A 57,053-nucleotide genomic window follows, 5' to 3' on the forward strand; every position below is an offset into this window, starting at 1 on the left:
AACACCCGATGGGCCGGGGTCGTTGCGCTGGCACGTTGGGCGCGAGACTTGCGACATGCAGTTCTTGGATCCACGTGGTGTGCCGAGTCGGCCAGTCGAGCCGTACGCGAATACGGCCCTGTTGGCAGCCGGCGAATCCGTTGCGCTTTTCGCCAACGGCTTTCCTGACTCGGTGGCCTTCCTCCAGCACCTAGAGAAGTCACTGGCGCAGGAACTGCCGGGCGTGAACTTCATCCACCTCGACAAGGGCAACGCCAGCGCCCTGGCCAGCGAGGAACACCTCGCGACGATCGCCAGCACATGCTCTGCAGTCGTGACTGCCTACGGGCATTGAGGTAGCTGCACATCCGGCACCGTGCGTGACGGAATTGAAGTTGCTCGACGTGGCGGAGCGGCGGTTGCCCTGGTGACCGAGGTGTTCTGGCCTCAAGGCGACTCGGTCGCCGCTTCTGCTGGGATGCCCGACTTGCCGCGGTTGCGCTTGCCGCATCCGGTCGCCGGTAGTGGCCACGCAGCAATGGGCGAGTGCGCAGCGTCAATCGCTGCCCGTGTGGTCGCAGTCCTGCGTGGCGAAGCAACGCCCGACAATGTCTTACAAGGAAATGGATGACCGGGCTACTGAGTGCGGCCAACGAGGCGGAAGCACTCGAACTGCTCCACAATTCCGGTTGCACCGACGGGCTGCCAGTTGTCATTCCGACAGCGGACCGCGTCGCTCGCCTCGTGCTCGCATCAGGGTTGGACCCCGACATCGAATTGGGGGCCATGGGCCCCGGCGGCGGATCGACGACCATCGAGAAGGTCTCAACGAACGCAGTGATGGCCGGTTGCACCCCTGACTACATGCCGGTCGTCGTGGCAGCGATCCGAGCGATACTCCAAGTTGAATTTGATCTCGGTGAGATGCAGTCAACGACGCACTGCACGGCGCCGCTGATGATCGTCAACGGCCCGGTCATTGAGCACTGTGGCATCGCTGGCGGGTTCGGCGCACTCGGCCCCGGTCATCGCGCGAATGCTTCGATTGGACGAGCAGTTCGGCTCTGCATGATGAACATCGGCGATGCGCGTCCAGGTGTGTCCGACATGGCGCTGCTCGGCCATCCGGGTAAGTTCAGCTTCTGCCTCGCAGAGGCCGAGCGTTCGTCGCCGTGGGTGCCGCTGTCCGAATCTCTCGGGTATGCGCCCAACGAGTCGGTCGTGACGATCCTCGGTGCTGAGCCGCCCCACTCGGTGCTGTTCCAGAACGACGGTGACGACCCTGATTCGCCGGACAGGTTGCTCAGGGTGCTTGCCGCTGCCATCGCCAATACCGGGTCGAATAACGCCAACTTCTCGGGCGGAGCCGTGGCCGTCGCGCTCAATCCCGAACACGCCCAGGTGCTGGCCGGTGCGGGCTTGACTCGTTCCGACGTTCAGGCCGAACTGCAACGGCTCGCTGTCAACAGACGTGGACACATCCGATCGCTGAACACGGGTTTCCTCTCTGACGGGGCTGACGGCGACTTGATTCCAGCCGTTCGGCGTCCCGACGACATCGTCGTGTTCATTGCAGGAGGCAGCGGCCTGTACTCAGCGGTCTTCCCGTCGTGGGCCGCCGGGGCCCACCGCAATGCCATCGTTCACGAACCGGTTGCGACCGGCGCTGCATGTGACTTGCCGTGGGCGACCGGCTGAGCACACTTTTGTGGTGTTCATGCCGACCCACGGTCAGCGCTTTCCAAGAACGCCGTCGTCCCAGGACCTACTGGCAGTTGGACTGAGCGATCGCCAGGTACTCCTTGCGCCGTTGACGTCGTCGAATCCGACCCAGATGACTTGCTGTGCTGCTGATGCACGCTGGCTAGGTTCTTGGCGTGACCATTATCCACGCCAGCCCACTGCCGGACGTCGAAATCCCCGACGTCACGATCACCGCACACGTGCTCCGCAAGGTTGTCGACGTGCCCGAACGCGTCGCCATCCGTGACGCCGCCGGTACGAGTTCGTACACGTTCGCCGAGCTGAGCACTGCGATTCACTCGCTGGCCGGCGGGCTCGCGGCCCGTGGCGTCGCACCGGGAAAGGTTGTCGGACTGATGGCACCGAACGTTCCTGAGTACGCCGTAATTTTCCACGGGGTCGCGGTCGCCGGTGCGGCGGTCACCACGATCAACCCAACCTACGGAGCCGAAGAGGTCCGCCACCAGCTGCAAGATGCTGGTGCGAGCATGTTGTTTGTGGTCCCGATGTTCCTCGAGGTCGCCAGGGCAGCGATCGAAGGCACCGACGTCACCGAAATCGTCGTGATGGCTCCTTCCAGCGATGCCGCCCAAGGCACGACGTCGATGGATGACGTGTTCGGCGATCCAATCGAGCAGGTCGCCGTCGATGCCGCCGATCACACCGTTGTCCTGCCGTACTCGTCTGGCACCACCGGCATGCCGAAGGGCGTGATGCTCACCCATCGGAATCTCGTGGCCAACATCGAGCAGGTCAAGCACGCCATCCTCTACAAAGACGACGAAGTCGCCCTGGCGGCTCTGCCGTTCTTCCACATCTACGGTATGCAGGTCCTGATGAACGGCCTGATCGCCAACGGGGTCACGACCATCTCGATGCCTCGCTTCGACATGGTGGAAGCACTGCAGGCAGTCCAAGACCTCAAGATCACGCGCTTTTTCGCCGTGCCGCCGATCATCCTTGGACTCGCCAAACACCCCATCGTCGACCAGTACGACATGTCGTCGGTGCGTCAAATTTTCTCCGGGGCGGCTCCGCTGGGCGCCGAACTGGCCGCTGAAGCCGGTGCCCGCCTTGGTTGCGAAGTCGTTCAGGGCTTCGGTATGACCGAACTCAGTCCGGTCAGTCACTGCACCGTCGAAGGCGATTACCGGCCCGGAACGAGCGGTGTCACCGCATCCAACACCGAAAGCCGGATTGTCGATCCAGTCAGTGGCGAGGATCAAGGCGTCGGCGACCGAGGCGAGCTCTGGGTCCGTGGCCCGCAGGTGATGAAGGGCTACCTCAACAACGCCGAAGCTACTGCTGCGACCGTTGACGCTGACGGTTGGTTGCGTACAGGCGACGTGGCCATTATCGACGAATTCGGCCACATGACGATCGTCGATCGACTGAAGGAACTCATCAAGTTCAAGGGCTTTCAGGTTGCGCCCGCCGAGCTCGAAGCATTGATCATCACCCATCCAAAGGTGGCGGACGTGGCGGTCATTGGCATCCCCGATGACGAAGCAGGCGAGATTCCCAAGGCGTTCGTGACGCCGGTTGAAGGCGAAACCGTGACACTCGAAGAGATCCAGGAACTTGTGGCAGCGCACCTTGTCAGCTACAAGCAAATCAAGGTCCTCGAAGTGATTGAGGCAATCCCCAAAAGTGCGGCCGGCAAGATTCTCCGCAAGGAGTTACGCGCCCGGTGATCCCACTCGACGAAGTTGGCCCAACGATGGAGATCATTTCCAGCAGATCTTGGCGAACCTGAAATCAGCGCATCTTCCCGCGAGAAAGGAAACGATGCGACGCGAGCTGTCGACTGGTTGACCGCGCGGGGTACAGCTGGGCTTGTCACAATGGTCGGTATGGAAAAGTCTCGCTTCACCGTTGCCGACCTGACCGGGGCCGACCCGTACAAGTTGGCGACCGGCCTTGTCGTCCCCCGGCCGATCGGTTGGATCGGTTCGATCTCGGCTGACGGCGTCCCAAACCTCGCGCCCTATTCGTTCTTCAACTGTGTCTCTGGCATGCCGCCGACATTCGTCTTCGCGCCAGGCCGAGGCGGTCGAAAAGACACGCTCGCCAACGTACGCGAAGTCGGTGAGTTCAGCATCAACATCGTCACTGCCGAGGTCGTCGAGGCAATGAACGCCACAGCGGCAAGCCATGCCGCCGACGTTGACGAGTTCGCTGAGGCTGGCCTGACGGCGGCGCCGTCGGTATCGATTCGGCCGCCGATGGTGGGGGAGTGCCGAGCCAACATCGAGTGCGTTGTCACCCAGATCATCGACATTGGTCACCCGGACCACGGCAGTGCCCTGGTGATCGGTGAAGCCGTCGAGTTCCACATCGACGCAAAACTGCTCGACGGCACGCGCATTGATCAGTTCGATCTGAAAGCCGTCGGACGCCACGTTGGCAACGCATACAGCCACTCCACGGACCTGTTCGAGATCGTTCGGCCCGATTGATGGTCGACCCGTCGGGATGACGCTCGGTTGACGGCTTCGGCCGATTCCTGTAGTTTCCTTTTTGGTTAATCAACCAACAAGGAAAGTACAGATGCCGCCGAGCGCAGCAACAGCAGTAATCCAGAACAGGTTGGATGAGGCAGACCGGTTGAGTGAGACGTTTGCTGCGCTGGCGAACTCGACGCGCCGCGCGATCCTGGGCCAACTGATGCACGGCGCAGCGACCGTCAACGATTTGGCTGCGCCGTTCGACATGACCTTGCCAGCGATCTCGAAACACATCAAGGTGCTCGAACGGGCTGGCTTGATCACCCGTGGCCGCCAAGCGCAGTTTCGACCATGCGCCATTGACGGCGCTCCCCTCCTCGAAGTCGCTACCTGGGCAGAGCAGTACCGCGCGATCTGGGAAGGTCGCTTCGATCGCATGGCCGACTATCTCGAAGTTCTGCAGCTCGATCGACCGCAGTCTCCCCACACCAGCGAAGCGCAACAAAAGAACTGAGTATCACCATGACAAAGTCCACCAGCAGGTCCGTCGTCATCGAGCGCACGTTCGACGCTCCGCGTAGTCTCGTGTGGCAGAAGTGGAACGAATCCGCGCACTTCGCGGCCTGGTATGGCCCGATGGGTGCGTCGATCCCGGTCGCTGAGATGGACGTGAGCATCGGCGGTCGACGCCACATCTGCATGGCGATGGACACACCGAACGGGCCAATGCAAATGTGGTTCGTCGGTGAATACGTCGAGATCGTCGATGGTGAACGTCTCGTGTACACGGAGTCGATGTCGGACGCTGACGGCAACGTCGTCGACCCGGCGAGCATGGGCATGCCTCCCGGCGCGCCGACGACCACACAGATCATCGTCGAACTCAGCGACCTCGGCGGCAAGACGAAGATGGTCATGACGCACGAGGGTGTTCCTGCCGACAGCCCTGGCGCAATGGGATGGGGCATGGCTCTCGACAAGCTCGAGGCACGTGTTGGCGAACTCGCGAGCTGAAACTTGCCGCAAAGGGGCTGTCGTGCGGCAGAATAGGGAGCGATGGAGTTCTGGAAGCCGCACAAGCTCGCCTCGCCGCATGACGGCCAGATTTTTCTCAAGATGAACGACAAGGTCCGAACGACCGCCGAGGTTCATGGCGTTCCTGTCGGTACCGAGGGCAAGGTCATCCTCGCCAATGGGTTCAACTGGCAGCGCTATCGCGTGCTGTTCGAGAACGGCGCCGAAGTCGGCGATCTCGATCACCGCAACATCGAACCGATTGGCCGCACGGCAAAACGCCTCGCCAAGCTCGCTGCCAAAGACAGCTGATCCCGGGCCAACGCTCTGTTGGCTCTACCGATGACCGAGGGTGTGGTAGCGGGTCGAACCATTGATCCCCACCGGTACACTCGGGCCTCTGTGAAGAGTTCTGTAGAAGCCCTCGAGGGCAACCAAGTCAAGCTGTACGTCGAAGTCGAAGAAGCTGAGTTCGACGCCCAGATCGACAAGGCATTCAAGCTGATCGCCAAAGAGGTCCGACTCCCTGGCTTCCGCCCCGGCAAGGCGCCGCGCAAGGTGCTCGAAGCTCAAGTCGGCAAAGGCCCGGCTCGCGAGCAGGCGCTTCGTGACGGAGTGCCCGAGTACCTCGCCCGGGCTGTGCGTGAGAATGACGTCGACCTGATTGCGACCCCTCAAGTCGAGATCACCGACGGGCAAGAGTCTGGCCCGGTCGAGTTCGAAGCCACGTGCACGATCCGTCCGATCGTCGAAGTGCCCGGCTACGACTCCCTCACGATCGAACTCCCGGTTCTTGACGTCACCGAGGCAGATCTCGACGAGGCTCGTCAGGCTGAGCTCCGCAAGAGTGGCTCGCTCGTCGACGCCGATCGTCCGGCCGAAATTGGCGACTTCGTCACGCTTGATCTCGCGGCGTCTCGCGACGGCGAAGAAGTCATCGGTCTCAACACCGAAGACTGGAACTACGAACTCGGCCAAGGTTGGGTCACTGACGACTTTGATGAGCAGCTCACCGGCGCCTCAACTGGCGACGAACTGGCCTTCACTTCATCGCCAAAGGGCACCGAAGAGGAAGCCGACTTTACCGTCAAGGTCACCTTGGTCCAGAAGATGGAAATGCCAGAACTCACCGACGAGTGGGTCTCTGACAACACAGGCGAGTTCGACACGATCGACGCGTGGAGCGCTTCGCTCAAGGAGTCGATGCAGGAAGTCAAACTCAACCGGATGCGTCAGGGCCTGGTCACCAAGATCACGACCGCCCTCACCGGACTGACCGAGATCGAAGCACCCTTGTCGATGGTCGATTCCGATCTCAACCAGCGTGTGCAGAACACGATGCAACAGTTCCAGGCGCAGGGCATCGACTTTGCTCAGTGGATGCAGGCGACAGGCCAAGCGCCCGAGCAGTTCATCGAGTCGATGCGCGGCCAGTCCGAAGATGCCGTCAAATCTGACCTCGCGCTGCGTGCGGTAGCGGTTGCTCAAGCGTTCGTTGTCGAAGACCACGAACTTGAGGGTGAATACGCCCGGATGGCAATGCAGTACGGCCAGAAGGCCAAGGAAATCCGTCGGGCCTACGAGCAGAACGACGCCGTCCCTGAGCTGCTCGCGCAGATCAAGAAGAACAAGGCGCTCGACTGGCTCGTCCACAATGTCAACTTCGTCGACGAAGATGGCACTGCAATGGACCAAGACCTCGTTCTCGGCCATACTCACGACGAAGACGGCAATCACGTCCACGATCACTCCAGTGATGCAGCTGAGACGGCTGACCAGAACGACGACACGGACGCAACGTCCGAGGAAGCAGACGAGTCATGAACTTCGATCCCCGCGCCGCGTACGGTGCGCAGAGCTACCTGGTCCCGAACGTCATTGAGCAAACCAGTCGTGGTGAGCGCGCGTCCGACCTCTACAGTCGGATGCTCAAAGACAACATCATCTTCCTGCAGACGCCGGTCGACGACCAGATCGCCAGCCTCATCTCGGCACAGCTGATCCACCTCGAGTCGGAGAATCCCGACAAGGACATCAGCATCTATATCAACAGCCCCGGCGGCGACATCACCGCACTGTTCGCGATCTACGACACGATGCAGTTCATCAAGAACGACATTGCCACGATCTGTCTCGGCCAGGCCGCATCCGCAGCCGCCGTGCTGCTCGCTGCTGGTACCAAGGGGAAGCGTCTCGCACTGCCGCACTCACGAGTGCTGCTGCACCAGCCCTCCGGCCAGGTTGGCTACGGCCAGGTCACCGATCTTGAGCTCGCTGCGAAGGAAATTCTGCGCATGCGCGAGATCCTCGATGGCATCCTCGCCAAGCACACAGGTCAGCCGATCGAACGCATCCATGCTGACACTGACCGCGATTTCGTGATGGAAGCGAATGAGGCTCTGGAGTATGGCATCATCGATACGGTGATCACGTCCCGTGAGAGCGTGAACCGGGAAGGCCCGATTCGCTGACACTGCGAAAGGTGGGGTCCGCGATCGGGGGGCGCGGGTGGGGCACAATATCCCGCCCCGGGTTCGGTCGGGGTCAATGCAAACGACAAGTCCTTGAGGGGTAGCAACAGTGGCGAAATTCGGTGAGACCGGCGAACTGTTGAAATGCTCGTTCTGCGGTAAGTCGCAAAAGCAGGTCAAGAAGCTCATTGCCGGTCCAGGTGTCTATATCTGCGACGAATGCATCGACCTCTGCAACGAGATCATCGAAGAAGAACTCACCGAAACCGCTGAGCTCAGCTTCGACAATCTGCCGAACCCACGTGAAGTGCGTGCGTTCCTCGACGATTACGTCGTCGGTCAGATCGAAGCGAAGAAGATCCTGGCCGTGTCGGTGTACAACCACTACCGACGAATCCAGTATCAGAGCCAGGCCACCACGGTTGGCCGGCGTGACGACGTTGAACTGGCCAAGTCCAACATTCTCCTACTCGGTCCAACCGGTTGCGGCAAGACCCATCTGGCTCAGACGCTGGCTCGTCAGCTGAACGTTCCGTTCGCAGTTGCTGACGCCACGGCACTGACCGAAGCGGGCTACGTCGGCGAAGACGTCGAGAATATTCTGCTGAAGCTGATCCAGGCTGCTGACTTCGACGTCAAGCGCGCCGAGACCGGGATCGTCTACATCGATGAAATCGACAAGGTCGCGCGCAAGAGCGAGAACCCATCGATCACCCGTGACGTGTCCGGCGAGGGTGTGCAACAGGCGCTCCTCAAGATTCTCGAAGGCACGCAGGCATCAGTACCGCCTCAGGGCGGCCGTAAGCATCCGCACCAGGAATTCATCCAGATCGACACCACCAACGTGCTGTTCATTCTCGGTGGTGCATTCGCTGGGCTGGAAAAGATCATCGAGCAGCGCATTGGTCACAAGGGCATCGGCTTTAACGCCACCGTCCAGTCGTCCGAAGACAGAGATCCAGGCGAGCTGTTTGCTCAGGTCCTGCCCGAAGATCTCGTGAAATTCGGCATGATTCCGGAGTTCATCGGTCGCCTCCCGATGGTCGGCGCTGTCCGCAGCCTCGATAAAGCGGCACTGGTGTCGATTCTCACTGAGCCGAAGAACAGCCTGGTCAAGCAATACTGCAAGGTGTTCAGTTTCGAAGACGTCGAGCTCGAGTTCACCGAAGACGGCCTCGACGCGATCGCTGACCAAGCCTTGCTTCGGGCGACCGGCGCCCGTGGCCTTCGTGCGATTATGGAAGAAGTCCTGCTCGACACGATGTACGAGCTGCCGGGCCGCGACGACGTCAGCAAGGTCGTCATCGATCGCGCCGTCGTTATCGACAAGGTCAACCCGACGCTGGTACCCAAGAAGGCCCAGCGCCAGCGAAAAGCTGCGAGCTAGAGGGCTTCGCCCGAGCGTTCCAAGCACGACTTCGTCGTGCGTCACTGTCTCAGTACGCCCCTAGATTCTTACCTGTGAGATCTGACTCTGATGAATACTGACTTCACCTACGAGACAGCGCTTGCGTATCTCGACGACCACGCCTCGTACCAGAAGACGGGTCGGATCGATTCGCCGTCCACCGATGTGATCGAGGCGTTCTGCTCGGTCATGGGCGACCCGCAGCACTGTGCGCCGGTGATTCACGTCACCGGCACGAACGGCAAGGGCTCAACCGTTCAAATGATTTCGCGGATGCTCGCCGCTGCCGGCCTGAGCGTCGGCACTTACACGAGTCCCCATCTTGAGCGAGTCAACGAACGGATGCGTCGCAACGGCGAGTCGATCAGCGACGAGGAGTTCGCCGAGCAGATCGCCGCGATCGCCGACCTCGAAGCGGTCGTCGGAATGCGTCCCAGCTACTTCGAAATCATGACCGCTGCTGCTTTCCGTTGGTTCGCCGACCTTGCTGTCGACGTCATGGTGATCGAGGTCGGAATCCTCGGCAGGTGGGACGCGACCAACGTCGTCAACCCAGTCGTCGCGGTCGTCACGAACATTGGTATGGACCACATGGAGTTCGCCGGGCCGACACTGGCTCACATCGCTACCGAGAAGGCCGGCATCATTAAGCCTGGCTGCGCCGCAGTCATCGGTGAGACCCGGCCGGATCTCGTCGAGATCTTCCAAAACGCCGGCGCCGCCACGACCATCGTGCGCGGTGAAGACTTCGACGTCGACAGTAACGCTCTGGCGGTCGGGGGTCGCGTCCTCGACCTCCGCACCCCGACGACGCTCTATCCCGATGTCTTCGTCCCGCTGCATGGCGCCTATCAGGGTGTCAATGCTGCTGTCGCACTCACGGCCGTCGAGGTGTTCTTCGCCAATCCGCCTTCCGGTGACATCGTCACTGAAGGAATGTCCGAAGTGTCGATGCCTGGCCGGTTCGAAGTGCTCGGCCGTCAGCCGCTCACGATCATCGACGGTGCACACAACCCGGTCGGTGCTGACACTTGCGCACAGGTCTTCTTCGATGATTTCCATCCGGAAGGGCGACGCCTCCTCGTGTTCGGCACGCTGCGCGAGCCGGGCGAAATGCTCGCGGCGCTGCGCGCTGACGAATTCGATGCCGTGTTTGCCTGCACCGCTCCGTCGCCGCGTGGCGTGCCGGCAGCGCAGGTCGTTGCTGCCGCAAAAGAACTCGGCTGCGAAAATGTTTCCGCATACGACACGGTCGCGGAAGCGTGCCGCCGTGCGCTTGAGTACGCCGACGGCGACGATGCAGTCCTCGTCTGCGGCAGTCTCTACACGGCCGGCGAAGCTCGCCCCGTGGTCCAGCGCCACTCCAACTGACCCCCTCAACCCAAAAAACCTGGAGTCAAGTTTTGCGTGAGCGAGTGAGGCGTCGTTTCCTGCAATCGCTCACACAAAACTGGGAGTCGAGTTGTGCGTGAGCGCGCGATGCAGGCGGTAACGATAGCGTCGTCGCCCATGTCTGATCGCACACTCGTCCTCCTGAAGCCCGACACCGTGGAGCGCAAGCTCATGGGTCAAGTGATCTCCCGCTTCGAAGCCAAGAACCTCGACATCGTTGCTCTGGAGCTCCGTCAGCTCGACGCGGACACGCTTGCGCGTCACTACGAAGAGCACGTTGGTAAGGGCTTTTACGGCGAGCTCGTCGAGTTCATGAGCCGGGGCCCGGTCGTCGCCATCGTGGTCGAAGGTCCCGAAGACACGTGGGAAGTCGTCCGCACCATGGTGGGTGCCACCAACCCGCGCGGCGCCGCACCCGGGACCATCCGCGGCGACCTGGGCATCCTCTTTACCGAGAACCTTGTGCACGGCAGCGACTCGCTCGAGTCGGCTCAGCGTGAAATCGGTATCTTCTTCCCGAATCTGTAACATTCGACAGCCCTGGTACTGTTCGGGGTGAGAATTTCGGCGGCCTCGTCTTGCTGGCGGGATCGTCGGTGCCTGACAAAACTCGAACCTATTCGGACTACAGCTCGTGAAGGGAAGGCCAGATCATGGCCCGTAACAATCCACTCAGCCTGGGGCGTGATCTCGCGATCGACCTCGGTACGGCGAACACACTTATTTATGTGCGTGGCCAAGGGATTGTGCTTGACGAGCCGTCTGTCGTTGCTATCAACGCCAACGACGGTCGACCCGTTGCTGTTGGTCTCGAAGCGAAGCGCATGATTGGCCGTACACCCAACCACATCAAGGCCATCCGGCCGCTCAAAGACGGCGTCATTGCCGACTTCGAGGTGTGCGAGAAGATGCTGCGCTACTTCATCCAGAAGGTGCACGCATCGAAGTGGAGCAAGCCGCGCATGGTCATTTGTGTGCCATCCGGCATCACCGGTGTCGAGCAGCGCGCCGTGCAAGATGCAGCCGAATACGCCGGTGCCCGCAAGCCGGTGCACATCATCGAAGAGCCAATGGCGGCTGCGATCGGCGCCGACCTGCCGGTGCACGAGCCGTCCGGTAACATGATCGTCGACATCGGCGGTGGCACGACTGAGGTCGCCGTCATCTCGCTTGGTGGCATCGTCACAGCGCAGTCGGTGCGTGTTGCCGGCGACGAACTCGACGAGGCCGTCATGCAATACATCAAGAAAGAGTTCTCGTTGGCGATCGGCGAACGCACCGCCGAGGAGATCAAAATCCAAATGGGTTCTGCGTGGCCCATGGAACAAGAGATCACCGCCGACATCCGCGGCCGCGACCTCATTTCGGGCTTACCACGCACCCTGCAAGTGACCACCGAACACATCCGCGAGGCCCTTGCCGAGCCAATCAATGCGATCATCGACGCAGTGAAGATGACCCTCGACAAGACACCGCCTGAACTCGCTGCCGACATTATGCAAGACGGCATCATGCTCACCGGCGGGGGCGCCCTGCTCGGCGGAATCGACCAGCGGCTTGCCCACGAAACCGGCATGCCTATCCGTATCGCCGACGAGCCGCTGTACAGCGTCGTCGTCGGTTCCGGCCGTGCACTCGAGAACATTGATGCAATGCGCGGGCTGATGTCGCTCGGAGGGGAACGCTGACCGTCTTCGGACTGGGTCGGTCCCTGATTCCGGGAACCTTCTGACATGGCGATATACACCGTCGGCCGCCGACGAGTCATTTTTGCGCTTCTCCTCACGTGTGCACTGCTGCTTACCCTTGATTTGCGCGGCAACCCTGTCCTCGACCGCGTTCGCGACGGGTTCTCGAGGGCAATGAGCCCTGTTGAGTCGGCCACGGACGTGATCACGACTCCACTCGGGCGTGCATGGAACGGCATCACAAAATTCGACGATCTTGAACGTGAGAACCAGGCGCTTCACGACCAGGTCGATCGACTGATTGGGACACAGGCCACGGCACGCCTCAGTGTCGAGGAGTACCAGGAGCTGTTGGCGCTCCTCAGCCTGGACTCGCTGGCTGGCATTCCGACCGAAGTCGCCAAAGTCGTGGGTGCATCGTCAAACAACCTCGATCAAATCATTGAGATCAACAAGGGCCGCAGCTCTGGGTTCAAGGTTGGTATGCCGGTCGTCAACCAGGCGGGTCTCATCGGCAAGATCACCAGCGTCACCGACAACACTGCCAAGGTGTTGCTGATCACCGATGCGCGTTACGCCGTCCCTGTTCGTGTGCTTGGTGCACCGGAGGCCGACAGCATCCCGACCAACACCAATCCTTCAGGTCAGACGAACGAGGAGTTGAAGGACCTGGTCGCCACGACAGCGGGGCCGTCCACGACGCTCGTGACCGATGTGCTCAACACGGGGACCACCCTGCCGCAGAATGACTCGGGCTCCGTCACCGTCGCAGAAGATGGCACGATCGTGACCGACCCGGCCGCGCCCGGTGACGAGGCCCTCAAACCAACCGTCGGCGATACACCAATCGGTCTCGATGATTCGACGGATCTGGTTGTCGCGACCACGACCACGACTACCGTTCTGGCACTCGCGGCCAAGGAGTTCGGAGCACTGGAAGGCCGTGGCCGAGGTCTCATCCCGCAGATCCGTTTCCTCCAGGACAACCCGAGCATCGCGGTCCTCCAAGCGGGAGATCTGGTCGTGACCGCCGGCGGCTTCGACAGCCTTGCCCCGCCGGACATCCCCGTTGGTGTCGTGATCAATCGTGCCGACCGTTCAGGTCCCGGTGGTCCCCTGCTCGACGTACTTCCGTATGCCGACGTCACAAAGCTGAACTTCATTCGCGTCGTTAAGTACACCCCGCTGTCCGAAGTCGAGCAGTGAAGGGCGCAAGCCCAGCACGGAACGCCGGCTGATGCTTGCTGCGATCTGGCAAGGCCCGTTCATCCGACTCGTTCCAGTCGGCATGGTGCTGCTCGCACTGCAACGATCGCTGTTCGTTGAAATCACCATCGCTGGGGTGATCATTCAGGTCGTCCTCGCACTCGCTGCGGCTGCCGGAGCGGCGGCTGGTTCGGAGCGGGGTGCAATCGCCGGGTTCACGCTCGGCGTGATGTACGACATGGTCGAAGGGCTCCCGATCGGCTCAACGGCAATCGCCATGACACTGGCCGGTGCCGTCGCCGGGCTACTTGCGTTGATCGTTGCCGACCCGCAGTGGTGGCTGGCGATGATGTTCACCACCCTCGGAGCAGCGGTTGGCGAAGTGATGCTCCCTGTTGTCCGCCTGTTCACTGGCGTCGCCGATCCATTCGAGCCACGTCTGACGATCATTGTCCCCGTGGTTGCTATTGCCGCGGGCCTCTTGAGCCCGGTCTTCGTACCGTTGGCGCGCTGGTGTCTTCGGATCAAGCGCGCCGAGTGGGTGGCGCCGCTGCGCGAGCCGGCGCTCTGAAACGTTCGGTGAACACGCCCAGGCGCGGTCCACGTGGCCGAAGTGGGCAACTACATTACGGTTGTGTGAAGAACGACCGCATTGAGCTGACGCCGATCCACGTGGATGAAGGGGCACACTGACAACATGGCTGCTGACAAGCGTGCAACCAGGCTTGGCGTTCTCGCTGTCGTGGGCACTCTGCTCTTCTCGCTCGTCGGCGCTCGCCTCTGGTTCTTGCAGACGGTTGAAGCGGAATCGCTGCAGCAGGAAGTCGACATCACCAAGGTACGTACAAAGCCATTAATTCCGGAACGCGGCCGCATCTTTGATGCCGACGGCCGCATCGTTGCCGACAACCAACGCTCGCTCTCGGTCGCGGTCGACTGGGAACTACTGCGCCGCGACAGCCAGCGTGAGGAAATTTTCCGACGTCTGTCGGGCTGGGTCGATGTGCCAGTCGAAGAGATGGAAGATCGCTTCCAACGCGGCATTTTCGACACGCTGTTGCCGATGCCCGTGGCGGAAGACATCGACGAGCGCACAGCGATTGCTATCCAAGAGCGCGTGGAAGACCTGCCGGGCGTCACGATCATCGAAGACTCCCAGCGGGTGTATCCGTACGCCCCGTTGGCGAGCCATGTCGTTGGATACATGGGCGCTATTACGGCCGAGACGAAAGACCAGTACACGAGCAACGGCTACTCGCTGAATGAGCGCGTCGGGCAGTTCGGCGTCGAACTGAGTATGGAGCAAGAGCTCCACGGCGAGTGGGGCTACATCAAGTTTGAGGTCGACAACCGAAACCGCATCGTGAACGTGATCGAAGAAGTGCCGCCGATCAACGGGCGAGACATTCAGCTGACGATCGACCTCGATCAACAGCAGTACGCCGAGCAGGTGCTCGAAACGCAGCTTCGACTTCGGCAGCAGGCAGTTGCCAAGAATCCCCTCGACAGGGACACGAACTTCACAACCCGTGCGTTCTACGAGATCAACGCTGAAACCGGCGAGAAGGACTATTACCCGGAAGAGGTGCCGTTCAAAGCGCCGGCCGGAGCGGTGGTAGTGCAGAACCACGAGAACGGGCACGTCATTGCAATGGCGTCGTATCCGACGTTCGACAACCGGTGGTTCGAATCCGACCTCAGTGGTGGCAAGTTCGGAGAGATCTTTGACGCGACCGACTTGGAAGCCGTCGAGTACGACCCGGTGACGGGTGAGGCGATTCCTGACACGATCAAGACCGACCCCGACCGTTCCACGTTGGTCAACCGCGCAATCCAGGGTCGCTACAACCTCGGTTCCACGTTTAAGCCATTCACCGCGTATGCCGGGCTGAGCACCGGGCTCCTCACCACGACCGAAACCTACGAAGACACGGGCACCTACAAGATGGTGTCAGTCGACAGGGACAAATGTGAGTCAGGCCTCGTCCGCTGTGTCTACAAGAACGCCAACTGCCCATTCGGTGGGCCTTGCGTGTACGGCACCGTCGACGTGGAGACAGCGCTTGCCGTGTCGAGCGATGCGTTCTTTTACCGGATCGGCGAGCTGATCATGGAAGAGAATGTGCAGAAGGATTTGCTCCAGCAGGAGGTCCGTCTGTTCGGCTTCGGTTCCGACACCGGCATCGACCTTCCCTTCGAATTCGACGGCACTGTTCCGGACCGGGAGCTCAAGGAGCGCTACGCCGCTAACAAAGTGATCAGCAAGGACGAGGGCACTGGTTACTTCACGGGCGATAATGTTCAGCTCGCTATCGGTCAGGGTCTGTTGTCGGCGTCGCCCCTTCAGCTCGCTGTTGGTTACGGCACCATTGCGAACTCCGGGTTTGTGATGAAGCCGGAGATCATTAAGGCCGTGTTCGAAGCCGGTGTTCCTGACTCCGATCGGCAGGGATATGCCGACATCTCGAAGGCTCGCTTCGCCGAAGAGCCGAACGTGGACGGCGAAGTCGTTCGGCAGATCCCGATGCCTGCAGAGATCCGCGACGCGATCAGCTCAGGATTACGTCGAGTCATCACCGGGCCAGGCCACTTCAGCGACTACCTCCACAGCACCACCGGCCAAAGGCTGTTCTTCGACTACCCGGCGTCGGCTATCCCGATTGCCGGCAAAACCGGCACAGCGCAGGGCCGCAACAACTTACCGTGGAACGACTCGTCGGCCTTCGCCGCCTACAGTATCGACCCCGAGCAGCCGTACACCGTTGCCGCGTACCTCGAAAAGAGCGGCTACGGCGCGACCGCAGCTGGCCCGGTTGTCAAATGTATTTTCCTCCAGCTCTCGGGAATTGCGCCGACTGATCCGGTGACGATCTCAGAGCTGCTCGATACCAATTCGATCTTCCCGGCAGCACCGAAGAACCTCAAAGACACCAGCTGCTTCTCCCGTCGTGGCTGATCAGGCAGACTGGTCGTACTGATGGCCACTTCTTTTCTCTCCCGCAAGCCCGACTCGAGGCTTGGCAACATCAGTGCGAGCCCGGCTGATCCCAGTCGCAACATCGATTGGGTGTTGATGACGGTGCAGATCGTGTTGACGATCATGGGTGGCTTCATCGTCTTCTCGGCATCGAGGACGCGCCTCGTTGGCGATCCGTATGCGTTTGTGACTCGACAGGTCATCTTCGCGTTCGTCGCCGCGGTCGTGATGTTCGTCGTGATGGCGTTCGACTACGAAGTCTGGAAGGAACGCGCGAGGTTCTTGTATGGCCTCACATTGGTCGTGCTGGTCTTGCTGATCTTGCTCGGCATCGCGAGCGGTGAAGACCGCATCTCATTCGATCTCGGCCCGTTCAACGTCCAGCCAGCTGAGCTCGCCAAGTTCACCACGCTGCTGATGCTGGCGGTCTACCTCGCTGATGAACGTAGCGACGAGGTGTCGTATCCACGATTCCTTGGTGGTTTGCTGATCGTTGGCGCACCAGCTGTGCTGATCGTGATCCAGCCCGACCTGGGATCAGCTTCGGTGATCATTTCTCTCGCGATGGGAGTGCTGCTCGTTGCAGGAGCCAAGGCCCGATACATCGCGATGATCAGCATCTTGTCTGTTGCGACCGTCGCTGCAGCGTTCTTCGGGCAGCTCGTCAACGACTACCAATCGGCACGAATCCGGGCGCTGATCAACCCCGCAGCTGCCGGTGCTGATGAGACGTATCAGGCTGAGAATGCGATGCGCGCCATCGGTACCGGCGGGGTGTGGGGCAAGGGTTGGCTGCAGGGGCCGCTGACGAACGGGCGCGACATCCCCGTCATGTGGGCCGACTTCCCGTTCGCTGCAGTCGGTGAACAGTTCGGCCTCGTCGGCTGTACCGCGATTCTCGGCCTCCTTGGGGTTGCTCTGATCCGTGTGTGGCGAATTGCCCACCTCTCACGCGACCTGCTCGGCACCTACATCTGCGCTGGCGTGTTCACGATGCTGCTCTGGCAGATCTTCCAGAATGTGGGGATGACGTTGCGGATCATGCCGGTCACCGGTCTGCCGCTCCCGTTTATCTCCTATGGTGGCTCTGGTTTGATTGTCTACTTCGCAATGTTCGGCCTGGTACAAAGCGTGCACATGCGCAGGATGCGCTGAGCGGAGCTCATCGCCGACGCCTGACGGCGCCACCCGGCTGACGCCCAGATCCTGCTTTTCTCGGGCTGACGCCCGAGCTTGCTCCTGCGTCGCTGCGGTGGGGCGGAGTCGTGGTCATCCGTTTGCTGGCCCTCCCGGTCCTCCTGCACCTCCTCCTCCTGCTGGCCCTCCCGCTCACGGCCCTCGGGCTCCGGTAGATTGGACCGATGGCCGTAGCTGATCCGACTCTGTGGGTGTTTTTTGCCCTGGTGGTCGGGGCAACGGCGCAGACCTTGCAGCATGTGCTGCGATCACACCCATCGAACGACGATGGCGGTGTCCGGCGCGATCACTCGCTGCTCGACCCCGTCCCGGAAGGCGCCGCGGCGCACTTCCGCAGAAGGGATTTCTCCAATGGAACACTCGAACGACAACGAATCCGTCGACTCAAAGGCCGACGATTCAGCGCCATCAGCTGATCAGCCGGCAAAACAGCGCCAGCGAGGCTCGCGGGGCGGCCAACATCGCAAACCGGCAAGTCAGCGGAGCGATGAGTTCATCGAGTGGAACGACAAGAACGACGTCGAGATCCCTGATCGGATTCGCGAAGGCAAGCCGTCGGCCGAAGCTGCTGAGCGCGGCCTGGTCCGCAAGCCAAAGATTGGCGACACGAGGTCGGCGCCGTCCACCCCGCCTCCTGGATCCTTTGCCAAGCAGCGCGACGACGGCGAGCGCGACGGCGAACGCGACAAGAAGAAGAAAAATCGTCGCGGTAAAGGTGGCAGCGCGGGCAACGGGGGTGGAATCGTCCACGGTCAGGGCAGCGAGTCCGAGCCGGGCGAGGACACTGGCAGAGATAGCGACAAACCGAAGGGCCGTCAGGGCGACAAGCAGGACAAGAACCAGAAGAACCGGCGCGGTCGGGGCAAGGGCCGCGGCAAGGGCGACACCCAGCAGTTGGACGATGCCTGGCTCGAGCAGCGTCGCGGGCGTGAGCGCAACGGCAAGCCGATCGGGCGCTATTTCATGTGCGTTCAGTCGCGGCCGGGCTTGGCGCAGGTCGCCGTGCTCGAAGGCCGAAACCTGATCGAGCACTACGTCAGCCGCCCCTCGGACGACGTCGCACAGATCCACGGCAACATCTACATCGGCAAGGTGCAGAACGTGCTGCCCGGCATGGAGGCGGCGTTTGTCGACATCGCCACACCGAAGAATGCTGTGCTCTACCGCAGCGACGTGCAGTACGAGCCAGAAGACATCGAAGTCAAGGGCTCGAACCCGCGCATCGAGGACATCCTGAAGAATAAGCAATTAATTCTCTGCCAGGTCACGAAGAACCCGATAGCGCACAAGGGCGCCCGTCTCACCCAGGAAGTGTCGCTGCCTGGTCGTTTCGTCGTTCTGATCCCGAACTCTCAGACCTATGGCATCTCGAAACGGTTGCCGGACGATGTCCGCAAGCGCCTGCGCGGGATCCTCGACCGAGTCAAGCCCGACGAGCACGGCATTATTGTTCGTACCGCAGCTGAGTCGGCAACCGAGGAAGAACTCATCGCCGACATGACCATCCTGCTCAAGGAGTGGGCAGTGATCGAGAGCAAGGCCGCAAAGGCGCATCGCCCTGCGCTGTTGTATCGCGAGCCCGAACTGGCGGTACGAGTGATCCGCGAAGAGTTCAACGCCGACTACCGCGGTGTGCTTATTGATGACAAGCGCCTCTGGCAAGACGTTCGCGACTATGTCGCAGCGTTCAACCCTGACCTTGCTGATCGCGTTGAGTACTACGACGCCGACAAAGAAGGCCTCTCACTGTTCGAACGCCACCACGTCCACGAGCAGGTTCACAAGGCGCTCGATCGCAAAGTCTGGCTGCCGTCTGGCGGTTCCTTGATCATTGAAGGCACTGAAGCGCTCACCGTGGTTGACGTCAACACGGGCAAGAACGTCGGCAAGTCGAACCTCGAAGAGACTGTCTTCCACAACAACATGGAGGCCGCGGTCGAGGTTGCCAAGCAACTGCGACTTCGCGACATCGGCGGCATCATCGTCATCGACTTCGTCGACATGGAGATCCGGGAGAACCGCGGCAAGGTCGTTGAGGCGCTGCGTGACGCGCTTGCTCGGGATAAGACGCGATCGCAGGTCTTCGATGTGTCTGAACTCGGGCTCGTCGAGATGACACGCAAGCGCATCGGTGAGGGGCTGCTGACCGAGTACAGCCAGATCTGCCCCGACTGTGATGGTCGCGGTGTTGTCGTCGATTACTCCATGCTCGAGTAGGCCCTCGTGAGGGAGCGCAGGATGGGCAGTCGGATTCCTCAGGAGGTGTCACAGTGATTGGGGCTGTGCAATGCTGGCCCCATGAAGATTCAGATCACCGAGGATGCCCGCAAGGTGTTGGCGAAAAAGGGCGGAACGATGTCGATCGACTTCATCCGCCCCACCGGTTGAGGCAAGGTTGCAGAGGTGTCGGTCGACACCAACGTCAAGAATAAAAACCTCGCTCCGTACCGCAAGCTACGCCACCAGGAGTTTCGGATTCTGATCACCCCGCAGCTCATTGGTATGGCCGAGCAGATGCGGATTGTCACCAAGGGCAAGCTGACGAAGTCATTGTCGATTGAGTTTCAGGCGAAGCCTGGCGGCGGCGGCGACGACGCTGCCTGTTGCATCTGAGCAGATTCGAAAAGCGTAGAGTCAGCGCCCATGGCTGATCTGCTTGCGCTCTCCAATGATGTCATCGACAACGGGCTGACCGACCGTCCATTCAACCGAATCAACAACGAGCTCTCCGAAATCGCTGATGGCCTCGCCATTGTCGAGAGCTTTAGCCACAGCATCGTTGCCGACACCGGTGAAGGGCTCGTGGCCTTCGATGCCTCGCATGTCCAGACAGGCCAGAAGATCGTTGAGGCAATCAAGGGGTGGACCAGCGACCCGGTCACCCACATCGTGTACACCCACGGACATGCTGATCATGTCGGTGGCAGCGTTGCCTTCGACGCCGCCTACGACGACATCACCGTGGTCGGTCACCGCAACGTCGACATTCGATTCGACCGATACGCCGCGACGAACGATTGGAACGTCCAGATTAACGCCCGCCAGTTCGGGGGTGTCTCCGGCGATTACGGGATGGGAGAGTTGCCCGAGTTCATCCCGTCGAACACCCATCGGCCCGACCACATCGTCGACGATCACGACGTCCTCGAGATCGGTAACAGGACCATCGAGCTGCACCATGCACGCGGCGAGACCGACGATCACCTCTGGGGATGGTTTCCCGAAGAGAAGTGGATCACGTCAGGTGACTTCTTCATCTGGAACTTCCCGAACGCCGGAAATCCGCAAAAGGTCCAGCGCTACCCGATCGAGTGGGCTGCAGCGCTCCGCAAGATGATTGCGAAGGAACCAGAACTGCTGCTCCCAGCGCACGGGCTGCCGATCGAAGGCAAGGACCGAATCGCCCGCGTGCTCGATGACGTTGCTACGTCCTTGGAACTCATCGTACGCGAGGTGCTCGACATGATGAACGCCGGTGAGGTCCTCGACACGATTGTGCATTCAGTCACTGTGCCCGAAGATTTGCTCGGCAAGCCCTACCTCCGGCCGCTCTATGACGAGCCAGAATTCGTCGTACGCGGTGTCTGGAGGCAGTTCGGAGGGTGGTGGGACGGTGCCCCGAGCCGGCTCAAGCCATCTCCTGATGCGGCGCTTGCGACCGAACTGGCATCCCTCGCCGGTGGCGTCAACGTGTTGATCGCTCGCGCTCGGACTGTTGCTGACCAGGGAGATCATCGACTGGCCTGCCATTTGGCCGATTTGGCCGGATGGGCTGCACCGGCCGACCGTGGCATTCACCGAGAGCGGGCGCTCATTTATCGAGGCCGACGAAAGCAGGAAACGTCGCTGATGGCCAAGGGGATCTTCGCGGGTGCCGCACGCGAATCGGAGCAGATTGCTGATTCGGATCCGGACTGAAGCTGCCCGAAGCCTCAACGTGGCGGGAGCATTTGCGGCAATGGGCCGTTAGTATCGACAATCGCTATGTACGCAGTAATCGCCTCAGGCGGCAAGCAGGAAAAAGTGGCTGAAGGCCAGCGAGTGCAGCTCGAACTGCTCGGCGCAGACGAAGGTAGCGACGTGTCGCTCACCCCCGTCATGCTCGTCGACGGCGACACTGTGCTTGCAACGGCCGACGAGCTCGTAGGAGCTTCAGTCACCGGCAAGATCGTCGGCCGCGCAGCGGGTCCGAAGATCAACGGCTTCACCTTCAAACGCCGCACCAATAACCATCGTCGTTACGGCCATCGTCAAAAGTATGACGTGGTCGAAATTACGTCCATCAAATTCCCCAACTAAAAGGGCGCTGATCTCATGTCAAAGACAAAGGGCGGCGGTTCAACCCGCAACGGCCGTGACTCCAACGCACAACGCCTCGGCGTGAAGGTCTTCGGTGGCGAAGATATTCGCACCGGAGCCATCATTGTTCGCCAACGTGGAACCCGTTTCCACCCCGGCAACAACGTCGGTAAGGCCAAGGACGATTCACTGTTCGCACTCGCTGACGGCGTCGTGCAGTTCGGTAACTACCGAGGCCGCAAGGCTGTTTCGGTCGTCTCCGGCAACTGATCGCAATTCGAACTGATTGGAGGCCGGGCCGCAAGGCCCGGCCTTTGTCGTTTTCAGCTCAACGCGAAACGGCCCGGTCACACTGTGCCAGGCACAGTGTGACCGGGCCGTTTGTGTGGCTAGAGAGCTGCTTCGAGCTGGTCGACGGCAGCGTTCAATTCGGCGGGAAGTCGGTCGCCGAAACGGTCGAAGTGCTCGCGGATCTGGGGTACAGCGCCCTTCCAGCCTTCGATGTCGACGGCGAGCAGAGTGTCGAGATCAGCCTGATCGATGTCGAGACCTGACAGGTCGAGCTGATCGGGAACGGGGAGCTTGCCGATCGGTGAGTCGATGGCATCGACGGTGCCGTCGACGCGCTCGAAGACCCACTTGAGCACCCGGCTGTTCTCACCGAATCCGGGCCACAGGAAGCGACCGTCCTCGTCGCGACGGAACCAGTTGACGAAGAAGATCTTTGGCAGGTTCGCGACGTCGGTGCGATCCTTCATTGAGAGCCAGTGCGCGAAGTAATCGCCGTAGTTGTAGCCACAGAACGGCAGCATGGCCATCGGGTCGAAGCGAAGCTCGCCCTGGACTCCTTCAGCCGCAGCGGTCTTCTCCGACGCCATGATCGAACCGAGGAACACGCCGTGATCCCAGTCGTTGGCCTCGGTCACCAGCGGCACCGTGGTACGGCGGCGGCCGCCGAAGAGAATTGCAGAGATCGGCACGCCAGCCGGATCTTCCCACTCGGCTGCTGCGGACGGGCACTGCGATGCAGGCGCGGTGAAGCGAGCGTTCGGATGCGCAGCAGGCGTCTTGACTTCGGGGTTCCAGGGGTTGCCACGCCAGTCAGTGGCGCGTGCCGGGGGAACGTCGGTCATCTCTTCCCACCAGATATCACCGTCGTCGGTGAGCGCGGTGTTGGTGTAAATGCAGTTACCCCAGAGTGTCTCCATGGCGTTGCGGTTTGTCGCATTGCTGGTCCCGGGTGCGACGCCGAAGAAGCCGGCTTCGGGGTTGATGGCATAGAGACGGCCGTCGTCGCCGATCTTCATCCAACAGATGTCGTCGCCGATGGTCTCGGCCTTCCAGCCGGGGATCGTCGGGACGAGCATTGCCAGGTTGGTCTTTCCGCAGGCCGACGGGAAGGCGGCTGCGATGTACTTCGACTCACCCTGTGGGTTGGTGAGTTTCAGGATCAGCATGTGCTCGGCGAGCCAGCCGTCGTCACGTGCCATGACTGAAGCAATGCGGAGTGCAAAACACTTCTTGCCGAGCAGCGCATTGCCGCCGTAGCCGGAGCCGTACGACATGATCTCGCGGGTGTCGGGGAAGTGGACGATGTACTTGTTCTCGGCATCGCAGGGCCACGGGACGTCAGCCTGGCCATCAGCAAGCGGGGCGCCAACGGAGTGGAGGCAGGGCACCCACTGGTCGTCGCCGAGCGCGTCGAGGGCACCTTGGCCCATGCGCGTCATAATGCGCATGTTCGTGGCGACATAGGCAGAGTCGGACAGCTGCACGCCAATGTGTGCGATCGGCGAACCGAGCGGGCCCATGGAGAACGGCACGACGTACATCGTGCGGCCCTTCATGCAGCCGGTGTAGAGGCTGCGCATCTCGGCACGCATTTCAGCCGGATCACGCCAGTTGTTGTTGGGGCCAGCTTCGATCTCGGTGGCCGAGCAGATAAACGTGCGGTCTTCGACACGTGCGACGTCGCCGGGATCAGAGTGTGCCCAGTAACTGTTCGGGCGCTTCGCCTCGTCGAGCTTGGTGAACGTTCCGCTGTCGACCAACTCCTGGCAGAAGCGCTCGTATTCGTCGGCGGAACCGTCGCACCAATAGATGTCGGCGGGCTGCATGACGGCGGCCCACTCGGCCACCCAGTCCTTGAGACGTTGGTTGTTAGTGGTTCCACTCATTCGTTGCTCCCCAATCAGGCGGCGCTCGTGTTCGAAAGTGTTCGAAACTGACGATAGGCGAAGAGGTGGCCCCGAAGGCAATGGGCGGCGTGGTTAGAGCGCACTATCTGATGTGCGAATACCTCATCACGAAAAGCGATATGGGCTTGACAGCAGATCACCAGGACAGATCAGTGGCGCGCCGTCGTCCGATCAACTCACGAACGTTGCGTGAGCGGTTGCTCGCCCGGACTCATCACACCGAGCGACGAGCTCACGGTGGTTGGATTGTTGCGTGAGGTGCGGATGGGCCGCATTGCCTCAGCAGTGGTCGAGTAGTGGTCGAGTAGCGATTCAGTGGCCGGGAGTCTTCATGTCGACCTCGGAGCCGAGGCTGAGCTTGGTAGCTCGGCCGGCATCATCGAGTTCGAAAATCACTCGCTGGCCTTGACGCACCATGCGAAAAATGGACCCGGCCAGCGCGTTGCCAGCAAGCTCGTAATCATTGAAGTCGGTGTCGCACATGACGAGACCGTCTCCGGTTGTCGGGTCGTATGCCTTAATGACGCCCTGCATGAGATCAACCGAAGGCTCGGCCTCAGCCGGCCTTGACGATCTTGCCGGACTTAATGCAGCCGGTGCAGACGTTCAGACGCTTGGTCGAACCGTTGACCCGAGCACGGACGCGCTGAATGTTCGGATTCCAGCGTCGCTTCGTACGACGGTGCGAGTGCGAAACAGCCATGCCCCATGACGGGCCCTTGCCACACGATTCACACTTAGATGCCATTGGATTCTCCTGCGACGATTCGCTTCAAGTCAGATTTGTTCAGAGCACGCTGGTGCCTGAAACAGCCATGTGATGCTACCAACACAACTGCAGACCGCAACTTGCTCAGAAGCTTCGGTTCGCTCAAGGCCATGTGCCACACAACCCCTAAGCTCTTGCGCCGTGCCAACACTTGAACGGTTGAACACCGAAGCACTGCGCGACACGGTTCGCACCTTCCGAGATGCTGTCAGGGCTCACGCGGGGGGTTTGAACAGGTTGAACGTGTATCCGGTCCCTGACGGAGACACTGGCACGAACATGGCGCGCACGCTCGACGCCGTTGTTGCAGAGATGGACGGAACCGATCCAGACGACCTCGATGCCACGTGTGATGCGATCAGTCACGGCTCGCTCATGGGTGCCCGTGGTAACAGTGGCGTCATTTTAAGCCAGATCATGCGTGGTATCGCCTCGACGCTGAAGACGCAGGCGCCCGTCACCGGTGCGAAGTTCGCCGAAGCGCTGCAGGCCGCAGCAACCGGTGCATACCAAGCCGTACTGAAGCCGATCGAAGGAACGATCCTCACGGTGGTTCGGCTGAGCGCAGACGGAGCGAAAGAGGCGGCAGATGCAGGCGGGTCGCTCGTTGAAGTGGTGCGTGCAGCGCAGGCCGCAGGCCGGATTGCGTTGGCGAACACACCGGAGCAACTGGCGGTCTTGAAAGACGCCGGTGTTGTCGATGCTGGTGGTGCCGGGTTCCTGCTGTTGCTCGATTCGGCCCTCTACGTAGTCGATGGCGAAGCGCTTCCCGAGCCCGAAGAAGACGACGGCACCGGTGGTGCTGTTGCGGCAGCATTCGACCAACCGGCGCAGCGATCGGGCAGCACCAAGATCGGCGGTGCTGGCGACGTTGACGTGGCCGACCAGCGTTACGAAGTGATGTACTTGATGGATCTTGCCGATGAGCAGATCGACGCGTTCAAGCAGGGCTGGGGTGCAATTGGCGACTCGATCGTCGTGGTCGGTGGCGATGGGATCTGGAACTGTCACGTCCACACCAATGACATTGGTGCCGCGATCGAAGTGCCGCTCGACCTCGGTGGCCGCCCGAAGCAGATCCGTGTGACAGACCTCTTCGAAGAGGTCGACGAAGAACACGCCAAGCGCGAAGCGGCGATGGCAGGTGGTCGGACCAACGCCAGCATCACCAAGGCCGGGGGCGGGCTCACGCCTGTCACCACGGCGGTCGTTGCGGTGTGTTCCGGTGAAGGTCTCGTTGAACTGTTCGCCCAATTGCGTGTGCAAGGCGTCGTCACCGGCGGTCAGACGATGAATCCGTCGACCTCGGAACTCCTTGACACCGTCGCTGCGGTCAACGCCGACCAGGTGGTCATCCTGCCGAACAACAAGAACATCATCCCCGTCGCCGAGCAGGTCAACGCCCTCAGCGCCAAGCATGTGATGGTGGTGCCGACCACGTCGATGCCTGAAGCGCTGGCTGCCCTCGTCGTGTATGACCCAGAGGCATCTGCTGATGTCAACTACGCCCAGATGGTCGAAGCTGCTGAGTCCGTCGCGACGGGCGAAGTCACTCAGGCAATCCGCGACACAAACTCCGATGCTGGTCCGATCAAGGAAGGCGATTGGATCGGCATTGTCAAGGGTGACGGCATCGCAGCAATCAGCGATTCGCCGCACGGTGTGTCGATCGCACTCCTTGAGCATCTCCTTGAAGACGATGCCGAACTCGTGACCGTCATCACCGGTGAAGACGCGACCGCAGAGTCAACCGCAGCGATTGAAGGCTGGCTGAGCGATCATCGTGCCGACATCACCGTTGAAGTCCAGCGCGGCGGACAGCCTCTCTACCCCTACCTCTTCGGTGTCGAATAGTCGTTTGCGTCGAAGTTTCCGTTGGACTGTCCGCAGAAATCTCGACACAAACGGCGAACGCTAAGTTTGGCGACTGATGAGTGAGCAGGGGCCGATCACGATGCGGGATCTTTCGCTGATTCCTGTCGAGCGATTGCGCGGCGTGGGGCCAAAGAAGCAGGCGGCGCTCGCCATGGTGGGGATCACCAACCTGCTCGACCTGGTCACCACCTACCCTCGACGCTGGATCGATCGGACCAACGAGGCGCGCATCGCTGACCTTGTCCCTGGTCAGGAAGCCCTTGTGCTCGTCACGATCCGATCGGTCACCAAGCGCACCACTCGCAACCGCAGGTCGATGATCAACGTCAACGTCGGTGACGGATCTGGCCGGATGGACTTGGTGTTTTTCAACCAGCCCTGGCGTGAACGGCAGTTCAAAGAAGGACTCCACGTCGCACTCTTCGGCAAGGCCGACACCTACCGAGGCGGCCTGCAGATGTCGAATCCTGTCGTCGACCTGATCGGGGATCGCACCGGCAAGATCGTGCCGATCTACCCGCAGAGCGAAAAGGCGCAGATTACTACCTGGGAGATGGCCGGATGGGTCGAAGAGACGCTCCGTCGATGCGCTGAACGGACCATTGCCGACCCGGTGCCCGAGGCGATCCGTCGACGTCACAGACTGATCGATCGGTCCGAAGCGCTCGCAGGAATCCATCTCCCCGACGACATGAAGACGAAGGAGTTGGCCCGATACCGACTCGCGTTTGACGAACTTCTTCGGGTGCAACTCGTCTTAGTTCTACGCAAGCGTGCAATGGAACGCGACTCGCTCGGGATCAAGCACGCGCTTGGTGGCCCGCTCGTCAAACGGTTCTACGAGTCGCTGCCCTTCCCGCTGACCGGGGCGCAGACGCGGACCATTGAAGAGATCAACGCTGATCTCGGCAGCGCCCAGCCGATGCACCGGCTGCTCCAGGGTGATGTCGGCTCCGGCAAGACGGTTGTGGCTGTCGCCGCAATGCTTGCAGCGGTCGACGGCGGACATCAGGGAGCGTTGATGGTGCCGACCGAAGTGCTCGCCGAACAGCACGCCACCAGCGTGCGCGCGATGCTTGACAGCGTGACGGTGCCCGACCCAGGCAACTTGTTCGGCGATCGACCGCTCCGTGTCGAACTCCTCACGAACCGGGTGACCGGCAACGATCGCAAGCAGGTGCTTGCAGGACTCGCCGATGGCAGCGTCGATATCGCCATCGGGACGCACGCATTGATCCAAGACACCGTCGACTTCGCAAGTCTCGGTGTCGTCGTGGTCGACGAACAGCACAGGTTTGGTGTCGAGCAGCGTGCAGCGCTTCGCTCGAAGACGGCCAATGGCGCGGTGCCCGACACTCTGGTGATGACAGCGACGCCCATTCCGCGCACTGCGGCGATGACCGTTTACGGTGATCTCGACGTCAGCGTCCTCGACGAGTTGCCGCCGGGCCGAACGCCGATCGTCACTATGTGGGCCGACGGCGGCCTGATGGAGGCCGGGGTGTGGAACGACATCAAGGACGAAGTTGCCGCTGGTCGTCAGGCATACGTCGTCTGCCCGCTGGTCGGTGAGAGCGAGAAGCTCGAAGTGGCATCTGCCGAAGAGACTCTCGAACGGCTTGCCTTCGGCGAACTCCAGGGGCTCAGGTTGGGCATGCTCCACGGCAAGCTGCCGTCCGACGAGAAGGCTGTCACCATGGACCGGTTCCGTCGTGGCGAACTCGATGTGCTTGTCGCGACCACGGTGATCGAGGTCGGCGTGGACGTGCCGAATGCAACCGTGATGGCAATCCTCGATGCCGATCGCTTCGGCATCGCCCAGCTCCACCAGTTGCGTGGACGCGTCGGGCGCGGTGAGCACGCCTCGACGTGTTGGCTGGTGACTCAGCAGAAAGAAGACGACGAGGGCAACGCCGTTGTCGGGAACCCGCGTATCGAAGCCTTGGTTGCCACGACCGACGGTTTCGAACTGGCCGAAGTCGACCTCGACCTGCGTGGCGAGGGCACATTGATGTCGACCGCGCAGAAGGGTCGAAGCGATCTGAAGTTGGCGTCACTCCGACGCGATCGCAAGCTCGTTGAACTGGCCCGCGAGGCAGCGTTTGAAATCGTTGACGGCGATCAGGATTTGGTGAAGCACCCAACCTTGGCCGATGAACTCGACCTCGTTTTCAGCGACCAAGACGAAGCGTTCCTCGCCAAGTCCTGATCACCGGTCACACTGTGTCAGGCACAGTGTGACCGGTGTGACCGGCTACCAGTCGGGGCGGCCGTCGCTCTCGATGTCTGACTCGTCGAGCACGAGGTCCCAACGGTCGAGGCAATCCTCGCAGCGATAGGCAACGACATCATCGACTTCCCAATTGCCGTCTTCGCGCGGCATCGTCAAGAGGAAGCAGCGGCCACCGCAGTCGATGCAGGTGATCTGTGGCGGGGGAGCGAGCACGACCTCAGTGTGCCCGTATCATCGCTCGGATGCGTGTAGTGGCAGGAGAACTGGGTGGTCGAAAGATTGTGTCGCCTGACGGGACATCCACTCGACCGACGACCGATCGAGTGCGTGAGGCGATTTTTAACTCGCTCGGAAGTTCCGGCGTGCTCGACGGCGCGCTCGTCGCTGACCTGTTCGCCGGCACCGGTGCCGTCGGGATCGAAGCGCTGTCGCGAGGCGCCGAACGTTGCGTGTTCGTCGAACGCGATCGGACGGCCCTTCGGGTCCTCGAGGAAAACATCGACGCGCTCGGGCTGCGCGACCGTTCCAAGGTGATCACCTCAGACGCCATGGCGACCGCGTCGGCAATCGACTGCGACATCGTCCTGGCCGACCCGCCGTACGGCTTTGACGCGTGGGCCGAACTGTTGCGGGTGGTCCGCGCTGACCTCGTTATCGCAGAATCAGGTCGCTCAATTGACTGCCCAGACGGGTGGAGGATCACTCGCGAGAAGAAGTACGGACGCACAATGGTGACGTTCTTCGAACGCGTCGAACTAGTGTCTGGCGAGTGAACGGTTCCGGCGCGAAACCCCAGCGAGTGATGTATCCGGGCAGCTTTGATCCGCTGCACCTTGGGCATATCGACGTCATCGAACAGGCGCACGAACTCTTCGGAGGCGTGGTCGTCGCTGTGATGCACAACCATGCCAAAGCGAGCGGTCTCTTCCCAGTTGCCCAACGGATCGACCTCGCCGAGCAAGCGCTCGCGCACCTCGATGGTGTCACCGTGGAAGCGCAGACGGGACTTGCCGTTCAGGCTGCTGCGAATCTCGGCGTCGACTTCATTGTCAAGGGGCTCCGCAACAGTGAAGACTTCGAAATCGAACAGCAGATGGCACAGAACAATCACGCCGTCACAGGTATTCGCACCGTGTACCTGCCGTGCTCGCCTGGGCTGGGCTACATCAGTAGCCGCTTTGTGAGGGAGATTGCGAAGTACGGTGAGGAAATCGGGCATTTGGTGCCGGCCACGGTTGCCGTCGCTTTGCGCACCGTCTTCGCAGATAAGCAGGACCGAACATGACTCACGACGACAACTACGACGAGTACGAAGAAATCGACGACACCTATCCGGAGCCCGGTGCGCCGATGGGGCCTGTCGGCGACGCAGAAACATTGCTGCGCCGAGTCATCGACATCATCGCCGACGCGCCAACGATGCCGCTGTCGTCATCGCCGCGTATCGACCGCGACGAGGTCGTCGAACTGCTTGACGAAGCACTCCACCGCCTCCCCGACGAACTCCGTCAGGCGCGTTGGATGCTGAAGGAGCGACAGGACTTCGTTGCCAAGACTCGTCGTGAAGCCGACGAACTCCTCGAAGCCGCCCGCGTCCGTGCCGAGCGCATGGTGCAGCGCACCGAAGTTGTGCGTGCCGCCGAGCAGCGAGCTCGGACCGTCATGGAGACTGCCGACGCCGACTCGCGTCGACTCAAGCACGAGACCGAAGATTTCCTTGACCAGCGGTTAGGCAGCTTTGAGATCCTGCTCGACAAGTTGCAGAAGACGGTCAACGCCGGACGCCAGCGCTTGTCGATTGGCGACCCGCAACCGGACACGACGAACACGGGCGGCCTCCCGGTCATCGACGACTCCGCTGCCTCCGCCTTCTTCGACCAAGACCACTGACCAGCGGCGATCACGGTTCGGCGATCTCTGCGTCAGCTCTCACCGCTCGTTGGCGGAGGCCATCTCGGGTTCGCGCTTCCGTGATCTGACCGAACCGTGATCGCCGCTTGCGGGGAGCCTGCTGAAGAGTTTGTGGCGGTTGCTCGGGTGTGTTGACGAGGTGTTTGCGGGTGACTCAGCGTCCTGGTGACGAATGACTGAGGAACAGACTCGCGGAATGGCGGCCTTGCGGTAGCGTTTTCTTCCATGGTGGATTTGCTGCGGCCTCTTCGAATTAATGCGGTCGAGCTCTTACGGCGGCCGGGAGCAACTCTGCCGGTGATCGAGGAGATCTTGGCTGAGCCGCTCGGCGTCGTTCACGAGCGATTGAACGGCAAGATTGACGTCGCAATTGAACTCGAATCGATGAACGACGGGATCGCCGTCACTGGAACTGTCGGAGCGCCCTGGGCAGCACCGTGTCGTCGCTGCCTCAAGGATCTGTCCGGTGTGGCCCGAGTGGACATCGATGAGCGCTACCAGATCGACAACATCGACGAAGAGGCCTACCCAATCGAGAACGGTCAACTCGATCTCGTCCCGATGGTGCGCGAGTTGGCGATGATCGAACTCGACGCCGAGCAGGTTTGCCAGCCCGATTGCAAAGGCCTTTGCCCGGCCTGTGGCATCGACTGGAACAAGGCCTCCTGCAACTGTGACAACACGGTGACCGACCATCGATGGTCTGCTCTCGACGGCCTCGTTCTCGACGAATGAAGCGTCTGCGTGACGACATTGGTTGCCATCCCAGCCAAAATCGTCACGCAAACAGATGGGACCCGTCAGCACGCGTTCGTCACGCCGCATGTTGATTGTGGCTGAGCGCCGATAACGTTGCACGTCGCTGCGAGGCTCCTCGCCGCCAGCGAATCAGATCTCCAGTCGACCAGAGTGGTCGATGCAGTAGCGAAAGAGCGAACGATGGCCGTTCCCAAGAAGAAGACTTCGAAGTCGAAAACACGCAGCCGTCGTGCCAGCGCCTGGAAGCTACAGACACCGCCGCGGAGCATCTGCCCCCGCTGCGGCAACGCCAAGACACCTCACACGGTGTGTGGCGAGTGCGGCTGGTACCGCGACCGCGTCGTCGTCGAAGTCTGATCCCCACCGGATCTCCTGCGGACATGCTTCCCGTCGCCGTCGATGCAATGGGCGGCGATGCCGCGCCACAACCAAATCTTGACGGCGCTTTTGCAGCTGTCGCTGCCGGCACGCCGGTTGTCATGGTTGGCCCTGCAGGCCTCGCTGGCCTCACCTCTGGTGGCGTCACGCTCGATCTGATTCCTGCGTCCGAAGTCATCGGCATGAAGGACGACCCGGCGCAGAGCGTTCGCAAGAAGAAAGACTCGACGCTCGTGCGCGCCGCCGAGGCCGTCCGCGACGGAAACGCCAGCGCCATGATCTCGGCCGGTAACACCGGGGCCACGATGGCCGCGGCGCTGCTTCGCATGGGCCGCATCAAGGGCGTCAAGCGCCCTGCGATCGCCACCCCTATCCCAGTCCCTGGTTCGACTCCGACCGTTCTGCTCGATGCTGGCGCCAATGCCGACGTCCAGGCCGAATGGCTCGTGCAATTCGCGCTGATGGGTTCGGTCTATGCGCGCCGCCGCTTCGGTATCGAGAACCCACGTGTCGGCCTCCTCTCGATTGGCGAAGAGCCCGGCAAGGGCGATGCACTCCGCAAAGAGGCCTACGGACTCCTTGCTCAGGCGCCGGGCATCAACTTCGTTGGCAACGTCGAGGGTCGCGATGTGATGAGCGCCGACATCGACGTCTGTGTCACCGACGGCTTCACCGGCAACGTCGTGTTGAAGACGCTGGAAGGCAGTATGCAGTTCCTCATCGGGGCACTGCTCGAAGTCTTCGCTCAGCCGGAGTACAAAGAACACGCCGACGCGCTGATGCCAGCGCTGCTCCCGCTGTACGAGACGTTCAACCCCGACACCTATGGCGGTGCAGTGCTGCTCGGTGTCGACGGCGTCTGCATTATCTCCCACGGATCGTCGAGCGCCACGGCGATCACGAACGGCATCGCCGTCGCCCGCGAATTGGTTGAACACGACCTCGTCGGAGAAATTCGCGACGTCATCGCAGCTGCGACGCCGACCGGCTAACGCGACTTCCAAGGCGAGAGCCCGAGCCTGGTCGACGGGTAGGATGGCGTCATGAGTGAAGTCATCAGCCGCGACGAAGTCCTGAAGATTGTGCGTGACGCACTGTCTGACATTCTCGAGATCGAGCCTGACACGATCACCGAGGGCCAGTCGTTCGCCGACGACCTCGAAGCCGATTCGCTTGCGCTGATCGAACTCGTCGAAGCACTCGAAGAAGCACTGAGTGAGAAGGTCGCAGGCTTCACCATCGAAGACGAGAGCCTCGAAGATCTGAAGACCGTGCGCGATGCTGTCGATTACGTGCACGAAAACGCCAACGAAAGCGCCTGAAGCCTCCGTGAGTGATCCGGAATCCAGTGACCTTGCCGAACTCGCGACGCGAGTCGGTCACGAGTTCGCTGACCCGGCACTCCTCCGACGAGCGATGGCACACCGTTCGTGGTGCGCTGAGACGCCCGGCGAGCCGAGCAACGAACGCCTTGAGTTTCTCGGCGATGCCGTGCTCGGCTGGGTCATCGCCGACATCGCGTTCCGCCGTTTCGACAAGCTGCCAGAAGGTCTACTGACGGATCTCCGGAAGAGCGTCGTTAATGCGAGCGCACTCGCTGAGGTTGCCGAAGAGATCGGTATCGGACGGTACCTGTTCCTTGGCAAGGGCGAAGCAGCTGCAGGCGGCGCCGAGAAGCCGTCGCTTCTCTCCGACGCATTCGAAGCAGTGCTTGGCGCCGTGTATTTGGACGGCGGCACCGCTCCGGCCTATGCGATGGTCGAACGTTGGGTTGCGCCGCGCCTGTCGACGTCGATCGAACGGATCGACCAGCTCGATCACAAGACGCAGCTCCAAGAACTTGCCGCTCGTTCCGGCAAGGGAGCTCCCGACTACGTGCTCACGTCAACAGGCCCCGACCACGCGAAACGTTTTCATGCCGAAGTGATCATCGACGGCAACATCCTCGGCGCCGGATCTGGTCGCTCGAAGAAGGCCGCCGAACAAGCTGCCGCTTCGCGCGCTGCCGCTGTCTTGGGCTGATCGATGCCCGAGCTGCCCGAGGTCGAGACGGTTCGGCGCGGCCTACAAAGGCAACTCGCAGGCCGACGGATCGAGCGAGTCGAAGTCGGTCGAGAACGTGTGGTGCGCCGGACGTCTCGTGAGGCGTTGATCGACGGGCTGACCAACACGACGGTCCTGAGCGCCGAGCGTCGCGGGAAGTATCTGATCATGCCGCTCGACTCGGGTGACTCGATGATGATTCACCTGCGGATGAGCGGCCAAGTACTTCTCGCTCCCGCTGGTGCCGACCGTCCAGCTCATACGCACGTGGTCATGCACCTCGACAACAGCACCGAATGCTGGTTCGTTGACCCACGCACCTTTGGAGAGGTGGTCGTCTATAACCCGGCAAATGTGGCCGTCGAGCTCCCGCCCCTCGCTCAGCTCGGTGTCGACCCGATTGCCGAACACTTTCCTCGCACCGCACTACGCAAGATGGTCCGAGGAACGAGCAAGGCGCTCAAACCGTTCCTGCTCGACCAGCAGAACGTCGCCGGGATCGGGAATATCTACGCCGACGAGATTCTCCACCGGTCGCGCCTCCGGCCCGAACGACCAGCCAACACGATCGATGCAGCGGCGACCTGGCGGCTGCATTTTGCAATCATCGACATCCTCACGGCGTCGATCGAGGTGGGCGGTTCGACGCTTGGTGATGCGCAGTACGTCGATGTCGATGGCGAGAGCGGCAGCTTCCAGAACGAGCACCGCGTATACGGCCGTACTGGCGAGCGATGCAGCACCTGCGGTCGAGGATGGATCCGGCGCATCGTCTCTGGCGGCAGGTCGACGCACTACTGCCCAATCTGCCAGCGCTGACGGTCACACTGTGCCTGGCACAGTGTGACCGGGAGTGGTTGGGGAGACTGGTTGGGGGAGTGGTTGGGGGGAGTGGCGTGCTGACCAAGTAGCTTCGTGACCGCTGTGTACCTGAAGAATCTGACCATCAAGGGCTTTAAATCGTTCGCTGACAGCACGCCGATGGCGTTCGAGCCGGGCGTCACTGTCGTCGTGGGCCCCAACGGGTCTGGCAAGTCAAACGTTGTCGACGCCATTGCCTGGGTGCTGGGCGCCCAGTCGCCGAAGTCTGTCCGCTCTCAGAAGATGGACGATGTCATCTTTGCTGGCACTGCCAAGCGCCCTGCGCTGGGCCGCGCCGAGGTCAGCATCACCATCGACAACTCCGACGGCACGCTTGGCCTCGCCTTCACTGAGGTCACGGTGTCGCGCATCCTGTTCCGCACAGGCGAGTCCGAGTACATGATCAACGGCGTCAGCTGCCGCCTTCTCGACGTGCAGGAGTTGTTGAGTGATGCCGGTGTCGGCCGTCAGCAGCACGTCATCGTCAGCCAGGGCCAGATCGACGCGGTCCTCAACGCCCGCCCCGAAGACCGACGTGCGATCATCGAAGAAGCAGCGGGTGTCCTCAAGTTCCGCAAGCGCAAGGAGAAGGCGGAGCGTCGGCTCGATGCCACCGAAGCGAATCTCCTTCGGGTGCAAGATCTCTTGCGTGAAGTCCGTCGTCAGCTCCGGCCGCTCGAACGGCAGGCAAAAGCAGCCGAACGCCACGGCTCGCTGATCGAAGAACTCACCAAGCTGAAGACCTTCGTGTCAGGCCGAGAGATTGCTGGCCTGCGCACCAAGCTCGAGGCGTTGGCGATCATCAAGCTCGAAAGCTCCACAGCCGAAGGTGAATTGAAGGCGGCTCTCGCAGCGCTTGACACGTCGGTGATGGCGATCGAGGCACAGCTGTCAGCGCGCGGCGCCAGCGACATCAGCGACCGACTCGTGCATGTCGAGCAATTGCGTGAACGCGCCCGCGGGCTCGCTGCGGTGCTCGTCGAACGGCGTCGCTCACTCGAACGCGACAAAGGCCAGTTGCTCGACGCCGGTGTTGTCGCCAACCTCGAGGCCGATGCTGCTCGTTTCCGTGACGAGATCGAGAAGGCCGCCGGCGAGCTCGGCCTGTTGGAGCCCGAGACGGGCCAGCTCGGTTTCGACGAGGAATCGTTCAAGTCCGAGCGCGAGAACATCATGGACGCGGTCCGTGCCGACCAGACCACCACGAAGGCTGCAAGCGCAGCAGCCGAGGTGCGCGGCGAACTCAAGTCGATTCGCTCGTCACTCGAACGCACCGAAGCCGAGCTGCGTCGCCTCGTCAGCCGCAAGACATCACTGAGCGAGCGCCTCCAGGCCTCACGGGAAGACACCGAACGATTCCGCACCGACTGCGACGAAGCCGGAGCAATTGAAGCCCCGCTCGTTGGCGAAGTCGAAGTCGCCGAGCAGGCGCTCATCGAGGCGCAGTCGACCGTCGAAGCGCGCAAGTCGATTCGCAACGAGTTGGCCGAAGACGCATCGAAATGGTCGGCTCGCGTCGAAGCACTGCAGATGGCACTTGATGCGGCACGTGCCCGCGCCGGAGCCGAACGGCTGGCAGGTGTTGACGGCGTCCTCGGTACGTTGCTCGACCTCATCGAAATCGACGAAGGCTGGGAGCCAGTCGTCGAGGCAGCACTCGGTGAGTCGCTGACGGCCGTGGTGGTCGACGACCCGACAGCGGGTCGCCGCGCACTTGATGCGCTGCGCAGTAGCGACACGAGTGGCGCAGTCATCGCCCTCGGTGCCCGCCCGGCCGCACTTCCCACGCCGAGCGTCGGCGATGCCGTCCGACCGCACACTCGGAGTCAGCGGCCGGGCGTGAACGACCTGCTCGACGGGCTCCTCGGCTCGGCAGTCCGTATCGATGACCTGTCCGATGCGCTCGACGCAGCAATGCAGCATCCTGAAGCAGTTGTCGTCACTGGTGGTGGCGACCGTTTCGGCATCAGCGGTTGGCGAATCGGAACTGCCGGCAGTGGCGCTACGGCGTCGGCGCTCGAAGAGGCGACTGAGCGATCAACTGCGGCCACCGCTGAATTCGAAGCAGCGAAAGCAGCGGTCTCTGAAGCCGAGCAGGCGCTGCGCACCGTGCAGAACACGGAACGCGAGCTGGCGAAGAAGCTTGACTCCAACGATGCTCGATTCAGCGCAGCGACGCAGGGGCTCGCACGTACCCAGGGTGAGCACCGAGAGATCCACGCTGAACGAGAAACGCTCGATCAGAACATCACCGACGCTGAGACCAACATCACTCGTGAGCAGCGACGAGTCGTCGAGATTGAGGCGCTGCTTCCGGCACTCGAAAGCGACGAGCAGGCTGAGGCCGAGGCAGCACGCGCCCGAGGCGAGCTCCGTGCCGAACTCGAAGCTCGAGCTGCCCTGCTTGCCTCGCGTCGCAAAGACATCGAAGTTCGTTACGCCGGGCTCCAGGAACGCCATCAACTGAACGAGCGGCGCCTCGCCGAGACCGAGCGCCGCCTCGAGGCCGACAAGGACGCACGCATCGCGGCCGAAGGCCAACGGATGGTTATCGAGCGCCAGATCAACGTCATCGATCGGCTCACCGGGCTCGTCGATGCACATCGCCACGTCGTCGAAGGCCATCACGCTGAGCTGGCCGACCAGCGCCGAAAGCAGAGCGACGAAGTCCGCGGCTTGAGCTCCGAACTCGACACCCTGCGGCGTGAACGGGCCGACAAGGAAAAGTCGCTCGACGTCACCCGCGAGCGGGCTCGCAAGGCTGAGCTCGAAGAGGCCGAAGCCAAACTCCGCCTCGAAACTGCGATCGAAACGTTGCGCCGGGACCTGGACATCGAGCCTGCTGTCGCCGAAGCCGCTGAAATGCCAGAAGTGCCCGACGGAGCAACACCGGCCGGGCGTGTCCGCGAACTCGAGCGAGAACTGAGATTGCTCGGCCCGATCAACCCGTTGGCACTTGAAGAGTTCAACGAACTGCAGACTCGCCACACGTTCCTCGAAGAACAACTGGAAGACGTCCGGACGACTCGCCGGGAACTCTCCCGTGTGATCGCTGCGGTCGACGCCGAGATTCAGAACGTGTTCGCCACGGCCTTCGAGGATGTGGCGAAGAACTTCACCGAGTTGTTCGCGCTCCTCTTCCCGGGCGGCAAGGGCAACCTCATGCTCACGCAGCCCGACGACATGCTCAACACCGGCATCGAAGTCGAAGCGAAGCCGAGCGGCAAGAACGTCAAAAAGCTCTCGCTACTGTCGGGCGGCGAACGGTCGCTGACGGCGCTGGCCTACCTTTTTGCCGTCTTCCGTTCACGTCCGTCGCCGTTCTACGTGATGGACGAAGTCGAGGCTGCCCTCGACGATGTGAACCTGCACCGGTTCCTTGGCCTCATTCAGGAGTTCCGCAAGGACGCCCAGCTCATCGTTGTCTCGCACCAGAAGCGCACGATGGAAGCGGGCGACGTGCTCCTCGGCGTCAGCATGCAACCCGGCGGGTCATCCAAAGTCGTCACCGAACGAGCGTCTGATGCGGGCCAACTCGCCCAATAGCTGCGTTGCGTGGACTCCTCATTGAGCAAGCTCAACTACGTCGTCACGCGCCTTGCTCTTGAACGACCTGGTCCCGCCTCAGAACTGAGGGGTTTTCCTGGCTGGACTCACTCACCGACCCATCGACGCGACAGATAGCGTCGGCGGTGCATGGGTATCGAGTTCTTTTTCCTGATCCTGGCGGTCTTCGTTGTTGCGTTTGGCATCGGCGTCGTCCTCCTCAATCGTCGCAAGTCCGTTGGCCAACCCGCGTCCGGCCAGCCGACACAAGTCAGGCCACCGGTTGCGGCGCCGGAGAACGACACGCTCGTTGCCGAGGCCGAGATCGACTCGGTCGTCGAAGAACTACCCGCAGTCGAAGAAGACCCGCCCGCGGGAACGCTCCGCGAGCGCCTGGCGAAGGCCCGCTCCACGTTCGCTGGCGCAATCGCCGGTGTGCTCGGCCGTTCGGCAATCACCGACGAGTCGTTTGATGACCTCGAAGAGGCGCTCTTGCGTGCCGACGTCGGCGTGGCAATCGCCGAGGAACTCCTCAGTGGCCTGCGCGTCAAAGTCGCGAACAAAGAGATCACCGAGCCGTCCGACCTCCTCGACGCGCTTCAAGCGGAGATGACGGAGCGGCTGGCCGGTTCTGACCGGTCCCTCAACTTTGAACAATTCGAACCGGGGAACCCCAACGTGTGGATGTTCGTCGGCGTCAACGGCGTCGGCAAGACCACCACCATTGGCAAGCTTGCCAAGCAGCAGGTGGATTCTGGGCGTTCCGTGCTGCTTGCCGCCGGCGACACGTTCCGTGCGGCTGCAGCCGAGCAGCTCACTGCCTGGGCGGAGCGCTCCGATGTCGACATCGTGCGCGGTGCCGAAGGCGCCGATCCCAGCTCGGTCATTTTCGACGGTGTTGAAAAGGCCGCTGCGAACAAGGTCGAACTCGTCATGGCCGACACGGCCGGTCGGCTGCACACCAAGAGCAACCTGATGGATGAACTCGGCAAGGTCCGCCGTGTCGCTGAGAAGGGTGCTGGCACAGTCACCGAGACGCTGCTGGTTATCGACGCCACTACCGGCCAGAATGGCCTCACGCAGGCACGCGAGTTCGGTGCGGTCACCAACGTCACCGGCGTGGTGCTCACCAAGCTCGACGGCTCGGCCAAGGGTGGCATCGTGTTCGCCATCGAGACCGAACTCGGTATCCCCGTCAAGCTCGTCGGCATCGGTGAGACGATCGGCGACCTGATCGACTTCGACCCTGAAGAGTTCGTCTCGGCCCTGTTCGAACGCTGAAGCTCCTGGTCGGGGAACCGGCTGCCCGATAACGTGTCCGGCGATGTTCGACAATCTCTCCAACCGCCTCGAAGGCATCATCACGAAGGTCCGGGGCAAGGGCCGTCTCACTGAATCAGACGTTGATGAGGTGATGAAGGAGATCCGCACGGCGCTCCTCGAAGCCGACGTCAACCTGACGGTCGTCCGCTCGATCTGCAACCGTATTCGTGAACACGCGATCGGAGCCACGCGTTCAACGGCTCTCGACCCCGGCCAGCAGGTGGTCAAGGCAGTCAACGATGAGCTGACCCGGGCGCTCGGTGGTCAAACACTCGCCATCACATACGCCTCCAAGCCGCCGACCGTCGTCTTGATGGCCGGTTTGCAGGGCTCTGGCAAGACCACAAACTCGGCCAAGCTCGCCGCATGGTTTAAGGCACAGGGACGCAACCCGATGATGATCGGTGCTGACCTCCAGCGCCCTGCAGCCGTTGAACAGCTCCGCACGCTCGGCCGTCAGATCGACGTGCCGGTGTTCTCTGACCCGGAGGATCCGATCCTCACGGCAACGAAAGGCCTCGAAGAGGCCAAACGCCTTGGTCGCGACGTCGTCATTGTCGACACCGCTGGCCGACTGTCGATCGACACCGAAATGATGGAGCAGGTTCGCCTCATCTCCGGCGCGGTTCAACCTGACTACACGTTCCTGGTCATCGATGCGATGACCGGCCAGGATGCGGTTCAGACCGCAGAGGCGTTCCACAACACGCTCCAAATTGACGGCGTCATCATGTCGAAGATGGACGGTGACGCCCGCGGCGGCGCTGCGCTGTCGGTCAAGGAAGTCATTGGCCGGCCGATCGCCTTCGCCTCGACGGGGGAGAAGCTCGATCAGTTCGAACAGTTCCATCCCGACCGGATGGCGAGTCGGATCCTTGGCATGGGTGACATGCTCACGCTCATTGAGCAGGCCGAGAAGGCATTCACCGAAGATCAGGCCGAGGCCGCAGCGACGAAGTTGATGGAGGGGCAGTTCACCCTCGACGACTTCCTCGAGCAGATGCAGGCGCTGAAGAAGATGGGCTCGCTTGGCGGGTTGATGAGCATGATGCCCGGTATTCCGAAAGAGCTGAAGAACGCCAAGATCGATGACAACGATCTCAAGCCGATCGAAGCCATCATCACGTCGATGACGATCGAAGAACGCACCTTCCCGTCGATCATCCAGGGGACCCGTCGTGCTCGCATCGCTGCCGGCTCGGGGACGACCGTGGCCGATGTCAACCGGCTGGTGAAGCAGTTCGGTGAGATGCAGAAGATGATGAAGAAGATGGGCATGGCTGGCAAACCCGGCAAGGGGAAGAAGGGTAAGAAGGGCAAGGGCGGTCAGAAGATGCCCAAGGGTCTGCCCCTCGGTTTCGATCCGGCAGCGGCTGGCTTCAATATCCCCGGCGTCCCTGGGACTCCTGGGATGCCCGGTATTCCCAACTTTCCACGCTGACTCCGTCGGGCCAGCTGTGGGATGTGATCCTTGTCCCGCGTGGGAAGGCGGCCTGGCGCCGTTAGTCTTTCGGCGTTCTCAATTTCTCGAACACGTACTCTGGAGTGACGATTAAAGATGGCAGTCAAGCTGCGGCTCACACGTATTGGCAAGAAGAAGCAACCGCAGTACCGCATTGTGGCGGCTGACTCCCGTTCGCCTCGCGACGGTCGGTTCATCGAGATCCTGGGTCACTACGACCCGCGGCAGGATCCGTCCGGCCTCACGCTCGACAACGACAAGGCTGTTGCCTGGCTCAAGGAAGGCGCACAGCCGACCGAGCGCGTTGCCAAGCTCCTCAAGGTCTCTGGCGCCACCGAGCAGTTCGAGGCCGAGAAGGCCGCCAAGTGAGCGATCTCGCTCCTACCGCTGTCGCAGTTCTCAAGCACATCGTCCGCTCAATCGTCGACGACCCCGACGCCGTCACCGTTGAGGTTGACGAGTCGGGCAGTCGCCCCGCACTGAACGTGCGCGTCGGCGACGGCGACCTCGGTCGCGTCATTGGCCGCCGCGGCCGCACCGCTGCCAGCATTCGCACCGTCACTCGTGCAGCTGCCAGCAAAGACGATGTCGAACTCGACATCGAATTCCTCGACTGAGCAGGCTGGAGGCCGCAATGGCCCGTTCCACCCCCATCCCTGACGGCTTTCTCGAAGTCGGACACGTTCGTCGCGCCCATGGGCTGCGCGGCGATGTCTTCGTGCAGCTTGTCACCGACCGTTCCGAACGACTTGACGTCGGCTCCACGCTGGCAACAGCGAAGGGCGATCTCGTGGTCGGCGCAAGCAAGCTGCTCCCGAACCGCCGTTGGGTCGTGAAGTTTGATCAGATCTCTGACCGCACGGCTGCGGAGACCTGGAGCAACGTGGCGTTACACGCCGCACCGATCTCCGACGCAGATGCGCTCTGGTTCCACGATCTGATTGGCTCCAAAGTCGTCGAAGTCGACGGCACCGAGCACGGTACGTGCTCGAACGTTCTGACCAATCCGGCATCGGACATCTTGGAACTCGACACGGGCCATCTCGTCCCGTCCACGTTCATTGTCAGCCGCATCGACGGTGTGGTCACGGTCGACACTCCCGATGGGCTCTTCGACCTCCTGGACAAGTGATGTCTGCGCTCCGGATCGACGTCTTCTCGCTGTTCCCGAAGCTCATCGACGACTTCTGCGCCGAGAGCTTGCTTGGCAAAGCGCAAGAGCGGAACGTGCTTGATCTGCGGACCCACGATATTCGTGAGCAGACCAGCGATGTGCACGGCACGGTCGATGACAGCCCCTTCGGCGGTGGCGCCGGCATGGTAATGAAAGCCGAACCGATTTTCGACGCTGTCGAAGCTGCTGCACCGCCTCGTCCGCTGTTCTTGATGAGCCCTGGCGGCCGCCGGTTCGATCAGGCGATGGCCTTCGAACTCGCCGAACTTGCTGAGACCTCGGGTGGGTTTAGCCTGCTCTGTGGCCGGTATGAGGGCGTCGACCATCGTGTCCGGCAGCATCTCTGCGACGGCGAGGTGAGCGTCGGCGACGTCGTTCTCAGCGGGGGAGAAGTCGCTGCGTGTCTCATCATCGAGGCGGTCACGCGGCTGCGTGACGGAGCGATGGGCAACGCCGCGAGCCCGATCACTGAGAGCTTCGGTGAGTCGGGATTACTCGAAGAACCCCAGTTCACCCGGCCTGCGGAGTTTCGTGACTGGAGTGTCCCTGACATCTTGCGCAGTGGGAATCACGGCAAGATCGAACAGTGGCGCCGGGCACAGCGGCTCCACCGGACACTGCGCGACCGCCCTGACCTGGTGGAAGCTGAACTGTCGGCTGCCGACCAGAAATTGTTGGACACGTTCCCACCTGTCCCATATTCCTGATTCGCCCGTATCATCTACTGGCCCTGACAGCGCGGGTCCGCGCTGTCATCACACTCTCGACTCGATTCACTTGGACGTAACGCCATGAAAGCCACCGACATCATCGACAACGATTCGCTCCGGACTGACATTCCAGAGTTCCAGGCAGGCGACGAGCTGAAGGTCCACGTGCGCGTGGTCGAGGGCGGCAAAGAGCGCATCCAGGTCTTCCAGGGTGACGTCATCGCCATTCAAGGCGGCGGCCTGCAGGAGACCTACACGGTCCGCAAGCTCAGCTACGGCGTCGGAGTCGAACGCACCTTCCCGATGCATACTCCGACCGTCTCGAAGATCGAAGTCATGAAGCGCGGCGACGTGCGTCGTGCGAAGCTCTACTACCTCCGGGATCGCAAGGGCAAGGCTGCCAAGATCCGCGAGAAGCGCACCTTCTGATGCGCTGGCCGGCGTTGTGTCGGCCACCAATCGAACGGTCGCATTAAGCGATCGTTCCCCTCGGGCTGATTGCCCCAGCAAGTACCTACTGCTGGAGGAACGCGCCCATGGGCACACCCGAAAGATCACACGAACCCGATCTGCGTAACCGCGCCCGAGGCCAGTGGGGTGAGAACCTTGCCGCTCGCCACTACGAACGGCTCGGATGTCCGGTGATCGATCGCAACTGGCGATCATCGACCGGCGAACTCGACCTCATCGTGCTCGACGGCGATGTGCACGTTTTCTGTGAGGTGAAGACCCGCGCGTCCGACCTATACGGGCCTGCTGCCGCTGCAGTGACGGTGGCGAAACAGCGTCGTATTCGCCAGCTCGGCGTCGAGTGGCTGCGAGCCCATGATCTCGGCCATATGCCTGTCCGTTTCGACGTCGCTGCAGTCACCGGCAACCACGTCGAACTGATCACGAACGCCTTCTGATGGCCGACCTTGTGGCTGCAGCTCCCGAGGTATACCGTGGGTATATGGATTCCACGACGATCAAGGTGAGCGTCGCGACCCGTGACCGAATTAGGTCGTTCGGCGGGGCGACGCACGAGGAGACGATCATCGAGGCACTCGATTTGCTCGACGCCCGAGAGTTTTGGGCTGAAGCGGACGTTGCGGCGGCGTTCGTGAAGACGTTGCCTGCCGAGGAGCAGGCGCGAAGAAAAGCTGAGATGGACGAACTCGATGCAGCGTTCGACGCCCTCGATGGCTGATGCCGGCGACATCCACCTCGCCGACGTCGGTGGAGGCTTGCGGCGTCGGGTGCTGGTGGTGAGCACTGGCCGATTCCATCGTGCGGCCGAGCGAGCTCTCGTCGCTCCAGCGGTGACCGTGCCAGCGGACGAACCTCAGCCGCCATGGCGAATTGCTGTCGGGGCCGACATCTTCGCTCTCGATGCGCTCCGCGCCGTCGATCTCGGCCAGTTGCTCGAACCAGTCGGTCACGCAGATCGCGATGCCTGTGAGCGCGTTCGGCGAGCGCTTCGGGCAATCACCTGATCTGAGCGCTCGGGTCGATCAGCCGAAGAATGCCCAACCGAGCAGGCCCAGAGCCGCAGCGAGGCACACGGCAACGAGGGCGTAGTCGAACGGCTTTGCGTTGTACGGGCGGTTCGGGTCGAATCCCACCGCTCCAGTATTGCGGCATCAGTCGCCGAACCGCACGGCAGTACGCACGGCGGCAACGATCTACATGAGTGCAAAAGCCGACGTTGGTCGATCTCGCGTTCGGCCCGGATCATGCGTCCGGATGATTATGAAGTCATGTGAGGTCCTGGTGTGACAGATACACCATTGAACGATCACACATTCACAACCCGTGTTTCCATATCCTAGGAGACTTCGTGGCCCGAGGAGACTGGCGGGCAGGAATCCCCCACCCCTCCCCAAGTTTTCTCCAGGAGCCTCGCTTTGACCACTACTACTCTCGATCAACAGACGCGCGCCAGCTTGCGCAGCCGCTTCCACGGTGCATGGCTGTCGAACCCCAAAGCCGACCTGCTGTCGGGCCTGGTCGTCGCACTCGCGTTGATTCCTGAGGCAATTTCGTTCTCCATCATCGCCGGCGTCGACCCCAAGGTGGGGCTCTACGCATCGTTCTCGATCGCCATCATCATCTCGATGGTCGGTGGGCGCGCCGGCATGATCTCGGCCGCCACCGGCGCCATGGCGCTGGTCATTGTCCCGCTCGTTGAGGACTACGGCGTGCAGTACCTGTTTGCCGCAACTGTGCTCGCCGGTGTGCTGCAGGTCGTCTTCGGTTGGCTCGGTGTCGGCTACCTCATGCGATTCGTGCCGCGCACTGTGATGCTCGGCTTCGTCAACGCCTTGGCAATCCTGATCTTCCTCGCACAAATCCCGCACATCCTCCTCGAAGACGGCGACAAGGATCAGCTTCCGTTGAACATCGCGTTCATCGTCGCCGGCCTCGCCATTATCTACGGCCTGCCCCGCGTCACCAAGCTGATGCCGTCGCCGCTCGTTGCGATCAGCGTCCTCGCTGCTGGTGCCATTTACTTCGACTGGTCGCTGCCAACCGTCGGCGACATGGGCGCACTGCCGAACGCCCTACCCGGCTTCGGTCTGCCCAACATCCCCTACACCTGGGAAACGTTCAGCATCATCTTCCCGTTCTCGCTGACGCTCACGTTCGTCGGTCTTCTCGAGTCGCTGCTTACAGCGCAGCTACTCGACGACCTGACCGACACCGACTCCGACAAGAATCTGGAGTCCCGCGGCCAGGGCATCGCCAACGTCTTCACCGGCTTCTTCGGTGGTATGGCCGGCTGCGCCATGATCGGACAGTCGATGATCAACTACCGCTCGGGCGGTCGCACCCGGCTGTCGACGCTCGCTTCTGGTGTGTTCCTGCTGATTCTGATCATGGTACTTGGCGACCTCGTCGCCCAGATCCCGATGGCAGCCCTCGTCGCCGTGATGATCATGGTCGCGATCGGTACGTTCAATTGGAAGAGCATCATGCCGAAAACGACGCAGTCGATGCCGAAATCTGAGACCATGGTCATGGCCGGCACGGTCATTGTGGTTGTCGTCACTCACAACCTTGCCTATGGCGTCGCTGCGGGTGTGCTGCTGTCGGCGGTCGTCTTCGTCCGTAAGGTCAGCCACGTTGTCGGCGTCACGAGCGTGCTCGACCCCGACAACCATGAGCGCCTCTACGCCGTCAGCGGCCAGCTGTTCTTCGCCTCGACGAACGACCTCGTGCACCAGTTTGATTACGACGCCGTCAAGGTCAAACGTGTCGAAATCGACTGCACCGACGCTCGCATCTGGGATACGTCAGCGGTCGTCGCCCTGAACGCAGTGGTCGCCAAGTTCGCCGAGCGCGGGATCGAAGCACACTTGGTCGGGATGAACCCGCACGCCGCAGATCTGCACACGCGGACCAAGGAAATCGTCTCCTCAGATCACTGACCGTTCGAGATGACCAGTGCCAGCCGTGTCCGGTTCGTAAGGTGGGCGTCGTGTTGAGTCGGTTGGTGCGGTGCACCCTCGCCATGGGTGTGCTTGTCACGTTTCTCGCGGCGCCGAGTGCAGCTGCGACACCACCTCCGCCTGACAACCCAATCTCCGAAAACGTCGGCTCCGGTCTGATCCCGATTCCTCCAGGCTGCATCGCGCCTGACGCAGCCGATGTGGCATTCGTCGGCAAGGCAGTCGCCAAAGACTTCGAGAAGGTGCGCTTCGAAATCGTGCAGCTACGTGCCGGATCGGCGAGTGGCTATGCGATCGACGGCTTGATCGACGTGCTGTATCTCGAGGATGCGAAGTTCTTCGATGTCGACGAGGAGTACCTCGTGGGCGCTCGATTTGACTCTGGGTTGGGTGGCCTGTTTTCGAACGTGCGGCCCCCCGAACCGCTCTTCGGTGGCAATGACGTGATCGGCTTGAATGACACCGATATCGAGTGCCCCGTGATCGATGACCCGGTGCGCACGCTGCGGCCGGATGGCGCGAGTGTCGACTCTGGCGTTGTCACCCCGTTGTTCCGTGACAAGCGCTTGCTGCTCGCCACACTCGGTGTGCCGATCGCGATCGCTTTTGCAGTCATTATCGGCCTTGTCTTACTCCGCAATGTGTGGGGCCTGGTCATCAAGAGCATCTTCGAACTCGGGCGCGCCGCAGTCACGCCGGTGCCGAACCACACGGCGGATCGAGTGCGCGAGCATCGCACCGACGTCGCAGAGGATTAGCTCCCGCCCTCCTGCCCGCCCTCCTGCCCGCCCTCCTGCCCACCCTCCTGCCCGCCCTCCTGCCCACTCCGCTGTCACAAACTCTGTGACAGGCAATGTGTACGTTCACAGATGTGATCGAATCGGTGAAAGTAGTCGCCTATGGGCGTGCGGCGTCGGAGGCGTTGGCAGCAGCGGTCACCAGCGCCAAGGCTGCCGGTCCGCTCGTGCCGGTCACGGTCGTCGTGCCGTCCAACTTTGTCGGCCTGTCGGCCCGCCGGTTGCTCGGGTCCGGAGCACTCGAGCACGGGGGCAAGGGAGGCGTGGCGAACGTCTCGTTCATGACGCCATTCCGCTTTGCCGAAATGGCAGCAGCCGATCTCTTGCTCGAACAGCAACCGATTACCAACCCGGTGCTGGGCGCTGCGGTCCGCCAGGTGCTCGCCGAAGACCCCGACGTGTATCGACCCGTGGCCCAGCACGAAGCCACTGAGGCCGCGCTTGCAGCGCTCTTTGCCGAACTGTCGAATGTTGACGAAGCCGGCCTCGAGTCGATCTCTGAAGAGGGCTCCACTGCAGCGCTGCTCGCTGTCAAGTTTTACCGGCGCATCGCTGCGCAACTCGATGGGTTCCACACCGAGCACGACCTGGCAACGGCTGCCGCTGACCGGCCAGACCTCGCTGACCGACTCAGCTCGTTCGGCCACCTCATCTGGTATCTCCCGGCCCCGGTCACTCCCGCAATCGGCCGATTCATCGGCGAGGCATTGCGGGCCGCCTCGTCTTCGTCGGTCATCGTCGGGGTCTCGGGCGCACCACGAGCGGACGAGCCGACTTGGCGCGCCTGCGAAGCCGCACTCGTCGGGCGCAGCACTTCGTCCGTGCCGGTCGCCCACGGCGACTCGATTATCTCGGTCACCGATGCTGCAGAGGAGGTCCGTGAAGTGTGCAGTCGCGTGATCGGGTTGGTTGCCGATGGGGTACGGCTCGACCGCATTGGTGTGTTCTTCCCGACACCGGACCCGTACGTGCGGATCATCGAGCAGCAGTTCGGTGCTGCGGGGATTCCGGCGAACGGCCCTGATCCTCGGCGGCTCGCTGAGTCGGTGGCTGGTCGAACGCTCCTTGCCGGGCTGGCGCTGCCAGAACAGCGTTGGCGGCGTGACCGAGTGATGTCGGTAGTCAGCGGCGGCCCGCTGCGCTTCGACGGAGCATCGGTGCGGCCAGGCGACTGGGATCAACTCTCGCGAGATGCCGGCGTCGTGATCGATCACGCTGACTGGCGACGCAAGATCGAGTACGACGAGCAGCGCGCAGCGGAGCGAATCATCAAGCTCGAAAGCGGAGTGCAGTCCGACTCTGTCACGTTTCAGCTCCAGCGGCTGCGCGACCGCGTTGCCGATGGCCGACGGTTGATGGCATTCGTCGACGGGCTCCACACGATGGTTCGCGCTGTTGAGCAGGCTGACACGTGGCCGACCAAGTGCGCGGCGGCCACTGCACTGCTGCAGTCGCTGCTGGGTGAGGAGCGCCAACACACATCGTGGCCGGATCACGAGCAGGAGTCGTTTGCTCGGGTCGAAGATGCGTTGGTGCGCTTGGCTGCTCTCAACGACATTGAGCCGACGCCGAGCCACGGTGTGTTCCAACGTGCCCTGCGCACGGAACTTAACGTTGCCCGAGGGCGCCATGGCAGCTTCGGGCAGGGTGTCGTCTTTGGCCCGATTGGCACGGCAATCGGCCATGACCTCGATGCGGTATTCGTGATCGGCTGCGCCGAAGGGCTGCTGCCGATGCCGCGCCGCGACGACGCGATCTTGCCCGACGCGGTCCGAACCAAGTCGCTCGATCAGCTGGAGTCGAGAGCCGAACGGCTCCATCACCAGCATCGAGCGTTCCTCGCGGTGTTGGCAGCCGCGCCGGCTGGGCGGCGTATCCTGACGTTTCCTCGTGGTGACTTGCGATCCAATCGTCGGGCGCTGCCATCGCGCTGGCTCCTCGATACGGCATCCGCGCTGGCCGGTCGAGTGGTTCATGCCACTGACTTCGACGAACTCGAACTCGTCGACATGGTGGGGTCGTTTGCCTCAGGCATCACGGCAGCCACGCATGCCGGGTCACTCGACGAACGTGACCTTGTGGCAGTCGGCAACGACGCGGCCGCTGGTGTCGCGCTCCTCGAAAATGAGCTGGCGGTGCTCGTCGGCAACGGATGGCAGATGCAGGCGGCGCGGGCCAGTTCTGACTTCACCGCGTTCGACGGAAACCTGTCCGCTCGTGTCGGCGCCGAGGTGTTTCCACTACCAGGTATCGGCGATCGGGCACTGTCACCGTCTCGGCTCGAGACCTGGGCGAGCTGCGGGTTCCACTACTTCCTCAGTTACGTCCTTGAAGTCAGTGATCGTGACGATCCCGAACGAACCGACGAGATCTCAGCGCTCGACCGCGGCTCGCTCATCCACTCGACGCTCGAAAAATTCATTGGCGAAGCACTGCGTGACGGTGCGCCGTCGCCCCAGCAGGCATGGTCGCCCGAAGCGCGTGCCCGGTTGCACTTCATTGCCGATAGCGAATGTCTGGAGTACGAATCGACCGGGCGAACGGGTCGCCGAGTTAACTGGCGTGTCCGACGCGACGACCTCCACGATCTACTCGACGAATTCTTGCTCGCCGACAACGAGTTCCGCAGCAGCCATCTGGCGACCCCCGTCGGTGTCGAACTGGACCTTGGCGTCCGGAGCGGCGACGTTGTCCCCGTCACGTTGCCCAACGGCTCCTCGATCACGCTGCGCGGCATGATCGACCGTGTCGACACAACTGCCGACGGGCGAGTGCTCGTCAGCGACTACAAGTCAGGCAAGGGAAAGAAATTTGACGGCCTCAAAGACGATCCGTTTATCGACGGAACGACACTGCAGCTGGGCATGTATGCCGAAGGCGCCCTGCAAGCGACGGGGATGTCCGAGGCGGCGGCGCATTACTGGTTGGTTGAGCGCGATGGAGAGCAACGGCTCGGATACGCGTGGACCGACGAGAAGCGTGAGCGTTTCCATGAAGTGCTCACCGCCATCACTTCCGGCATTGCCAATGGCGTCTTTGCTGCGTCACCGGGGGAGTGGGATTCCTGGCGGCTGACTAACGAGAACTGTGGGTATTGCGAATTCGACAGCGTGTGCGTACGCGACCGTGGTGATCATGCCGAGGCGAAGGCCCACGCTCCCGAGTTGGCGGTGCGTGTGGCGCTGTCGCCGAAGCCAGACAGCGATCGAGATAGCGACCAAGACGGCGACGGAGACGTGTCATGACGACGTTGAGCGATCAGCCAGCCCGAGATCTGATCAGTACACACGGGCTCGACCGAACGCTGTTTGTCGAGGCCGGCGCGGGAACAGGCAAAACGACGCAGCTCGTCAGCCGGATCGTCAACACGGTTCTGAACAATGACGTCAGGCTCTCCGACATCGCAGCGATCACGTTCACCGAAGCGGCGGCGAGTGAGCTCCAGGCCCGGATCCGCGTCGAGTTCGAGAAGCGAGCGCAGACCGAAGATCCAACGCACCGAGAGCGAGCCGAGCAAGCGATTGCCGATACCGACCTCGCCGCGGTCTCGACGGTGCATGGGTTCGCCAGCCGCATCCTTGGCGAGTTCTCCGTGGCTGCTGGTTTGCCCCCTCGGATCAGCGTGCTCGACGAGGTGGCCTCGCAGCTCGCCAACGAGCAGCGGTGGGATCGCTTCGTCGATCTACTCAACAACGAGCCCGAGCTCGAAGAACTGATGTATCGAGCCGCACTGCTCGACGTCCCACTCACCCCTGCCTTTCAGGGACAGCCGTCCTTCAAGGACGTCGCCCACAACTTCGCGCAAAACTGGGACCGGCTCGACGAGCTCCTCGACCAGCCGCTAGGTGCTGCCCTTGATCCGATCGACTTTACTCCGTTCCGTGAAGCTGTTCGCGCCGTGTCGGCGCTGCTCGACGATTGCCTCGATCCTGACGACCTGCTCGCCGGCCACCTCCGCACGATCCTGCCCGAGATGCAGGCAGTGGTCGCCATCGACGATCCGCATCGGGCTCTCCGGCGAATGCAGGCGCTCTACCGTCGGGGTCGGTCGGCGAAGGGTCGGCGCGTCATTTGGGGCCGCGGTACGGGTGGTGCCAAGAAGAACTGGGCCGTCGACCCGAAAGACATCAAAGACATCATCGACCAAGCGAACGACGCGCTCAGCGTCGTGCTTGACAAGGTCAGCGAGGGAGTTCTCGATCAGTTGATGCGGCTGACCGCACGGGAAGTGCGACAGGCTGCCAACGAACGGAAGTCGAATGGCGGGCTCGAGTTCCACGACCTGCTCGTTATTGCGCGTCAGGTGCTGCGCGACAGCGCCGAGGTGCGCAAGGTACTTCACGATCGGTACCGGCACGTCTTGCTCGACGAGTTCCAAGATACGGATCCGATCCAGATCGAACTGGCGTCGCTGATTGCAGCCACTCCTGCACCGCGGCAACCGGAGCGATGGAGCGACCACTCCGTTGCCGGTGGGCGACTGTTCTTCGTGGGCGACCCGAAGCAGTCGATCTATCGATTTCGTCGTGCCGACATCAAGCTCTTTCTCGAGGCTCGCGACACATTTGGTGCAGGAAGCTCGGGCGCGGTTCGGCTCGACACGAACTTTCGCACGATGCCGCCGATCATCGACTGGGTCAACGGCCTCTTTGCCGAGGCGATGCCTGACGAGATCGCCGATGCCCAACCGAAGTACGAACCGCTCCGCGCCGGTCGCAGCCTTCAATCCAGTGCCGATCATCGACCCGTGGTACTCGGAGGCGAACATCCAGATCCGAAGGTCAAAGCGGGCGAGTTGCGTCTCGCCGAAGCGACCGACGTCGCCCGAGTTGTTGCTGCGATTCGGGCTGCACCCGATCAGTGGCCGGTGTTTGACCAGCGGGACAAGCAGTGGCGCTCGGCTCGGCTCAGTGACATCACGATCCTGATTCCAACTCGAACGTCGTTGCCGTTTCTGCGCGACGCATTGTCGGGGCACGAAATTCCATCCCGTCTCGCCACAGGAACGTTGGTCTACGACACACAAGAGGTCCGTGACACGCTGGCTGTCCTGCGCGCTGTCGACGATCCGAATGACACGCTCAGCCTCATTGCAGCACTGCGGTCGCCGCTCTATGGATGTTCTGACGTCGACCTCTACGTCTACCACCAGGCCCATCAACGATGGAGCCTGCGCAATGCTGTCCCCGAGGGGTTCGACCAACAACACCCAGTCGTCGCGGCGCTCGCGCATCTCCGCGCGATGTGGGAACAACGCTGGTGGACCGGCCCGGCATCGATGCTCGAACGCGTGCTCCGGGAACGTCGGGGCTTTCTTTTGGGCTACGGCACCGAACGGCCCGCCGAAGTGTGGCGCCGTCTGCGGTTCCTGGTCGATCAGGCTCGGGCCTTTGAAGAGTCGAACGGCGGAGGGCTGCGGGCGTTCCTTGACTGGGCTGCGTTGCAGTCGTCTGAAGGCTCACGTGTCCACGAACCGATGCTGCCCGAGACTGATGACGAGGCCGTGCAGATCATCACCGTGCACGGGTCCAAGGGGCTCGAGTTCCCGATCACCATCCTCTCCGGTATGACAACCGCAGCCAAGGGAAAGCAGAACGGTGTCAGCGTGCTGTGGGGCGAAACCGGCCCTCCCGCCATCAAGCTTCGGGCGGGCGTTACGACAGCCGAGCACACCGCTCGCGCCGATCTCGAAGACGAAATGGACACCCACGAAAAGTTACGGCTGCTCTATGTCGCAACGACACGCGCACGTGATCACCTCATTGTGTCTGGCCACCACAAGGTCACTGGCAAGGCCGAGGCGACGTATGCAACTCGACTGGCGATGTTCTCAGTGGCGAACCCTGAGCTCTGTCGACCGTTCTCTGCGACTCCGATTGTGCCCAGTACTGATGGCCGTGTCAGCACTCATCACCAGGTGTCGGCCGTCGCTGTTGGCCAGGCCCGCGAGTCGATGGCGGAACGTCACCGATGGATCGCTGCGCGGCAGGACCTGCTCGCACCTTTCTTGGTCCCGGCGGCGATGTCGGCCACGGCGATTGCCCGCACGGTTGACGCAGCACTGGCCGACAGCGACGACGACACAGCGTCGGCCGCCGGCGAGTCGTCGGGACCGACGATTGTTCGCAAAAAGGGTCGCGCCGGCTCGGCAATCGGGAGCGCTGTCCACGCAACACTCGAGTTTGTCGACTTCGACGAGCCCGGTGACCTCGATGCGCTCGTCCAACGGCAGTGCGAGCTGCACGCCATTGCCGACTACGTCGACACCGTCGGAGCCTTGGTCCGTTCGGCGCTCAACTCTGACGCAGTGGCACTCGCACGGACCAACACGGCATTCCGAGAGCTGTACGTCGGTGCGCCGTTGGGCGACGTCATGGTCGAGGGGTATGTCGACCTGCTGGTTCAGACGCCTGACGGTCTCGTGATCATCGACTACAAGACCGACAGCGCGTCGTCGCCGGCCGAGATCGACGCCAAGCTCGCTGCATACGAATTGCAGGGAGCGGCCTACGCCGTTGCTCTCGAAGAATCGACTGGCCTCGAGGTCGTTGACTGCCGCTTTGTCTTCTGCAAGGCGAGCGGTGCCATCGAGCGTTCTGTTGGTGATCTTGCCGGCGCGAAGCAGCGGGTCCGCGACACGGTGGCTGCTGGGCTTCAGCCAGCCCCTGGCTCGGCGTCGGGCAAAGCGGTGTCGATCGACACGATGATGCAGCCGAGTTTGTTCAGCGACTGACGAGCTGCCGCTTCGACGTCTGCGCTCCGGGCGAGCACGACCACCGACCCGCCTGAGCCGGTGAAGTTCGCATGAGCGCCAGCAGCGCGTGCGGCCTCGACCATCTCGACATGACTGCGAGCGAGGTCGAGGATTGACGCACGTGTGTCGAACGTTGCATCCATCGCAGCTCCGAGCCGAACGACATCGGCGGCTGTGAATGCTGCAGCGGCATCGACGGCGCGATTGGCGAGAATCGGCATGGCATCGGTGACGGTTTGGTCGCGGGAATCGAATCGGGCCCGGAGGTCGCCGTGCACAATTTGGCTCGGTTCGGAGGTGCTTGCTCGCGACGCAACGAACAGACGCATGGCGCCAGCAGCGCGCACAGGTGTGAAGACGCCAGGGCCGGACCGGGTCGACTCGGGATCGAACTGCATCAGCATCGGCTGGCCGTATGCCTGGACCACGCGGTCCTGAAGGCCGGCGGCAATCCCGATTCGGCGGGTCTCGATGTTGAGAGCGGTGACGGCAAGTTCGTCGTTGTCGATTGCATCGCCGGCCCAGCCGATGAGCACCCGGAGCGCGGCAATGACGATTGCACTCGAACCGGCCAGCCCCACCGATACGGGAATCGTGGTGTCTGCCGCGAGTCGAAACGGAGCGAGCTGCCCGCTGCGCTCGGCGATCTCGGCAATGACGCCGAGCAGAAGGCAATGTGGGGAGGCAGCTGTCGCTGACGCCATGGCTTGCTCAAGATCAGCCCACGACTCATACCGGCTGAGCCCAGACTGGACATCGACGAGCTCATAGCCTCGGTCGATCGAATCGAGCCGGGCTGCTGCGCTACAGGCCGGCACCGGGACGGCAAACACCGCGCCGCCGTAGCCATCGGATGGATTACCCGCAAGTGCTGCACGCGCCGGAACGGTCGCGATGATCGGCAGGGCTGTTTCGTCCACGGGTTGTTTGTAGCAGGTCGCATACGGTGTCTCGTATGACGATCCGACGGGCCGAGCAGTCCGACTTCCGTAATCTGTGCGTTACTGCGATGAGGGCCTTTGCCGACGACCCAGTCATGCGCTGGCTCTACCCAGACGACGCCGACTATTTCCTTCCGAATGGTGCGGTGTTCGGGAGCTCGATGACCAACTGGTTGGCGAGTCAACAGCCGTGGTGCACCGATGATGCTGCGGCGTTGGCCATCTGGTTTCCACCGGTTGAGCCGGAGGCGCCGGAGCCAGAGCGGATCAAAATCGGCCCGCCACCGAGCGAAGATCAGCTCGCCCGCTTCGCGCTCATTGGCCCGGTCATGGCCGAGAACAAACCTGTCGAGCCGCACTGGTATCTCCAACTGCTTGCTACCCATCCCGACTGGCAGCGACTCGGCCTCGGAGCGCAACTTATGCAAGTGGCTTTCGAGCAAGCCGACCAACAGGGCGTTCCGTGCTACCTCGAAACCGAACGACCCGAACTTGTCGCGTACTACCGAACGTTTGGTTTCGATGTGTGCAGCGAGTGGGTTGTTGATCCTGAGGCAACCCTCGGTGAGGTCGGCCCAAAGATGTGGGGCATGTACCGCCCGACGCCATGACATCAACCGCTACAGCTGGACCAGCTCTCCCAAAATGGAGACCATTTCACCCACTCAGTAGTAAGAAATGGTCTCCATTTCGGAACGAGCCCCGTCATCGGCCGAAACTGGGATCGTCGCGATGCGCCACGCGAGAGAGATGGTCTCCATTTTGGAAGGGGGGTGAGGGAAGGGCTGAGGCGATGGCGGCGTGGGCGCGTGCTCGGAGGTCGGCCACGGCGTGCTCGAGACCTTCTGGATCGCGATACAGCGCGCTGCCAGCGATGAGGATGTTCGCCCCAGCCGCCGCGGCACCACCGATCGTGGTGGGGCTGATGCCGCCGTCCACTTCGAGTTCGATCTCGTCGCCGCGACCCGAGTCGTCGATCATCTTGCGAACCTGGGCAATCTTTGGTTCCATCGTGGAGATGTAGGCCTGGCCTCCGAAGCCTGGGTTGACCGTCATCACCAGTACGAGGTCGACGAGATCGAGAACATGTTCGATGGCGCTGACAGGTGTCGCCGGGTTGAGGGCCACTGCGGCATTGGCACCCAGCTCGTTGATGTTGGCGAGCGTGCGATGCAAATGCGTGCAAGCTTCGGCGTGCACGATGAGGCGTGAGCAACCGGCATCGATGTACTGCTTGGCCATCACGTCGGGCGTATAGACCATCATGTGCGCCTCGAACGGCACGTTGCAATGCTGGCGGGCCGACTTGATGATGTCGGGGCCGAAGGTGAGGTTCGGCACGAATTGTCCGTCCATCACGTCCCACTGGATCAGATCGACCCCGGCGGCTTCGAGGTCAGCGACTTCCTGACCGAGCTTCGAGAAGTCGGCGGGGAGGACGGAGGGAGCGATCTGAATTGGACGTGCCACGCTGGCCAAAGTTAGCCGCGGTCGATGTCTGAGCTGAAAAGTCCGGTGTCGCTGTCAGTCGTACGACGAGTTGACGTCGTTCCACTTCTCGTCGTCGTTGTCCCACGCGTCGTTGCGTTTGGACGATGTGGCCTGCCAGTTCTCGGCTTCGGCCTTCGTGTCGTACGGTCCGAGGGTTTGGTCGCCGGGGCCACGATTGTCGGCTCGGACTGCAATCTTTTTGTCGAGATCCCAGTACCAATCGGTGTCCTTGGTTTCGACGACGCGTGTGTTGATCTTGCGTTCTGGCATGCCCTCATTCTTTCATCACCCGTCGGTCCTCATCCGACGCAGCACAGAGTCGTCGTCGTACGCTGGAGAGATGCGTCTCACCGTGCGTCCAGATCGACTCGTTGCAGGCGGCGAGGCCATGGCGCGTGATGACGATGGACGGGTTGTCTTTATTCGGGGTGCATTGCCCGGTGAACTGGTCGAGGTCGAAGTGTCGTTGGCCAAGAAAGACTTCGCCAAGGGCACGGTCGCCGAAGTGATCGAGCCGTCGGACGACCGCATCGACCCGCAGTGCTATCACCGCCGGATGGGATGTGGCGGATGCGG

At 61.9% G+C, this 57,053-nt stretch carries 58 protein-coding genes (1 of these 58 running past the window's edge); 51 read left to right on the forward strand and 7 right to left on the reverse strand.

From position 1 onward, the window contains the following. Positions 1–55 precede the first annotated feature (55 nt). The 23 genes from ACH2EI_RS02835 (at position 56) to rpmA (ending at position 22,091) form a co-directional block, all read left to right on the forward strand. Positions 56–610, forward strand: a complete 555-nt coding sequence (locus tag ACH2EI_RS02835) for a UGSC family (seleno)protein (protein ID WP_395153509.1) — start codon at positions 56–58, stop codon at positions 608–610. Further along, complete coding sequence (locus ACH2EI_RS02840) at positions 607–1,677, forward strand: hypothetical protein (protein ID WP_395159101.1); 1,071 nt, start codon at positions 607–609, stop codon at positions 1,675–1,677. The genes ACH2EI_RS02835 and ACH2EI_RS02840 overlap by 4 nt, the downstream gene beginning before the upstream one ends. 179 nt (positions 1,678–1,856) lie before the next feature. Next, positions 1,857–3,416 carry an AMP-binding protein gene (locus ACH2EI_RS02845; protein ID WP_395159103.1) on the forward strand — a complete coding sequence of 520 codons (1,560 nt, stop codon included), beginning with the start codon at positions 1,857–1,859 and terminating at the stop codon, positions 3,414–3,416. Positions 3,417–3,575: 159 nt separating this feature from the next. Further along, positions 3,576–4,181, forward strand: coding sequence for a flavin reductase family protein (locus ACH2EI_RS02850; RefSeq protein ID WP_395153512.1), 606 nt, complete (start codon positions 3,576–3,578; stop codon positions 4,179–4,181). Positions 4,182–4,272: 91 nt separating this feature from the next. Then, positions 4,273–4,683: an ArsR/SmtB family transcription factor gene (locus ACH2EI_RS02855; RefSeq protein WP_395153513.1), complete on the forward strand. Its 411-nt coding sequence runs from the start codon at positions 4,273–4,275 to the stop codon at positions 4,681–4,683. A gap of 8 nt (positions 4,684–4,691) precedes the next feature. After that, complete coding sequence (locus ACH2EI_RS02860) at positions 4,692–5,183, forward strand: SRPBCC domain-containing protein (protein WP_395153514.1); 492 nt, start codon at positions 4,692–4,694, stop codon at positions 5,181–5,183. Between the two features lie 42 nt (positions 5,184–5,225). After that, entirely contained in the window at positions 5,226–5,495 is a 270-nt protein-coding gene (locus tag ACH2EI_RS02865; RefSeq protein ID WP_395153515.1) for a hypothetical protein, read from the forward strand. 90 nt (positions 5,496–5,585) lie between these two features. Continuing rightward, positions 5,586–7,007 carry a trigger factor gene (gene tig, locus ACH2EI_RS02870; protein ID WP_395153516.1) on the forward strand — a complete coding sequence of 474 codons (1,422 nt, stop codon included), beginning with the start codon at positions 5,586–5,588 and terminating at the stop codon, positions 7,005–7,007. Then, positions 7,004–7,654: an ATP-dependent Clp protease proteolytic subunit gene (locus ACH2EI_RS02875; protein WP_395153517.1), complete on the forward strand. Its 651-nt coding sequence runs from the start codon at positions 7,004–7,006 to the stop codon at positions 7,652–7,654. The genes tig and ACH2EI_RS02875 overlap by 4 nt, the downstream gene beginning before the upstream one ends. A 109-nt stretch (positions 7,655–7,763) precedes the next feature. After that, complete coding sequence (gene clpX / locus ACH2EI_RS02880) at positions 7,764–9,041, forward strand: ATP-dependent Clp protease ATP-binding subunit ClpX (protein WP_395159105.1); 1,278 nt, start codon at positions 7,764–7,766, stop codon at positions 9,039–9,041. A gap of 90 nt (positions 9,042–9,131) precedes the next feature. After that, positions 9,132–10,433 (forward strand): bifunctional folylpolyglutamate synthase/dihydrofolate synthase, encoded by a 1,302-nt coding sequence (locus ACH2EI_RS02885; RefSeq protein ID WP_395159107.1) that lies wholly within the window; start codon positions 9,132–9,134, stop codon positions 10,431–10,433. 138 nt (positions 10,434–10,571) lie between these two features. Then, positions 10,572–10,982: a nucleoside-diphosphate kinase gene (gene ndk / locus ACH2EI_RS02890; RefSeq protein WP_395153520.1), complete on the forward strand. Its 411-nt coding sequence runs from the start codon at positions 10,572–10,574 to the stop codon at positions 10,980–10,982. Between the two features lie 125 nt (positions 10,983–11,107). Then, a complete protein-coding gene (locus ACH2EI_RS02895) occupies positions 11,108–12,142 on the forward strand; it encodes a rod shape-determining protein (protein WP_395159109.1) in 1,035 nt (344 codons plus the stop codon). Positions 12,143–12,187: 45 nt separating this feature from the next. Beyond that, the gene (mreC, locus tag ACH2EI_RS02900) at positions 12,188–13,348 is read left to right on the forward strand and encodes a rod shape-determining protein MreC (RefSeq protein WP_395153522.1); all 1,161 of its coding nucleotides are present in this window, start codon (positions 12,188–12,190) and stop codon (positions 13,346–13,348) included. Positions 13,349–13,379: 31 nt separating this feature from the next. Further along, positions 13,380–13,919, forward strand: coding sequence for a hypothetical protein (locus tag ACH2EI_RS02905; protein WP_395153523.1), 540 nt, complete (start codon positions 13,380–13,382; stop codon positions 13,917–13,919). 126 nt (positions 13,920–14,045) lie between these two features. Further along, positions 14,046–16,304 (forward strand): penicillin-binding transpeptidase domain-containing protein, encoded by a 2,259-nt coding sequence (locus ACH2EI_RS02910; protein ID WP_395153524.1) that lies wholly within the window; start codon positions 14,046–14,048, stop codon positions 16,302–16,304. Positions 16,305–16,325: 21 nt separating this feature from the next. Beyond that, positions 16,326–17,480, forward strand: coding sequence for an FtsW/RodA/SpoVE family cell cycle protein (locus ACH2EI_RS02915; RefSeq protein WP_395159111.1), 1,155 nt, complete (start codon positions 16,326–16,328; stop codon positions 17,478–17,480). Positions 17,481–17,686: 206 nt separating this feature from the next. Beyond that, on the forward strand, positions 17,687–17,938 hold the full coding sequence (locus tag ACH2EI_RS02920; protein WP_395153526.1) for a hypothetical protein: 252 nt from the start codon (positions 17,687–17,689) through the stop codon (positions 17,936–17,938). Further along, on the forward strand, positions 17,874–19,739 hold the full coding sequence (locus tag ACH2EI_RS02925) for an Rne/Rng family ribonuclease (protein WP_395153527.1): 1,866 nt from the start codon (positions 17,874–17,876) through the stop codon (positions 19,737–19,739). The genes ACH2EI_RS02920 and ACH2EI_RS02925 overlap by 65 nt, the downstream gene beginning before the upstream one ends. Positions 19,740–19,925: 186 nt before the next feature. Then, on the forward strand, positions 19,926–20,135 hold the full coding sequence (locus ACH2EI_RS02930) for a hypothetical protein (RefSeq protein ID WP_395159113.1): 210 nt from the start codon (positions 19,926–19,928) through the stop codon (positions 20,133–20,135). A 30-nt stretch (positions 20,136–20,165) separates the two neighbouring features. Beyond that, positions 20,166–21,440 carry an alkyl sulfatase dimerization domain-containing protein gene (locus ACH2EI_RS02935; protein WP_395153529.1) on the forward strand — a complete coding sequence of 425 codons (1,275 nt, stop codon included), beginning with the start codon at positions 20,166–20,168 and terminating at the stop codon, positions 21,438–21,440. Positions 21,441–21,506: 66 nt separating this feature from the next. Then, positions 21,507–21,821, forward strand: coding sequence for a 50S ribosomal protein L21 (gene rplU, locus ACH2EI_RS02940; protein WP_395153530.1), 315 nt, complete (start codon positions 21,507–21,509; stop codon positions 21,819–21,821). A 15-nt stretch (positions 21,822–21,836) separates the two neighbouring features. After that, entirely contained in the window at positions 21,837–22,091 is a 255-nt protein-coding gene (gene rpmA, locus ACH2EI_RS02945) for a 50S ribosomal protein L27 (protein WP_395153531.1), read from the forward strand. A gap of 119 nt (positions 22,092–22,210) precedes the next feature. Here the strand turns inward: rpmA and ACH2EI_RS02950 are convergent, their stop codons facing one another. From ACH2EI_RS02950 to rpmB, 3 genes are all read right to left on the reverse strand, one after another. After that, positions 22,211–23,998, reverse strand: coding sequence for a phosphoenolpyruvate carboxykinase (GTP) (locus tag ACH2EI_RS02950; protein ID WP_395153532.1), 1,788 nt, complete (start codon positions 23,996–23,998; stop codon positions 22,211–22,213). A gap of 333 nt (positions 23,999–24,331) precedes the next feature. Then, on the reverse strand, positions 24,332–24,553 hold the full coding sequence (locus ACH2EI_RS02955) for a hypothetical protein (protein ID WP_395152852.1): 222 nt from the start codon (positions 24,551–24,553) through the stop codon (positions 24,332–24,334). Between the two features lie 22 nt (positions 24,554–24,575). Continuing rightward, a complete protein-coding gene (gene rpmB, locus ACH2EI_RS02960; RefSeq protein WP_394941796.1) occupies positions 24,576–24,767 on the reverse strand; it encodes a 50S ribosomal protein L28 in 192 nt (63 codons plus the stop codon). A 162-nt stretch (positions 24,768–24,929) separates the two neighbouring features. Here rpmB and ACH2EI_RS02965 point away from each other — a divergent pair, with 162 nt between their 5' ends. Both ACH2EI_RS02965 and recG read left to right on the forward strand, forming a co-directional pair. Then, the gene (locus ACH2EI_RS02965) at positions 24,930–26,642 is read left to right on the forward strand and encodes a DAK2 domain-containing protein (protein WP_395152853.1); all 1,713 of its coding nucleotides are present in this window, start codon (positions 24,930–24,932) and stop codon (positions 26,640–26,642) included. Between the two features lie 76 nt (positions 26,643–26,718). Beyond that, positions 26,719–28,872 (forward strand): ATP-dependent DNA helicase RecG, encoded by a 2,154-nt coding sequence (gene recG, locus ACH2EI_RS02970; RefSeq protein ID WP_395152854.1) that lies wholly within the window; start codon positions 26,719–26,721, stop codon positions 28,870–28,872. A 45-nt stretch (positions 28,873–28,917) separates the two neighbouring features. On the opposite strand, the gene ACH2EI_RS02975 is transcribed toward recG, so the two are convergent. Further along, a complete protein-coding gene (locus ACH2EI_RS02975) occupies positions 28,918–29,109 on the reverse strand; it encodes a hypothetical protein (protein WP_395152855.1) in 192 nt (63 codons plus the stop codon). A gap of 29 nt (positions 29,110–29,138) precedes the next feature. On the opposite strand from ACH2EI_RS02975, the gene rsmD reads away from it, so the two are divergent. The 24 genes from rsmD (at position 29,139) to ACH2EI_RS03095 (ending at position 54,024) form a co-directional block, all read left to right on the forward strand. Then, the gene (gene rsmD / locus ACH2EI_RS02980) at positions 29,139–29,669 is read left to right on the forward strand and encodes a 16S rRNA (guanine(966)-N(2))-methyltransferase RsmD (RefSeq protein ID WP_395152856.1); all 531 of its coding nucleotides are present in this window, start codon (positions 29,139–29,141) and stop codon (positions 29,667–29,669) included. Continuing rightward, a complete protein-coding gene (gene coaD / locus ACH2EI_RS02985) occupies positions 29,666–30,181 on the forward strand; it encodes a pantetheine-phosphate adenylyltransferase (protein WP_395152857.1) in 516 nt (171 codons plus the stop codon). The genes rsmD and coaD overlap by 4 nt, the downstream gene beginning before the upstream one ends. Beyond that, positions 30,178–30,786: a hypothetical protein gene (locus ACH2EI_RS02990; protein ID WP_395152858.1), complete on the forward strand. Its 609-nt coding sequence runs from the start codon at positions 30,178–30,180 to the stop codon at positions 30,784–30,786. The genes coaD and ACH2EI_RS02990 overlap by 4 nt, the downstream gene beginning before the upstream one ends. Before the next feature lie 246 nt (positions 30,787–31,032). Then, entirely contained in the window at positions 31,033–31,542 is a 510-nt protein-coding gene (locus tag ACH2EI_RS02995; RefSeq protein ID WP_395152859.1) for a YceD family protein, read from the forward strand. Between the two features lie 204 nt (positions 31,543–31,746). Beyond that, positions 31,747–31,923 carry a 50S ribosomal protein L32 gene (rpmF, locus tag ACH2EI_RS03000; protein WP_394933230.1) on the forward strand — a complete coding sequence of 59 codons (177 nt, stop codon included), beginning with the start codon at positions 31,747–31,749 and terminating at the stop codon, positions 31,921–31,923. Positions 31,924–31,946: 23 nt separating this feature from the next. Further along, positions 31,947–32,936, forward strand: coding sequence for a phosphate acyltransferase PlsX (plsX, locus tag ACH2EI_RS03005; protein WP_395152860.1), 990 nt, complete (start codon positions 31,947–31,949; stop codon positions 32,934–32,936). A 51-nt stretch (positions 32,937–32,987) separates the two neighbouring features. Further along, positions 32,988–33,266 carry an acyl carrier protein gene (locus tag ACH2EI_RS03010; RefSeq protein WP_395152861.1) on the forward strand — a complete coding sequence of 93 codons (279 nt, stop codon included), beginning with the start codon at positions 32,988–32,990 and terminating at the stop codon, positions 33,264–33,266. Between the two features lie 7 nt (positions 33,267–33,273). Next, positions 33,274–33,966 (forward strand): ribonuclease III, encoded by a 693-nt coding sequence (rnc, locus tag ACH2EI_RS03015; RefSeq protein ID WP_395152862.1) that lies wholly within the window; start codon positions 33,274–33,276, stop codon positions 33,964–33,966. Positions 33,967–33,969: 3 nt separating this feature from the next. Beyond that, positions 33,970–34,806, forward strand: a complete 837-nt coding sequence (gene mutM / locus ACH2EI_RS03020) for a bifunctional DNA-formamidopyrimidine glycosylase/DNA-(apurinic or apyrimidinic site) lyase (RefSeq protein ID WP_395152863.1) — start codon at positions 33,970–33,972, stop codon at positions 34,804–34,806. Positions 34,807–34,902: 96 nt separating this feature from the next. Then, on the forward strand, positions 34,903–38,394 hold the full coding sequence (gene smc, locus ACH2EI_RS03025; protein ID WP_395152864.1) for a chromosome segregation protein SMC: 3,492 nt from the start codon (positions 34,903–34,905) through the stop codon (positions 38,392–38,394). Between the two features lie 150 nt (positions 38,395–38,544). Further along, positions 38,545–39,675: a signal recognition particle-docking protein FtsY gene (gene ftsY / locus ACH2EI_RS03030; RefSeq protein WP_395159115.1), complete on the forward strand. Its 1,131-nt coding sequence runs from the start codon at positions 38,545–38,547 to the stop codon at positions 39,673–39,675. Positions 39,676–39,718: 43 nt separating this feature from the next. Further along, on the forward strand, positions 39,719–41,158 hold the full coding sequence (ffh, locus tag ACH2EI_RS03035) for a signal recognition particle protein (protein ID WP_395152866.1): 1,440 nt from the start codon (positions 39,719–39,721) through the stop codon (positions 41,156–41,158). A gap of 117 nt (positions 41,159–41,275) precedes the next feature. Beyond that, a complete protein-coding gene (gene rpsP, locus ACH2EI_RS03040; protein WP_394927860.1) occupies positions 41,276–41,548 on the forward strand; it encodes a 30S ribosomal protein S16 in 273 nt (90 codons plus the stop codon). Next, entirely contained in the window at positions 41,545–41,796 is a 252-nt protein-coding gene (locus ACH2EI_RS03045) for a KH domain-containing protein (RefSeq protein ID WP_395152867.1), read from the forward strand. Before rpsP ends, ACH2EI_RS03045 begins: the two co-directional genes overlap by 4 nt. A gap of 17 nt (positions 41,797–41,813) precedes the next feature. After that, complete coding sequence (locus ACH2EI_RS03050; RefSeq protein WP_395152868.1) at positions 41,814–42,311, forward strand: ribosome maturation factor RimM; 498 nt, start codon at positions 41,814–41,816, stop codon at positions 42,309–42,311. Further along, positions 42,311–43,060, forward strand: coding sequence for a tRNA (guanosine(37)-N1)-methyltransferase TrmD (gene trmD / locus ACH2EI_RS03055; protein ID WP_395152869.1), 750 nt, complete (start codon positions 42,311–42,313; stop codon positions 43,058–43,060). The genes ACH2EI_RS03050 and trmD overlap by 1 nt, the downstream gene beginning before the upstream one ends. 84 nt (positions 43,061–43,144) lie before the next feature. Beyond that, positions 43,145–43,492, forward strand: a complete 348-nt coding sequence (rplS, locus tag ACH2EI_RS03060; RefSeq protein WP_394933220.1) for a 50S ribosomal protein L19 — start codon at positions 43,145–43,147, stop codon at positions 43,490–43,492. 107 nt (positions 43,493–43,599) lie between these two features. Then, positions 43,600–43,971 (forward strand): YraN family protein, encoded by a 372-nt coding sequence (locus ACH2EI_RS03065; protein ID WP_395152870.1) that lies wholly within the window; start codon positions 43,600–43,602, stop codon positions 43,969–43,971. Between the two features lie 44 nt (positions 43,972–44,015). Continuing rightward, a complete protein-coding gene (locus ACH2EI_RS03070) occupies positions 44,016–44,252 on the forward strand; it encodes a hypothetical protein (RefSeq protein ID WP_395152871.1) in 237 nt (78 codons plus the stop codon). Beyond that, positions 44,224–44,538, forward strand: coding sequence for a type II toxin-antitoxin system PemK/MazF family toxin (locus ACH2EI_RS03075; protein WP_395152872.1), 315 nt, complete (start codon positions 44,224–44,226; stop codon positions 44,536–44,538). Before ACH2EI_RS03070 ends, ACH2EI_RS03075 begins: the two co-directional genes overlap by 29 nt. A 411-nt stretch (positions 44,539–44,949) precedes the next feature. After that, positions 44,950–46,473, forward strand: coding sequence for a SulP family inorganic anion transporter (locus ACH2EI_RS03080; protein ID WP_395152873.1), 1,524 nt, complete (start codon positions 44,950–44,952; stop codon positions 46,471–46,473). Between the two features lie 50 nt (positions 46,474–46,523). Continuing rightward, the gene (locus ACH2EI_RS03085) at positions 46,524–47,252 is read left to right on the forward strand and encodes a hypothetical protein (protein ID WP_395152874.1); all 729 of its coding nucleotides are present in this window, start codon (positions 46,524–46,526) and stop codon (positions 47,250–47,252) included. Between the two features lie 113 nt (positions 47,253–47,365). After that, positions 47,366–50,536 carry a PD-(D/E)XK nuclease family protein gene (locus ACH2EI_RS03090; protein WP_395152875.1) on the forward strand — a complete coding sequence of 1,057 codons (3,171 nt, stop codon included), beginning with the start codon at positions 47,366–47,368 and terminating at the stop codon, positions 50,534–50,536. Further along, entirely contained in the window at positions 50,533–54,024 is a 3,492-nt protein-coding gene (locus ACH2EI_RS03095) for a UvrD-helicase domain-containing protein (protein WP_395152876.1), read from the forward strand. Before ACH2EI_RS03090 ends, ACH2EI_RS03095 begins: the two co-directional genes overlap by 4 nt. Here the strand turns inward: ACH2EI_RS03095 and ACH2EI_RS03100 are convergent. After that, complete coding sequence (locus ACH2EI_RS03100) at positions 53,946–54,965, reverse strand: hypothetical protein (RefSeq protein ID WP_395152877.1); 1,020 nt, start codon at positions 54,963–54,965, stop codon at positions 53,946–53,948. The genes ACH2EI_RS03095 and ACH2EI_RS03100 overlap by 79 nt on opposite strands. Before the next feature lie 35 nt (positions 54,966–55,000). Here ACH2EI_RS03100 and ACH2EI_RS03105 point away from each other — a divergent pair, with 35 nt between their 5' ends. Further along, positions 55,001–55,597 carry a GNAT family N-acetyltransferase gene (locus ACH2EI_RS03105; RefSeq protein ID WP_395152878.1) on the forward strand — a complete coding sequence of 199 codons (597 nt, stop codon included), beginning with the start codon at positions 55,001–55,003 and terminating at the stop codon, positions 55,595–55,597. A 94-nt stretch (positions 55,598–55,691) separates the two neighbouring features. On the opposite strand, the gene rpe is transcribed toward ACH2EI_RS03105, so the two are convergent. Together rpe and ACH2EI_RS03115 are read right to left on the reverse strand one after the other, a co-directional pair. Then, positions 55,692–56,456, reverse strand: coding sequence for a ribulose-phosphate 3-epimerase (gene rpe, locus ACH2EI_RS03110; RefSeq protein WP_395152879.1), 765 nt, complete (start codon positions 56,454–56,456; stop codon positions 55,692–55,694). 54 nt (positions 56,457–56,510) lie between these two features. Further along, positions 56,511–56,747: an SPOR domain-containing protein gene (locus ACH2EI_RS03115; protein WP_395152880.1), complete on the reverse strand. Its 237-nt coding sequence runs from the start codon at positions 56,745–56,747 to the stop codon at positions 56,511–56,513. A gap of 70 nt (positions 56,748–56,817) precedes the next feature. Here ACH2EI_RS03115 and ACH2EI_RS03120 point away from each other — a divergent pair, with 70 nt between their 5' ends. Next, a protein-coding gene (locus ACH2EI_RS03120; RefSeq protein ID WP_395152881.1) for a class I SAM-dependent RNA methyltransferase crosses the window boundary here: on the forward strand, positions 56,818–57,053 show its 5' portion. Its footprint extends 970 nt past the window's final position; only the first 236 of its 1,206 coding nucleotides appear in the window; its start codon is at positions 56,818–56,820; its stop codon lies beyond the right edge, outside the window.

Source organism: Ilumatobacter sp., from assembly GCF_041688325.1.
In the GTDB taxonomy this organism is placed as follows: Bacteria; Actinomycetota; Acidimicrobiia; order Acidimicrobiales; family Ilumatobacteraceae; genus Ilumatobacter_A.

Bases quoted from the DNA above. Each gene is read 5' to 3' on its own strand.
- ACH2EI_RS02840 (WP_395159101.1), top strand. From the start codon at position 607: ATGACCGGGCTACTGAGTGCGGCCAACGAGGCGGAAGCACTCGAACTG.
- ACH2EI_RS02850 (WP_395153512.1), top strand. From the start codon at position 3,576: ATGGAAAAGTCTCGCTTCACCGTTGCCGACCTGACCGGGGCCGACCCG.
- ACH2EI_RS02855 (WP_395153513.1), top strand. From the start codon at position 4,273: ATGCCGCCGAGCGCAGCAACAGCAGTAATCCAGAACAGGTTGGATGAG.
- ACH2EI_RS02860 (WP_395153514.1), top strand. From the start codon at position 4,692: ATGACAAAGTCCACCAGCAGGTCCGTCGTCATCGAGCGCACGTTCGAC.
- ACH2EI_RS02865 (WP_395153515.1), top strand. From the start codon at position 5,226: ATGGAGTTCTGGAAGCCGCACAAGCTCGCCTCGCCGCATGACGGCCAG.
- ACH2EI_RS02875 (WP_395153517.1), top strand. From the start codon at position 7,004: ATGAACTTCGATCCCCGCGCCGCGTACGGTGCGCAGAGCTACCTGGTC.
- ACH2EI_RS02885 (WP_395159107.1), top strand. From the start codon at position 9,132: ATGAATACTGACTTCACCTACGAGACAGCGCTTGCGTATCTCGACGAC.
- ndk (WP_395153520.1), top strand. From the start codon at position 10,572: ATGTCTGATCGCACACTCGTCCTCCTGAAGCCCGACACCGTGGAGCGC.
- ACH2EI_RS02895 (WP_395159109.1), top strand. From the start codon at position 11,108: ATGGCCCGTAACAATCCACTCAGCCTGGGGCGTGATCTCGCGATCGAC.
- mreC (WP_395153522.1), top strand. From the start codon at position 12,188: ATGGCGATATACACCGTCGGCCGCCGACGAGTCATTTTTGCGCTTCTC.
- ACH2EI_RS02905 (WP_395153523.1), top strand. From the start codon at position 13,380: ATGCTTGCTGCGATCTGGCAAGGCCCGTTCATCCGACTCGTTCCAGTC.
- ACH2EI_RS02910 (WP_395153524.1), top strand. From the start codon at position 14,046: ATGGCTGCTGACAAGCGTGCAACCAGGCTTGGCGTTCTCGCTGTCGTG.
- ACH2EI_RS02915 (WP_395159111.1), top strand. From the start codon at position 16,326: ATGGCCACTTCTTTTCTCTCCCGCAAGCCCGACTCGAGGCTTGGCAAC.
- ACH2EI_RS02920 (WP_395153526.1), top strand. From the start codon at position 17,687: ATGGCCGTAGCTGATCCGACTCTGTGGGTGTTTTTTGCCCTGGTGGTC.
- ACH2EI_RS02925 (WP_395153527.1), top strand. From the start codon at position 17,874: ATGGAACACTCGAACGACAACGAATCCGTCGACTCAAAGGCCGACGAT.
- ACH2EI_RS02935 (WP_395153529.1), top strand. From the start codon at position 20,166: ATGGCTGATCTGCTTGCGCTCTCCAATGATGTCATCGACAACGGGCTG.
- rplU (WP_395153530.1), top strand. From the start codon at position 21,507: ATGTACGCAGTAATCGCCTCAGGCGGCAAGCAGGAAAAAGTGGCTGAA.
- rpmA (WP_395153531.1), top strand. From the start codon at position 21,837: ATGTCAAAGACAAAGGGCGGCGGTTCAACCCGCAACGGCCGTGACTCC.
- ACH2EI_RS02950 (WP_395153532.1), bottom strand. From the start codon at position 23,998: ATGAGTGGAACCACTAACAACCAACGTCTCAAGGACTGGGTGGCCGAG.
- ACH2EI_RS02955 (WP_395152852.1), bottom strand. From the start codon at position 24,553: ATGCAGGGCGTCATTAAGGCATACGACCCGACAACCGGAGACGGTCTC.
- rpmB (WP_394941796.1), bottom strand. From the start codon at position 24,767: ATGGCATCTAAGTGTGAATCGTGTGGCAAGGGCCCGTCATGGGGCATG.
- recG (WP_395152854.1), top strand. From the start codon at position 26,719: ATGAGTGAGCAGGGGCCGATCACGATGCGGGATCTTTCGCTGATTCCT.
- rsmD (WP_395152856.1), top strand. From the start codon at position 29,139: ATGCGTGTAGTGGCAGGAGAACTGGGTGGTCGAAAGATTGTGTCGCCT.
- ACH2EI_RS02990 (WP_395152858.1), top strand. From the start codon at position 30,178: ATGACTCACGACGACAACTACGACGAGTACGAAGAAATCGACGACACC.
- ACH2EI_RS02995 (WP_395152859.1), top strand. From the start codon at position 31,033: ATGGTGGATTTGCTGCGGCCTCTTCGAATTAATGCGGTCGAGCTCTTA.
- rpmF (WP_394933230.1), top strand. From the start codon at position 31,747: ATGGCCGTTCCCAAGAAGAAGACTTCGAAGTCGAAAACACGCAGCCGT.
- plsX (WP_395152860.1), top strand. From the start codon at position 31,947: ATGCTTCCCGTCGCCGTCGATGCAATGGGCGGCGATGCCGCGCCACAA.
- ACH2EI_RS03010 (WP_395152861.1), top strand. From the start codon at position 32,988: ATGAGTGAAGTCATCAGCCGCGACGAAGTCCTGAAGATTGTGCGTGAC.
- mutM (WP_395152863.1), top strand. From the start codon at position 33,970: ATGCCCGAGCTGCCCGAGGTCGAGACGGTTCGGCGCGGCCTACAAAGG.
- ftsY (WP_395159115.1), top strand. From the start codon at position 38,545: ATGGGTATCGAGTTCTTTTTCCTGATCCTGGCGGTCTTCGTTGTTGCG.
- ffh (WP_395152866.1), top strand. From the start codon at position 39,719: ATGTTCGACAATCTCTCCAACCGCCTCGAAGGCATCATCACGAAGGTC.
- rpsP (WP_394927860.1), top strand. From the start codon at position 41,276: ATGGCAGTCAAGCTGCGGCTCACACGTATTGGCAAGAAGAAGCAACCG.
- ACH2EI_RS03050 (WP_395152868.1), top strand. From the start codon at position 41,814: ATGGCCCGTTCCACCCCCATCCCTGACGGCTTTCTCGAAGTCGGACAC.
- trmD (WP_395152869.1), top strand. From the start codon at position 42,311: ATGTCTGCGCTCCGGATCGACGTCTTCTCGCTGTTCCCGAAGCTCATC.
- rplS (WP_394933220.1), top strand. From the start codon at position 43,145: ATGAAAGCCACCGACATCATCGACAACGATTCGCTCCGGACTGACATT.
- ACH2EI_RS03065 (WP_395152870.1), top strand. From the start codon at position 43,600: ATGGGCACACCCGAAAGATCACACGAACCCGATCTGCGTAACCGCGCC.
- ACH2EI_RS03070 (WP_395152871.1), top strand. From the start codon at position 44,016: ATGGATTCCACGACGATCAAGGTGAGCGTCGCGACCCGTGACCGAATT.
- ACH2EI_RS03075 (WP_395152872.1), top strand. From the start codon at position 44,224: ATGCAGCGTTCGACGCCCTCGATGGCTGATGCCGGCGACATCCACCTC.
- ACH2EI_RS03095 (WP_395152876.1), top strand. From the start codon at position 50,533: ATGACGACGTTGAGCGATCAGCCAGCCCGAGATCTGATCAGTACACAC.
- ACH2EI_RS03105 (WP_395152878.1), top strand. From the start codon at position 55,001: ATGACGATCCGACGGGCCGAGCAGTCCGACTTCCGTAATCTGTGCGTT.
- ACH2EI_RS03115 (WP_395152880.1), bottom strand. From the start codon at position 56,747: ATGCCAGAACGCAAGATCAACACACGCGTCGTCGAAACCAAGGACACC.